Below are 57671 nucleotides of genomic sequence, written 5' to 3' on the forward strand. Positions count from 1 at the left end.
TAGACATAGAGTTCTCCTGTTTTCTTTAGTGTAGAACACTTTATAAATTCTGTCTAGTTTAGTGTAACCGATTCAATTTTTATCTTCCGAAACCCAAAAGCATTCCGTTTAATGACCTTGATAAGGTTGTTTGTCGCCGCTAGTTTAGCGTTTGAGTAAGGCAGTTCCAAGGCGTTGACAATCTTGTCTTTATTCTTTAAGAAGGTCTTAAAAACCGTCTGAAAGATGGGATTGACGCTCGAAATCGTCTCCTCGATCAGCCCAAAAAACTGTTCGGCTTGCTTTTCTTGGAAGTGAAACAAGAGGAGTTGATAAAGAATCGTAGTGTTCTCTCAGTTCTTGAGAATAGCCAAGCAGCTTAGCGACAATCTCCTGATTGGTCAAGTGCATGCGAAAGGTCGGGCGATAAAACCGTTTATCACTGAGCTTTCGACTATCTTGTTGTATCAATTTCCAGTAGCGTTTGAAGATCCTGTATTCATAGGATTTTCTGTCAAACTGATTCATTACCTGGACACGTAGCCTGTTCATGGCCCTGCTCATGTGTTGGAGTAAAATAGTCCAGTGGACTATTTTAGCCTTGGGCTAAGAAATTTGAAAGCGAGATGTGGAAACGAGCGAGGACGATTTTGGCGTTTGGGAGTGAAACAGTCTGGGGAGAGACTGTTTCAGCCCGAGCTTGAAAACGGGAGAGCGAGGGGGTTTAGCTAACTTGTAATACGGACTAAACATGTCCATGGTGATGACCTTGACACGGTTTCTGACCGTTCTAGAATAGCGTAGAAAGTGATTGCGAATGGTGGCTTGGGTTCGACCGTCTAGGATTGTCACAATGTTAAGCGAATCAAAGTCCTGTGCGATAAAGCTCATTTTGCCTTTCCTGCTTCAACTAGTCGCTTTTGTATTTTCAGGCTCCTACCTCAAACAGTCCACTGGACTGTTTGAGTCCCAATTCATGTTAGTTGGGAGGCAGGTCAAGTCTGTCTTGAACTGGAACTCCTTTAGCTTTCGGATAACGGTTGAGGTTGATACCGCAAGGCTCTCAGCGATAGCGGTCAGGGCTACTTTCTCCATCAGTTTCTGGGCAATTTTCTAATGAAGAATGACGGGAATCTGGTGATTTTTCTTGACCAAGGATGTCTCTGCGACAGCTATTTTCCCGCACTTTTGGCAGTGGAAGCGTCGCTTTCGCAAGCGAATGAGTGTCTTGTACCCTGCACACTTAAGATAAGGGATTTTGGATGGTTTCTGGAAGTCATATTTAGTCATCTGCCCCTGGCAATGTTGGCATTTTGGAGCAGGGTAGTCCAGCTTAGCGATGACTTCCTTGTGGCTTCTAGTGTCCACAACTTCCAAGATAGTGATATTAGGGTCTTTAATTCCGAGTAGGTTTGTGATAAAATCCTCGCTTTTTCTATTTTAGAGCTCGGGAAGAACTAGTCACTCCCCTGACTAGTTCTTTATTCCATATGAGTCTTTCTAATGTGAATTTAGTCGCTTTTCATTATAGGTCATATGGGCTTTTTTCATACTCAAAAAGACTCCATAATCTCCGAGGTGGATTTAACCACTACAAAAATTATAGAGCCTCCTTTTTAAGTTATTATTCAATGTCAAACACAACTGATTTGAGAGTTGTCATGGCTTCGATAGAGTATTTCACCCCTTGAACACCAGCACCTGATTTTTTAGCACCCAAGAATGGGAAGTTGTCTGTTCCACGTTGCGTTTTGTTGTTGATATGAACGGTTCCGACTTCTAATTTCTCAGCGATATAGAAGGCACGTGGGTAGTTACGTGTGAAGATAGACGCCTGCAAACCATACTCAGACTGGTTGGAAATCTCGATTGCTTCTTCGATAGATTTGACACGCAAGAATGGCAGAACTGGCCCAAACGGCTCTTCCCAAGCCAAGCGCATATCAGTTGTCACCTTATCAAAGAGGATTGGGCAGATGAGGTTGCCATCGCGCTTGATGTCTGTCAAGGCTGTTGCTCCTTTGTCCGCAGCATCCTTAACCAAACCTTCAACAAAATCAGCAGCAGCGGTGTCAATCAATGGCGTGATATCCGCATCTTCTAACGGATCACCTATAGTCAATTTAAGCACTTGTTCACGCACCAATTCAGCCAACTCATCTGCAACGCTTTCCATAACAAGGACACGTTTCACCGCTGTACAACGTTGCCCTGAGTAACCAAAGGCACCAGCCACGATGTTCTTAGCTGCCACGGCAAGATCCGCATCTTCCAAGACGATAGCAGAGTCTTTACCGCCAAGTTCTAGCATGATTGGGCGCATACCCGCCAAGCGACCGATACGCTCACCGACTGGTGTTGAGCCTGTGAAGTTGATAAAGTTAACCGCTGGATGTTCAACGATGTAGTCACCGATGACAGAACCTTTACCAGTGATGGTATTGAAGACACCAGCTGGGATACCAGCTTCTACAAAAGCTTCAGCCAAAACAAGACCTGAAATAGACCCTTGGGTTGGTGGTTTGAAGGCAACCACGTTCCCTCCGATAAGGGCAGGGGCAATCTTAGAACCTGCTAAGTTGATAGGGTAGTTAAATGGCGAAATCGCTAAAACTAAACCAACAGGTTCGCGACGAACGACCGCAATTTTTTTCTTGCTAGCTGCTTCAAAGCTACCGCCTTCAAGCACTTCACCTGACAGGCGAACACCCTCTTCTGCGGCATAGCGAATAATATCTGCTGTACGAACAACTTCAGATACTGCTGATTTATAGCCTTTTGCTACTTCTTTAGCGAGGACCAGACCGATTTTTTCAGCATCACGCACCAAAATATCAGCGACTTTGTGTAGGTAAGCAGCACGTTCAACATAAGATAGGGCACGCCATGCTGGCAAGGCAGCACGGGCAGAGGCGTAAACATAATCAACCTCTTCAGGGGTCATGGCTGGCACTGAACCAAGTTCTTCACCAGAAGCTGGGGCATAGATTTTAATCTCGTTAGCGGATGTTTTCCATTCGCCATTGACGTAGTTTTTATACTGTGTCATAACAGTCTCCTTCCTTTTTATATACCCATTTTATCACTAGGAAAATTTTCCTGCAAGTTTCTGCTACGGTTTCCAAGTTTGCTCTTGATGAGCTAAGTATTCTAGCTTGGCTTGCCGTGTTTTGCGCTTAAAGAGTGCTTCAGCGGACTGGGCTTTTGACTTGCTGTCAAAGCTTTCGTGATAGACGAGCTTGACGGGCAGGCGTGCTTTAGTGTATTTGGCGCCTTTGCCTGCGTTGTGGGTTTTGAGGCGACGGTAAAGATCGGTCGTGTAGCCTGTGTAGAGGCTACCGTCAGCACATTCTAACACATACATGTAGGCTTTAGTGTCCATAGTAAATTGCTCGAATCTCATCAGTATAGTCACCATTGTCTTGATGAACAATCAGTGGTGGCAAAATCCGCATGCCCTCCAGCGAACCGTCTTTGATGGCCTCAATCAAGAGCATATTGGCTTCCTTGCCTGCTTTGGGGTAGATGAATTGGATGCGCTTGGGAGCCAGTTTATACTGCTTGAGGGTATCAATAATCTCCAGAAGACGGTCTGGTCGATGGACTAGAGCCAGTCTGCCGTTGGATTTGAGAGCTTGTTGGCTGACCTTGCAAATTTCATCGAGGTTGGTGGTGATTTCATGACGGGCCAGCAGGTAGTGTTCGCTGAGGTTTTTTTTGGAGGTCTCTGTAGCTTTGAAATAGGGTGGATTGCAGACAATCAAATCAACCTGCGATGGTTTGATGTGTTGCGTCAGGTTTTTCAGGTCATCGTTAATCACACTTACTTGGTCGGTCAAGTTGTTGAGCCGAATGGAGCGCTCAGCCATTTCCGCTAACCGCTCCTGCAACTCCACGAGGATAATCTGTGCCTGAGTTTGGGAGCTAGCAAAGAGACCAACTGCTCCATTACCAGAGCAGAGGTCAACGATGAGGCCACGGCTGGGGAGTTTTGGGAAGCGTGAGAGGAGGACACTGTCCACCGAGTAGTTGAAGACGTCGCGGTTTTGGATGATTTTGACATCAGTAGAGAACAGCTGGTCGATACGTTCGCCAGGCTGGATGGGGATAATAGTCATTAGTGCAATACTCCAAACGTATAGCCATTATCCTTGTAATATTGGATAATGTGTGGCAGTGTTTCTAGGGTGAGGGTTTTATCTGGGGCATCGTGGAGAAGAACCACTTTTAACTGCTGGGGGGACTGTGGGTACTTTTCCAGTGACTTAGCGTGAAAGGCAATCATCTCATCAACAGTTTGAGGTCGACGATAAGTTGGTTCGGCATCCCCTAAACTGGCGTTCCAATCTAGCCAAATCAGACCTAAATCTGCGAGGCGACTGTGAGCAGCATCAAGCCCTTGCCAAGACAAGGCTCCACCTGGGTAGCGCCAGACGTGCGTTTGGAATTTCATCCCCAGGACACGCTTAAATGCCTTATCTGCTTGCTTGGCTTCAAAGGCGATTTGATCAACATTTGGGACACGACCAGGGTAGAGTAAGTCTAAATCGTGACTATAACTATGGAGTCCAATCGCGTGTCCTTCATTGATTTGTCTGTGATAGAGTTTTGCCTTGTCTGGAGTGACCTCAGAACCAATTGGGAAAAAGGTCGCATGTACCTGATGCTCTTTAAGAAGATCTAAGACTCGTGGTGTTATGTCATGGTTTGCACCGTCATCAATCGTGATAAAAACAAGCGGTTGACCATCATAAGGCTTATCTCCCTTGAGATAGGCCTGAATATCTTTGATATCATAAGCATAGTCGTTGGCAGCGTAATTATGGTTATGTTGTGGCATGAGTTGAGTGGGGTCAGAGACGGTTGGTGCTTCTGAACTGGAAGCAGATGTTTCTGTTCCTTCTGAACTGGGAATAGGTTCAGTTGATATTTCTGAGCTGGAAGAAGGTAAGTCTGCAGAGGTACGGGAATTGACAACTACTTGTTTGAAGAGTGCTGGTAGACTTTGCTGACGGGTGACAAGGAGATAGCTGATGGCAATAACACCAATAAGATTAAGGGTAATTAAGCTGAGTTGTAAACGAGAGAACTTCACAAGATATCGACCTTTCTAAAAATCTCTATTTTTCATTATACTCTATTCTGCTGGAAAAATCCAAGATTATTCTGGTCAAGTAAATGCTGCTGGCATGTTGAACGACGACCCGGACGAGGGATGATATCATCAAATCATTCACGAAAAAGCTGGCAATAAGAAATCGCCTCGTCTCAGACGCGAGGTGATATTGTTGTTTTATCTATTTTCTTAGCTCCCCAAGAAGCGTTGTAAGAACTCTTTTGTGCGTTCTTCCTGAGGGTTCTCAAAAATCTGCTGAGGTGTGCCTTCTTCCGCAATCACACCTTTATCCATGAAGATGACACGGTCAGAGACTTCTTTGGCAAAGGCCATCTCGTGGGTTACGATGATCATGGTCAAGCCAGAATGTGCCAAGTCTTTCATGGTTTTGAGTACTTCGCCGACCATTTCAGGATCAAGGGCTGAGGTTGGCTCATCAAAGAGGATGGCTTCGGGGTCAACAGAGAGGGCACGGGCGATAGCGACCCGTTGTTTTTGTCCACCTGAGAGCTGTTTGGGCTTAGCTAGCCAGTACTGCTCGCCCATGCCGACTTTTTCAAGATTGGCTTTGGCGATGGCCTCGGCTTCTAATCGGTCACGTTTGAGGACGGTGGTCTGGGCGACGATGGCATTCTCTAAGACATTGAGGTTGTCAAAGAGATTGAAGGACTGAAAGACCATGCCGACTTTTTCTCGATAGGTGTGAAGGTCAAAGTCAGTGTCTGCAATATTTTTGCCATGGAATAAAATATCCCCAGCTGTCGGTTCTTCCAAAAGGTTGATGGAACGCAAGAAGGTGGATTTTCCAGAACCTGACGAGCCGATGATGGAGATGACCTCCCCAGCTTGTACCGTCAGTGAAATGCCTTTGAGCACCTGGTTCTGTCCATAGAATTTTTCAAGTTGTTTGATGTCTAAAATTGGCTTAGTCATGTGTCCCTCCGATTGATACGGTCATACCTCCTGTGTAGTCATCAGCATCCAAGCGCTGCTCAAGGTGGCGCAAGAGACGAGTCACAGTGTAGGTTAAGATAAAGTAAATGATAGCGATTAGGGTAAAAGTCTGGAAGTATTGATAGGTCTGTGTGGCGACCGTATTTCCAGAGAAGTAGAGCTCCACCACTGAAATCACATTGAGTACAGAGGTGTCCTTAATATTGAGAACGAATTCATTACCGATAGCAGGTAAGGTATAGCGAAAAACCTGTGGTAACACAATTTTTGTCATGGTTTGGCCATGAGTAAAGCCAAGCGCAGTTGCTGCCTCGAATTGTCCCTTGTCAATAGCTAGAATGGCTCCTCTGATGGTCTCACTCATGTAGGCCCCTGTATTGACAGCTACGATAAAAATTGCTACCCATGTCCGGTTTAAGTCTACCCCAAAAGCTTGGGCAGTGCCGTAGTAGATGACCATAGATTGAACAATCATCGGGGTCCCTCGAAAGACCTCAACATAAATGGTAATCAACCGTCCCAGTAGCCCTTGCAAGATAGCTAGTAGGGGGTGATTGGCTTTAGGAGCTGTACGGAAAGCACCGATACCGTAGCCAATGCTAGTACCGATAACGGTGCTTGTAATGGCGATGAGCAAGGTCATGGCTGTACCACTAAGAAAGGTTTGCCAATTGTCCTTTAAAATCTGTCGCATCTGCTGGATAAAATTTGGTTGGCTATCGGCGTCGGTCTCAACCAATGGTTGCCAAGGGACAACTTGATCCATCAGTGCTTGTTGGTCTTTAAGGGTATTGGCCAAGACCTGATTGACGGTTGCTTTGAGTGTATCATTGCCTTTTTGGATTCCAATTGCTAGGTCGACATCAGAGGCGCTCACCTCAAAACCATCTTCGGGAACAATCATTTTGAATTCGGGTGAGGCAACTTCGGCGGCGATACCATCAGGGCGGTCAGTCACATAAGCATCGATAACACCAGAAAGGAGAGCTTGCCGAATCTGGGTAAAATCCCCCATGGCTGTTTCTTGGTGGGCACCCTTAATTTGTGAGATAAGGTCATAAAGGTAGGTCCCTTGTTGGGAGGTGATAGCTGCTCCTGCAAAATGGCTGAGCTGCTTAGCTTGAGCGTAAGGGCTATCTGATCGAACAACTAAGACAGGTGCTGAGCGGTAGTAGGTCTCTGAAAAATCAATTTGTAAGCGACGTTCGTCAGTCGGGCTCATACCGGCGATAATCAGGTCAACCTTGCCAGAAGTAAGAGCAGGAATCAGACCTGTAAAGCTGGTTTTAACCACAAGGGGTTTCCTACCTAACTGCTCTGCTATGGCTTTAGCGACCTGAATGTCGTAACCGTTAGCGTATTGATTGGTGCCTTCAATGGGAATAGCACCGTTGCTGGCATCTGATTGGGTCCAGCTAAAAGGAGCGTATGCGGCATCAGTTTCGATGCGCAAAAATTCATCATCAGATGCACTGCCTTTGACGGTTAATAAAGGTAAAAGCAGGACAAGGAGTAGTGTGATAACATGTTTCTTCAATAATTGTTGACTCCTGTGGTATATTCATCCATGTCCATCCGCTTTTCGATGGCGCGTAAGATACGGGTCACGGTAAAGGTCAAGATGAAATAGATGACCGCAATAACCGCAAAGGTTTGGAAGTATTGGTAAGTTTGTGTAGCGACGGTATTTCCAGAGAAATAGAGTTCGACTACGGAGATGACATTGAGGACAGAGGTATCCTTGATGTTGATGACAAATTCGTTCCCTGTTGATGGCAGAATGTTACGAATGACTTGTGGAAGAACGATTTTTTTCATGGTCTGGTGATGGGTAAAGCCAAGAGCGGTCGCCGCCTCGAATTGCCCCTTGTCCACGGCGTGGATACCACCGCGAACAATCTCACTCATATAGGCTCCTGTATTGATAGAGACGATGAAAATGGCAGCGAGAGTTCGGTCAAGGTTGAGACCAAAGGCCTGGGCGGTACCATAATAGATGACCATGGATTGAACAATCATTGGGGTGCCACGGAAGATTTCGACATAGATGTGGATGAGCCAGTTGCCGATTTGCTGGGCAAGGCGGGCTGCCTTGTTGATCGCTCTTGGTGCGGTACGAAAGACCCCAATCGCAAGACCAATCATTGTACCGAAGATGGTGCCTAAGATAGAGATGAGCAGGGTCATGCCTGTTCCGCTAAGGAGAGCTTTCCAGTTGCCTGTGAAAATGTTCCAAGCCTGATTGAAGAAGGAAACTTTCTCCTCGATAATTTCTTCTATGGGTTGGAGGGGAATCATACTGTCCATGAGCTTGGTCTGCTCTTCAGCTGGGAAATCTGCTAAGGCTTGGTTGACCAATTCGCGGTTTTTATCGCCTTTGCGCATACCAATTGCCAGAGCGACATCGGACTCGCTAACTTCAAACCCTTCCTTGAGAGAGACCATGGTGAAGTCTTTAGAGGCCAATTGGGCCGAAATTCCATCTGGTCGCTCAGAGACATAGGCGTCAATAATCCCAGACTGGAGAGCTTGGCGCATTTGACCAAAATCCCCCATGGCAGTCTGCTGGGAGACGCCCTCAATCTGAGAAATAAGGTTGTAGAGGTAGACCCCTTGCTGGGAGGTCACCCTCGCCCCTGCAAAGTCAGCTAGACTGGTCGCTTTTGCATAGTCGCTGTCCGTGCGTACGACAAGGACAGGCTCGGAAGTGTAGTAGCTCTCTGAAAAGTCGATTTCGAGTTTTCGCTCTTCGGTGGGACTCATGCCTGCGATGATGAGGTCGATTTTGCCAGATGTCAGGGCTGGAATTAAGCCAGACCAAGAGGTTTTGACGATGACCAATTTTTTGCCCATCCTGTCAGCAATTTTCCTGGCGACTTGGACATCGTAGCCGTTGGCGTATTGGTTGGTGCCATCAATTGGGACTGCACCGTTGCTGTCATCACTTTGGATCCAGTTAAAGGGAGCGTAAGCTGCTTCCATGCCGACTCGTAGGACATCTTCTTCTGCCAAAACAGTTGTTGATCTGGTGTTAAAAACCAAAAATAGAGCTGTTAGGCAGGCCAATAGATATTTTTTCATACATACTCCTTTAGATAATGTGCTGACCATTTTACACTAAATATTCAGAATTTTCAAGGTGTTTTTGTTTTTGTTTTTTATTTTGGAAAAAAGCAATAACGATAACTTTGGAATTCTAACCCGTGTCGCAGCTAACACGGCTTCATCAATTCATATGCTCGTCTCACCGAAAATGGCTAATAAGTTGTTAACAATTCTGACAGCTGAATAGATGATTGTCTTGCTGGTAGAGGGGGTGTTGGGAGAATAACGGTTCAAGCCTATGGATGAGTCAAAGTTGATGCACCTTGTCCTGTCCTTTAAGGGGTCTTTGTGCTATAATAAACGAAACGAAGGAGTAAATCGTTAAACAAAGGAGAGTTCAGATGACCAAACCCATCAAATTAGTTGTCGTTACTGGGATGAGCGGTGCGGGGAAGACCGTTGCTATCCAGTCTTTTGAAGACTTAGGCTACTTTACCATTGATAACATGCCACCTACCCTTGTTCCAAAGTTTTTGGAGTTGGTTGGACAAACCAATGATTATGACCACGTTGCTCTAGTCGTCGACATGAGAAGTAGGCAGTTTTTTGCTGAAATCACCCAGATGTTGGATAGTTTAGAAAGCAATGAGCAGCTTGATTTCAAAATCCTATTTCTAGACGCGACAGATAGTGAGCTTGTTTCACGGTACAAGGAGACCCGTCGTAGTCACCCTTTAGCAGCGGCTGGTCGAGTTCTGGACGGGATAAAGCGCGAACGAGAGCTCTTGGCGCCACTTAAAAGTTTCAGTCAGAATGTGGTGGAGACCACAGAGATTACGCCTCGTCAGTTACGACAAACCATTGCAGAGCAGTTTGCACAAGCAGATCAGCAGGGTCAGTTTCGTATTGAAGTCGTGAGTTTTGGATTCAAGTATGGCTTGCCTATCGATGCTGATTTGGTATTTGATGTGAGATTCTTGCCAAATCCTCACTATGTTCCGGAATTGCGAGAGCAGACTGGATTGGATCAACCTGTTTTTGACTATGTGATGGCTTCTCAAGTATCTGAGGATTTTTATCATAACTTGTACCGTCTGATAGCGCCGATTCTACCTGGTTATCAAAAGGAAGGCAAGTCCGTTTTAACCATTGCAATCGGTTGTACGGGAGGTCAGCACCGCAGTGTTGCTTTCGCTCATCGTTTGGCGGCAGATATTGCCAAGGAGTGGACCGTCAACGAGAGTCACCGAGATAAGGATAAACGAAAGGAGACGGTGAACCGGTCATGAGAAAGCCTAAGATAACAGTTATTGGCGGTGGAACAGGCATTCCGGTCATTCTCAGTAGTCTCCGTCACGAAGATGTTGACATCACGGCCATTGTTACCGTAGCTGATGACGGAGGATCATCGGGTACCCTTCGGCAAGATATGCGACTAGCACCGCCAGGAGATTTGAGGAACGTGTTGGTAGCGATGAGTGACATGCCAAAGTTTTATGAGAAGATTTTTCAGTACCGTTTCCAAGGACAAAATAGCCTATCGGGTCACCCACTAGGCAATCTGATTATTGCCGGTATTTCAGAAATGCAAGGGTCCACTTACCAAGCCATGCAGATTTTGACCAAGTTTTTCCACACGACAGGCAAGATTTTTCCTGCTAGTGAGGAGCCCTTAACCTTACATGCCGTTTTTACCGATGGTCATCAAGTATCTGGCGAGAGCCATATTGCTAATTACCAAGGGACAATCGAGCGTGTCTATGTTACTAATACCTACAATGAACAACAACCGACAGCCAGTCGAAAAGTTGTTGATACGATTATGGATAGCGATATGATTGTCCTTGGACCTGGGTCACTATTTACCTCAATTTTGCCTAATTTGGTGATTCCAGAAATCCAACAAGCCTTGATAAAGACAAAAGCTCAGATTACTTATGTTTGCAACATCATGACCCAGCGAGGAGAGACAGAGCATTTTAGCGACAGTGACCACGTGCGAGTTCTTGCCAAACACCTAGGTGATGGTGTGGTGGATACGGTTCTTGTAAATATCGCTCCAGTGCCACATGACTACATGGTGTCTCATCGTTTTAATCAGGATTTGGTGCAGGTAGAGCATGATTTTGAAGGATTGCGACAACAGGTTAAACGGGTAATTTCGTCAAACTTTTTACGTTTGGAAAATGGCGGAGCTTTTCACGATGGGCACCTAGTGGTTGAGGAACTGATGACCTTATTGGGAGCGAACTACTGATGACCTTTACAGCCAGAGTGAAAGAAGAAGTATTAACCAGTACAACCGCAGACAAGTACCAACTCGCTGCCATGATGAAATTATCAGGGAGTCTGGGCTTAACCAGCCAAGGTCTCAGGCTGACCTTGACCACTGAACAGGCAAAAATTGCTCGCCACCTGTATGAAATGATTGAGCAGTTTTATGCCATTCAGCCTGAAATCCGCTACCACACGCGCTCCAATCTCAAGAAAAATCGTGTTTATCAGGTGGTTTTAGAGACAGGAGTAGAGGCGATTTTAGCCGATTTACAGCTAGCAGACAGCTTTTTTGGTTTTGAGACTGGCGTATCATCAACCATCTTGACTAATGATGGGGCTGGACAGTCTTACCTGCGAGGGGCTTTTTTGGCAACAGGGTCACTGACAGACCCTGAAACAGGCAAGTATCAATTGGAGATTTTTTCGGTTTACCAAGATCATGCTGAGGATTTGGCGAGCCTGCTTCAAAAATTTATGCTTGATGCTAAGGTCATTAACCATAAAAACGGCACGATGACCTATCTCCAAAAAGCTGAAGACATTATGGATTTCCTCTTGGTCATAGGTGCTGTTGATGCTAAAGATAGGTTTGAAGAAGTCAAAGTTTATCGCGAAACCAGAAACGATCTCAATCGCGCTAATAATGCGGAAACTGCCAATATTGCACGGACTATAACCGCCAGCATGAAAACAATCAATAACATCAGCAAAATCATTGAACGAGTGGGATTAGATAGCTTGCCTCTTGACTTGCAGGAGGTCGCTCAAAAGAGGATACAGCATCCGGATTATTCCATTCAGGAGCTGGCAGATAGCTTAGAAACTCCCTTGACCAAGAGTGGTGTGAATCATCGCTTAAGGCGACTTAATAAATTTGCAGAGGACTTGCACTAACATCTCAAAAGGTGAGCTATTTTTATCTGACTATCGCTGACTTGTGTTACAATAAATGCTATGGATATTTTTAGATTAAAAACAGACCAAGAGTTGATTGTGGATGAACCAGTCGTCTTGGTTTTAGGATATTTTGATGCCCTTCATTGTGGACATAAGAAACTTTTTGAAGAGGCAAGAGCCATTGCACAGGCCAGACAGCTAAAAGTTGCTGTGCTGACCTTTTATGAGTCACCAAAATTAGCTTTTGCCCGTTTCACGCCCGACTTGCTCCTGCATGTGACCTATCCTGAGAAGCGCTATGCCAAGTTTGCAGAGTATGGTGTGGATCAGCTTTACTTGATGGACTTTACGAGCGATTTTGCCAGAACTAGTTCGGCTGAGTTCATTTCCCGCTACATTGAAGGCCTGCAAGCCAAGGTCGTTGTTGTCGGATTTGATTACCATTTTGGACATGATAAAAGGCCAGCCGATGACTTAAAAACAGCGGCTTCCTGTGAGGTAGTCATTGTGCCTGAATTACAAGATGATGGTGAGAAAATCAGCTCAACCCGTATCCGTCGCGCCATTTCAAAAGGACATATCGAGACGACCAATCGTCTTTTGGGTTATGAATTTTCAACCCGTGGCATTGTGGTACATGGCGATGCTAGGGGGCGAACCATGGGATTTCCGACCGCTAATTTAGCACCGATCGACCGAACCTTTTTACCTGCTGATGGTGTCTATGTGGCGGATATTCTGGTCAAGGGCAATCGTTACCGCTCTATGACAAGCGTCGGTAAAAACGTGACCTTTGACGGTCAAGACCTACGTTTAGAGGCTCATCTGTTTGATTTTGATGAGGACATCTATGGTGAAACCATTGAAATTCTTTGGCTGAGCAAAATTCGTGACATGATTAAGTTCGATTCTGTTGAAAAGTTGGTTGAACAGCTAGAATTTGATAAAAAAATCTCAAAAAACTGGGAAAAAGTATAGAAATTTGAGCAAAAAACTTGTATAATGGAAGTGACTATGTTACAGGGGATAAAAGTATGTTAACACTATTCATCTCTCCCAGTTGTACAAGCTGCAGGAAGGCAAAAGCTTGGCTAACCAAGCATAAGGTCCCTTTTCGGGAACATAATATCATTACCAGTCCTCTGTCACGTGATGAGTTGATGACGATCCTCTCACTCACTGAAAACGGCACGGAGGATATTATTTCAACGCGGTCAAAAGTTTTCCAAAAGTTGAATATTGATGTTGATGAGCTATCCGTTTCAGAACTGTTGACCCTCATTACGAAAAACCCAAATCTCTTGCGTCGTCCAATTTTGATGGACAAAAAACGAATGCAGATAGGATTCAACGAAGATGAGATTCGTGCCTTCTTGTCTCGGGATTACCGCAAGCACGAACTAAAACAGGCTACCATTAGAGCGGAGATTGATCGGTATTATGACTAAACAATACACTTATCCTATTGATTTATCTTGGAGCACTGACGACATGACCGCAGTGCTTCATTTTTTAACCATGGTTGAAGATGCCTACGAGGATCAGATCAAGGTGACAGACTTTCTAAACAGCTATGCTATGTTCAAGACTGTCGTCAGGTCTAAGAGTGAAGAAAAGAGACTTGGACGTGAGTTTGAGCAGGTCAGTGGCTACTCCATCTATCGAGCGGTGAAAGTCGCCCAGGAAAAAGGAACGGGGGTACTGCGACTTGAACGATAAGTTTATTTTTGCCCAGCAACTCATTCGTCAGGCTGGACTTCTGATTAAAGAACAGATGGGGATTGAGATTAAGGTTGAAACCAAATCAGTAGCAACCGATCTGGTGACCAATGTTGACAAGGCGTGTCAGCAATTTTTGGTTGATTCGATTCAAGATAGGTACCCTAATGACCATTTTTTAGCTGAGGAGGACAACCTAAAAACTAACCCTTCTAGAGGCGCAGTCTGGGTCATTGACCCTATCGACGGAACAGTTAACTTTGTGACCCAGCAGCAGGACTTTGCAGTGATGTTGGCCTATTTGGAAGATGGCGTCGGACAGTTTGGATTGATTTATGATGTCATGGCAGACAAGCTGTACAGCGGCGGCAAAGGGTTTCCTGTAACCTGCAATGGGGAGGTTCTGCCCTTGATGGGTGGAGGCTTGCTCAATCAGTCCGTAGTCGCAAGCAATACCCGTCTTTATGCCCAAAACGCCTATCATCTGGCAGACTTGTTCAATCGCTCACTAGGTGTTAGAAATTATGGCTGTGCTGGTTTGAGCATGGCGCGTGTGCTAGCTGGTCAGATCTGGGGCTATGCCTCTTACCTCTGTCCCTGGGATTATTTAGCCGCTGCCATCATGGGAGAAGAGTTGGGCTATCTCCTTGAGACCTTGGATGGGTCAAAATTAGATATGCTCAGTCGACAGTCGGTCATCTTTTATCCGGCACAGGAGCAGTTGGATGTCAAAACAATTTTGACAAGGCAATAAAGCACTGATACTCTCTACTTTCGAGCTAGGGAGTTTGCTTTTGTTTACCCTTGTGTAGTATAATAGACTCATGACATTACCAAATGATTTTGTTGAAAAATATCGAGCCTTACTAGGTCAAGAGGCAGATGAGTTTCTGGCGAGTTTTGAAGAACCAGCTGTTTCTGCTTTTCGTGTCAATCCATTAAAGGAAGCGCAAAAACGCTTTTCCAATCCGATTCCCCAGACACCTTGGGGCTACTACGGTAAGATTTCTGGTAAATCAGCTGAACATGTGACAGGCTTGGTTTATTCGCAAGAGCCAGCTGCTCAGATGGTGGTTCAGGTTGCAGGCATTAAACCGGGGATGTGCGTGCTTGATTTAGCGGCGGCGCCAGGTGGAAAATCGACCCATATCCTCTCTTATCTGGGCAACACAGGCTTGCTTGTTAGCAATGAGATTTCGACCAAACGGAGCAAGGTTCTGGTCGAAAACATTGAGCGTTTTGGGGCGAGAAATGTGGTTGTTACCAATGACAGTGCAGATCGTTTGGCAAGAATTTTTTCAAACTATTTTGACCTTATCGTCTTTGACGGTCCCTGTTCAGGAGAAGGGATGTTTAGAAAAGATCCCGCTGCCTGCCAGTATTGGCATAACGAATATCCAGTCACCTGTGCCAAGCTGCAACAGGCTATTTTACAGGATACCATTGATATGCTGGCACCTGGGGGGAGGCTAGTCTATTCAACCTGTACCTGGTCACCTGAAGAAAATGAAGCGGTCGTTTCTTGGCTGTTAGAGACCTATAACTTTTTGAAATTGGTTGATATTCCGAAAATAAACGGTATGTCAGCGGGGATTGAGCAAGAGCAGACCGCTAGGATGTATTCCCATCGTTTCAGGGGTGAAGGTCAATTTGTCGCGGTGTTAGAAGACACACGCTCTTCTGAGCGCCAACGTATTAAGCCTGAGAAAACTAATCTGACCAAGCAGGAACATCAGCTCTGGCAAGATTTTGCGAGACAGCATTTATTTGTTGAATTGGACGGTGTTTTGCAAACCTTTGGTGAACAACTCTATCTGTTACCACGTGACTTGCCAGCTCTAAAAGGTGTAAAAATTGCGCGCAATGGTTTGCATTTAGGGACGTTTAAGAAAAATCGATTTGAACCTAGCTTTGCGCTCGGTCTTGCCCTAAAGCCTAGCGAAGTCAAGCAAACAGTCAACATCAGTGATGAAGCATTTGAAGATTATGCTCGTGGTCTAACGGTGACACTTTCTGAGCCCCTGCTAAATGGCTGGTATCAACTTGTTGTCCAAGGAAATGGTCTAGGTTTTGCAAAAGTTGTTGGTCAAACAATAAAAAATCATTTTCCAAAAGGGCTTCGTCTTCACTAACCTCTATACAAATAGAGGGAGACTATGGTATAGTATAATGGAAGTGCTACAATTTGTACCACGCTTGAAAGGAAATTATTGTGAACAAAAAATTGTTTAAGGGACTGGCTGTTGCCCTCTTTGGTCTCAGTCTGTCAGCTTGTGCCAAATGGATTGACCGTGGAGAGTCAATTACAGCTGTAGGTTCAACAGCCTTGCAACCTTTGGTTGAAGCAGCGGCTGATGAATTTGGCTCAACAAATATTGGTAAGACCATCAATGTTCAAGGTGGTGGTTCCGGTACAGGCTTATCGCAGGTTCAGTCAGGAGCTGTTCAAATTGGCAACAGTGACCTCTTTGCAGAAGAAAAAGACGGCATCGACGCTGCAAGCTTGGTCGATCATCAGGTTGCTGTTGCAGGTCTCGCTGTCATTGTCAACAAAGAAGTGACGGTCGATGATTTAACTGTAGAGCAGTTACGAAAAATCTTTACAGGTGAGTACACCAACTGGAAAGAAGTTGGTGGTAAAGATTTAGAGATTTCCATCATCAACCGAGCAGCTAGTTCTGGTTCACGATCAACTTTTGATAGTGTTGTCATGGATGGGCAATCTGCCAAGCAAAGTCAAGAACAAGACTCAAACGGGACGGTGAGGTCGATTGTCTCTCAAACACCAGGAGCGATTTCTTATCTTGCTTTGTCCTATTTAGATGATTCAGTCAAAAGCTTAAAGCTCAATGGTTATGCAGCAACAATTGATAACATTGCGACCAATAAATGGCCACTGTGGTCTTATGAACACATGTATACCATGGGAGAGCCAACTGGTTTAACCAAGGAATTTTTGGATTACATGATGACGGATAAAGTGCAACAAGGAGTTGTTGTAACAATTGGTTATATCCCAATCTCAGAGATGAAAGTCATCAAGGACGCTAATGGTCAGGTCACCCCTAAATAAAGGAGACGTTATGAAAAATCAAGAACTTGCAAAAAAATTGCTATCGTCGTCAAAAAATTCACGCTTAGAAAAATTCGGCAAGACAATTACCTTTGCCTGCTTGGCACTGATTGTATTTATTGTCTTTATGATTTTAATTTTTGTTGCCCAAAAAGGCCTGTCGACATTTTTTGTGGATGGCATCAATCCGATAGACTTTCTCTTTGGTAAGGAGTGGCAACCCAATGTTAAGGGAGACGATGGCAAGCCCTTAATGGGTGCCTTGCCCATGATTTCAGGGTCTTTTATCGTTACCATTTTGTCAGCGCTTATTGCAACCCCTATCGCCATCGGTGCGGCTGTCTTCATGACGGAAATTTCTCCCAAGTATGGCACTAAGATCTTGCAACCGGTTATTGAGCTTTTGGTGGGTATTCCATCTGTTGTTTACGGTTTTATCGGTTTACAAGTCGTTGTACCATTTGTCAGAAGCATTTTTGGTGGAACTGGTTTTGGTATCTTATCAGGAATTTTTGTCCTCTTTGTCATGATTTTGCCAACAGTTACCTTTATGACCCTAGATAGTCTAAAAGCTGTTCCTCGTCACTATAAAGAAGCTAGTCTCGCCATGGGAGCGACACGTTGGCAAACTATTTGGCGTGTTATCCTCAATGCGGCTCGCCCAGGTATTTTTACAGCTGTTATTTTTGGTATGGCACGTGCCTTCGGTGAGGCGCTGGCAATCCAGATGGTAGTTGGTAACTCGGCTGTTATTCCAACCTCACTGATCACCCCTGCCTCAACCTTGACGTCTGTATTGACTATGGGGATTGGTAACACGGTTATGGGAACCGTTCAAAACAATGTGCTCTGGTCTCTAGCATTGGTTCTTTTGGTCATGAGTTTAATCTTCAATATGATTATGAAATTGATTACGAGAGAGGGTAAGAAAAACTATGCACGCTAAACAGATTAACAAGCTGATGACAGGAGTTCTGTACACCATTGCAGGACTTATCGTGACTATTTTGACCGCTCTCTTACTCTTCATCCTGCTGAGGGGGCTACCTCATGTCAACTGGCAATTCTTAACAGGGAAATCCTCATCCTATCAAGCAGGCGGTGGTATTGGTATTCAGCTCTACAATTCATTTTTCCTGCTGGTTATTACCTTGCTCATCTCGGTTCCTTTATCCATGGGAGCTGGCATCTATTTGGCAGAATATGCCAAAAAAGGCTGGTTGACTAATTTTATTCGAACCTGTATCGAAATTTTATCCTCTTTACCATCCGTGGTTGTCGGACTTTTCGGTTATTTGATTTTCGTTGTTCAATTTGAATATGGATTTTCTATCATTTCAGGTGCTCTAGCTTTGACTGTCTTTAACCTGCCGCAAATGACGAGAACCATCGAAGATAGTCTGCGCAATGTTCATCATACTCAGCGTGAAGCTGGTCTGGCATTGGGGTTGTCTCGCTGGGAATCGGTTATTTATGTCGTTATTCCGGAGGCTCTGCCGGGGATTGTTACTGGGATTGTTTTGGCTTCAGGACGGATTTTTGGTGAGGCAGCAGCACTTATCTATACTGCCGGACAATCAGCTCCAGCACTTGATTGGAGTAACTGGAATGTGTTGAGTGTCACCAGTCCGATTTCAATTTTTCGCCAAGCTGAAACTCTGGCGGTACACATCTGGAAAGTTAATAGTGAAGGTACCATTCCGGATGCTATTCAAGTATCAACTGGTTCAGCAGCAGTTTTGCTGATTTTTATCTTAATCTTCAACCTCTCTGCTCGCTACATTGGTAAGACGCTTTACAAGAAACTAACATCAGCAGAGTAAATAGACATTAAGCTGTTAAAACCAAATGGTAGACAGCACCGATGTCGTCTGTCACAACGACATACAAAAAAATAGGCTCTTAGAGGATGCTATCTTCTAACATTAAAAAGGAGACGATATGGCTGACTATAACTGGAATGAACGTCACATTATCACGTTTTCGCCAGAAACTGTTGCCTTAGAGACCAAAGATTTGCACGTTTATTATGGGCAAAAAGAGGCCATCAAGGGCATCGATATGCAGTTTGAAAAAAATAAAATTACAGCATTGATTGGACCTTCAGGCTGTGGGAAATCAACCTACTTACGTAGTTTGAATCGGATGAATGATACCATTGACATCGCAAAAGTGACCGGAGAAATCCTTTATGAGGGTATCGATGTTAACCGCAAGGACATGAATGTGTACGAGGTGCGCAAACACATCGGCATGGTGTTCCAACGTCCTAATCCTTTTGCAAAATCGATTTACAATAACATCACCTTCCCCCATGAACGAGCTGGTGTCAGGGATAAAAAAGTGCTTGATGAACTTGTTGAAACATCACTCAAGCAAGCAGCGCTCTGGGATCAGGTTAAGGATGATTTGCACAAATCAGCCCTATCCTTATCTGGAGGGCAACAACAGAAACTTTGCATTGCACGGGCAATCTCTGTTAAACCTGATATTTTACTTATGGACGAGCCTGCTTCAGCCCTTGACCCGATTGCAACCATGCAGCTAGAAGAGACCATGATGGAGCTGAAGAAAAACTACACCATCATCATCGTGACCCACAACATGCAACAAGCAGCGCGCGCTAGCGACTATACTGCTTTCTTCTATCTGGGTGATTTGATTGAGTATGACAAGACCTCTCAGGTCTTCCAAAATGCTAAATTGCCATCTACACGCGATTACATCACGGGTCGATTCGGATAGGAGGACGTATGACAGATTCTATTTTAAGCATCAACGATTTATCGGTCTATTTTGGTAAGAAAAAGGCCCTTAACGGTGTGAGCATGGATTTCAAAGAGAAAGCCATCACTGCGCTCATCGGTCCATCAGGCTCTGGAAAGTCAACACTGCTGCGTTCCATCAACCGCATGCACGATCTTAATCCTGAAGCAACAGTGACAGGTTCTGTAACTTACAACGGTCATAACGTCTACAGTCCACGGACTGACACGGTTGAACTACGTAAGGAAATCGGAATGGTGTTCCAACAGCCTAACCCCTTCCCCATGTCCATCTATGAAAATGTGGTCTATGGTCTGCGCTTAAATGGCGTCAAGGACAAGCAAGTGCTGGATGAAATTGTCGAGACCTCTCTAAAAGGGGCTTCTATCTGGGACGAGGTGAAAGATCGGCTACATGATTCAGCCATCGGTCTGTCAGGTGGACAGCAACAGCGGGTTTGTGTTGCAAGGGTTCTGGCAACCAGCCCTAGAATTATTTTACTAGACGAACCGACCTCAGCTCTTGACCCTATTTCAGCAGGTAAGATTGAAGAGACTCTCTATGGACTCAAGGATCAGTATACTCTTCTCTTGGTCACACGCTCTATGCAACAAGCGTCACGGATTTCAGAGCGAACAGGCTTTTTCCTTGATGGTGAGCTGATTGAGTATGGAACAACCAAGGAAATGTTCCTGAATCCAAGTGATAAACGAACTGAGGATTATATTACTGGTAAGTTCGGATAGTAAAAGTGTTAAGGCTGTCACCTCGTGTATTCGCCTGAACAACCAAACGCTAGAGGTATCTAAAGTGACCTTTAGCAAAGCAAAACAGAAAAGAGGTAGCGTATGTTACGTTCACAATTTGATGAAGAATTAGCAAAGCTCCATAATCAATTTTATGCCATGGGAACGGAAGTCTTGACCCAAATTAACAAGACTGTCCGTGCCTTTGTTAGCCATGATCGTGTCTTGGCAAAGGAAGTGATTGAGCAAGATGAAGTGGTCAATAATTTTGAAACCAAGTTGGAGAAGAAATCGCTAGAGATTATCGCACTTCAACAGCCCGTTTCGCATGACCTACGGACGGTTATCACGGTTCTCAAGGCTTCAAGCGATGTTGAGCGCATGGGTGACCACGCGTCAGCTATTGCCAAAGCTACCATTCGCATGAAGGGTGAGGAGCGCATCCCAGAAGTAGAAGCAGCAATCAAAAAGATGGGCAAGGCCGTTAAATACATGGTCGAAGACGCTCTTGAGGTCTACATGACTGGTGATGAGGAAAAAGCCTACGAAATCGCTGCGCGTGATGAGGAGATTGATTTGATGTTCAAGGATATTCAAAACTTAGCTGTTGAGCGTATCCGTGAGCAACCAGAAACCGTGTTCTCAGGCAAGGAGTATTTCCAAGTCCTGATTTACCTCGAGCGTATCGGCGATTACGCTAAAAATGTCTGCGAGTGGGTGGTCTACTTGAAGACTGGTAAGATTATCGAGTTGTAAGAAAGACAACGGAGGCAGGACAAACACCCATTTAGGGTAGTTGTCCCACTCCTTTTTTGTTCCTTGTAATTGTTGGGTGATTTTGCCGTTTATACCCGTACAATATCTCAGGTCGCAGAAGTTACAAAATTATAAAAAATCTGAAAATAAAGTATTGACATTCTACTTTTTTAGTGGCATAATATAACTAATTTTACAGCAAGGAGCTGTTGATATGACAAAATTTTTAAAGACAATTAACAAGAAACCTCTTGTTCAGCAGATTGAAATCACGACAAATGGTTGTCCGGTTTTGACCTTTGGTTGTTAGTTTTCTTTTTTTGCAGAGAGCTTCGGTTCTCTGTTTTTAACAATCTCACTAAGGAGCATAAAAGATGAAATTATACACAAATAACTGCACCTATGATGAAAAGGAGTTTTCAGGTCATTGGAATAAGGAACAGTTTAATACTGGAAATAAAGAGACTTCAAATACTTCTAAAAGTGATGAGAGACCAATCTTTTTTAAAAAAGCGAAAAAGAAAAATGGAGGTGATTATGGACAAAAATAGTTTTAAATTACGCCATATCGATGCGACAAAACTCCCAGTTTTTGGCTATAAAATCCATGTTTCTGCTACTTGGGAAAATTATCAAGATATCAAAAATATATTGATTCCCCTATTAGATGAGCAGCAGGTTGCTTATAAATATCTCAAGGACGACAAAGAAGTTTGGACAAACTTTTCTGTCAAAGAAACCATGGCGGAATCCGGTAAATTTTTCACCATCTATCCAGAAAACCATCAGCACTTTTTAACCTTACTTGATTGGTTATATGACGCCTTGCCTCGAGATTGGGAAGGGATTTATATTATGAGTGACCGACCCTATAAAGATTCCAAACTGCTCTTTTATCGCTTTGGGACGATTCGGCTAGACTTAAAGCATATTAAAGATGGTTTTCCAACGCTTATCGGTTCCAATCAAGAAGAGTGGCAAGATGTTCAAAGAAATTACTTTGATTTACCATCATGGATTGATGATATTCAACCTGATGACACGGTAGAAGACAGTTATTTGGGAAACCATTATCAGATTGACAGCATAAAAAAAGCTAGTAACGGGGGTAACGTTTACGCTGGTTGTCGTTTGTCAGATGGTCAAGCAATCGTGATGAAAGAAAGTCGACCACATGTGTTACAGCACGACAATCTTAAAAAAGAGTTACTCAGGTCTAAAGAATACGAGCAGGCTACACGTTTGAACCACTATGTTCCCAAAACCGTCGAAAAGGTTAAAGAATGGTTGAACACCTACTATATCTATGAAGAAATCATTGGTGAAGATTTTTACACCTACATCAAGTCCTACACTGTTTTTGCCTACCGTTCGGAAAACACAGATGATTTTAGGAATAATTTAGGACTTTTTCGTCATTTTTTAGATATGACCGATAAGTTGCTTGAACTTGTTGCCTATTTCCATCAGCAGAACTTGATTTTACACGATATTCACCCTGATAACCTCCTTATTGATGGAGCTGGTGAGTTGTACTTTGTGGATTTGGAGTACCTCTATCAAGAAGGAGATAAGCCTCTATCTGGCATCTATCACGACATTGCCCTAAAAGAGTGGAACGGGCTTGATGGCAAAGTGGCAGACTGCCATAAGGTTGCCAATCTCTTGCTTTATTGTCTGGCTCGTTTGCAGGTAAAAAAGGCTAGCGAGTTGAAGACTAACCTTAGGATTTTACATCACCTACTAGAGAACTACGGGATCAAGACAGACCTTAGGGGATTTTTCAGCTATTTACTCTCACCAAACGCCAATATCAAGACAGCAAGAAACCTGTTAAGGATGTTGAAAATGGATACAGTTCCTGCTGATTTCAGTTATGAATTGGATGCTACTGCTCTAAACAAGGAAGAGTTGACAGGGCCCTCCTTTTTGTCGCGTGTATCTTTGCTTAACGACACTTTTGCTATCTATCAAGTAAGTCTCGCCCAGAAAGAACTGTTTCGCTATCAAGTAGACACAGCTTCTCTTTATGGTTTGACGGGATTGCTGGGGAGTTTGATTTTACTTAAAGATGACTTGCCAGATGAGCTTCTGTCTTATGGTTTGGACAAGGTACAGTCAGCATTGGTCAAGACCACATCAGGTGAGGTCTTGTCTATCGGCAATAACTGTGCTTCACCTTATATTGACAAGGGGAACGCTGGTTACATTCAAGGACTCATGTACCTAGATAAAGAACGGTACTTGCTAAACATTATAAAGCTAGCCGATACTATTGACTTTGAGTTTGCTCAGAGACCGGGCTACAATGATGGCATGCTGGGAATAGCCGATACCTTGTTAGATGTTTATACTCTTGTGCCAGACATCAAATATCTCAACACATCAAGAAAATTGTTGCTCAATACGAGTTTTTATGTCAAGTATGGACGAGTAGATGTGGATGAGTTTGCTCTTGTCCTAAAAAAATATCAAGACAAGGAGGCAACGCATGCTCAAACTCTTAAAAAATAAGTTTATTGCTGGTCGATTATTAGCCGCTAGTTGGCAAAATCTTGGTGCCAACATCTATAACATGGTCTTTGTGGTTTATCTGGCAACCGTTTATGATTCTAAATTATTAGTTGGCTTGGCTGACAGCATTGCTTATTTACCTGCACTCTTGTCCCTATGGCTTGGCTTCATGGCAGATAAAACCCGACAGAAGACAACATACCTCATCGGTCTTAGTGCCTTTCAAGGTCTTCTCTTTCTCTTGGTAGCCTATCTTGTTGGGTTTAAGCATTACGGAGTTGTTATGGCTGTTGCTTTTTTAAACATTTTTAGCGATACTATCTCTAACTATTTGCAATTTTTGCTCAAACCGATTTTTAAGCACAATGTTCCTGATGAGGAACTGGTTGCGACGAATTCCTTGTTTCAAGTGGTTGGTCTGACAGTTGTGCTATCGAGCCAACCGATTGGTGTCTGGCTCTTAGAAGTGACAAATAATAACTTTTCCTTTATTGCATTCATCAATGCCGTAACCTTTTTCCTATCAGCTCTGACCTATTGGAAAATCAGGAAACAGCTAAAGCACCAAGTGGTGTTTTCTGATACAAAGGAATCCGTCAAGGTGCAGTTGCATAAAATGTACAAGACAGCGGTTCATGTTTTTCAAAAGTCAGACGGGATAACCTTTTTACCGATGATTGTGCTACTTTTGATTGGAAATATCTTGTCCACCAGTTTTTTGACCCTGATGAATATCCAATTACTCGATGTTCCGATATGGCAGTTTTCGTATGCCCAATCCATTACAGCCATGGGGGTTGTCCAAATTATTGGTGCTTTGCTAGGCGGTCTAACGGTCAATCATCTGTTCAAGGACTTGAAGCTGATGACGATTATAACGGTTCAAAGTCTGAACATGGTTTTCCTTGCCTTATCAGGGATTGTTCAGTTGTCCTCTCTAATCATGCTTATGGGGGCTTTTGTCTTAGCTTTTATGGGGGCTAGGTCAGCTCCAATCTTAACAGCGACACTGATGCGTTACGTTCCAGATGAACAGCTTGGGCAGGTTGGGGCTTTCATTTCTTTTCTAGTCACTATTGCTATTCCTATCGGCAGTATCGTCTTTTCGTTTCTAGGTGCATATTACTTGGTGCTAGCTTGGGGTGTCTTCTTTGTTTTGGCAGCTATTCGCCTCTTTTTGGCAGTGAGGTTCACTGCTAGAACAACACTGCCTGCCTCTGATGTCTGATAAGGCTTGTGCTGGCTATCTGAATAAGAAAAAATCTAACGAGGATGGCTTGGCCTCGTTTTTTAGTTTATTTTTAAGAAAAATATGCTATACTAGAACAAATATTATATCTGTTGTCTAGTTTACAGATAGTTATCAAAAAAAAAGATAAGGAGCAATAAATGACCGCAGTAGAACGCTACATTAACACTTTTGTCCCAGAACATTATGACTTATTCTTGGACATCAACAGAAAAGATAAGACCTTTACAGGCCAACTCGTTTTGTCTGGTCAAGCGCAATCAGATAAAATCTCATTGCACCAAAAAGACTTGACGCTTACTTCAGTGAGCTCTTCAGGGCAAGCATTAGCTTTTGAGCATGACCACGCTAAGGAAGCAGTGCATATCCAGTTGCCAGAAACAGGTCAGGTGAGCTTGACCTTAATATATTCAGGACAGGTCACGGATAATATGACAGGTATTTACCCGTCTTATTACACTGTAGACGGGATGCAAAAAGAAGTGATTTCAACCCAGTTTGAGAGTCATTTTGCGCGTCAAGCCTTTCCAAGTATTGATGAACCTGAGGCCAAGGCTACATTTGATTTATCGATTCGTTTCGATCAGGAAGAGGGCGAGATTGTCTTGTCAAACATGCCCGAAATCGACGTTGACCGCCGTAAAGAGACAGGGATTTGGCGCTTTGACACGACGCCACGCATGTCCTCTTATTTGCTTGCCTTTGCTATCGGTGACTTGCATGGTCAGACAGCCACAACGAAAAACGGAACAACCGTCGGCGTTTTTGCAACTAGAGCGCATCGTTTAGACAAGACGGATTTTGCCTTGGATATTGCCACACGTGTCATCGAATTCTACGAGGATTACTTTGGTGTCAAGTACCCTATTCCACTGTCTTACCACGTTGGTTTGCCGGATTTTTCAGCAGGAGCCATGGAAAACTGGGGCTTGATTACCTACCGTGAAATTTACCTGCTCGCTGATAAAAATGCAACAGTTAAAGTTCGTCAGAATCTGGCTCTGGTTATTGCCCATGAAGTAGCCCACCAATGGTTCGGTAATTTGGTTACCATGGCTTGGTGGGATGACTTGTGGCTCAATGAGAGCTTTGCTAATATGATGGAATATCTGGCACTAGATGCCATTGAGCCATCTTGGAACATTTTAGAAGATTTCCAAGCAACTGGTGTGCCTGCTGCCTTGACAAGAGATGCGACTGATGGTGTTCAGTCTGTGCATATGGACGTTCATCACCCAGACGAGATTGATACCCTCTTTGACCCCGCTATTGTCTACGCCAAGGGCAGTCGTCTGATGGTGATGCTCCATCGTTGGCTGGGTGATGAGGCCTTTAGAAATGGCTTGCGCCAATACTTTATGACCCATCAGTACCAAAACACGATCGGTCAAAACCTCTGGGATTGCTTGGCAGAACAGTCCGGTAAAGATGTCGCTGGCTTTATGGACTCTTGGTTAGAGCAACCGGGCTATCCTCTTGTCACAGCACGTGTTGAAGACGATACCCTAATCCTTCGTCAGGAACAATTTTTCATCGGTGATCATGAGGACAAGGGACGTCTCTGGCAGATTCCGCTTAACAGCAACTGGTCTGGCTTACCAGATACCCTGTCTGAGAGAGAGATTCGTATCTCTAACTACAGTCAACTGAAAGCTAGCAATCAAGGGGCACTGCGCTTGAATACAGAAAACACTGCCCATTACTTAACCAATTATGAGGGAGAATTACTGGATGCTGTGTTGGCTGACTTGCCTGATTTATCTCCGATTGACAAACGTCAAATCCTGCAAGAACGTCGATTATTGGCTGAAAGTGGCCAGTTGTCCTATGCCGAGTTGGTTCCTCTGCTCTTGCCTTTGGCAAAAGAGCCGTCTTATCTAGTGATGTCAAGCATTCGTGAGCTGTTGGGTGGCTTGAGTGACTTTGTTGACGAGGGTAGTCCAGAATATGACCAGTTTAATACGCTGTGTTGTCAGGTTTATCGTCACCACTACGAGCGACTTGGCTGGCAGGCTATTGCTGGTGAGCCAGATGAAGATGCTATCTTGCGGGAATGGACACTGAACAGTTTGGTTGCTGCTGATTATGCCCCTGCCTTGGCACAAGCGTCAGCTATTTTCCAAGACAATCAAGAAAAATTAGAGGATTTACCAGCTCACATGCGCGTGGCGGTGTTAATCGGACAGATGAAAACCGCACCGTCAGACGAGCTTATCACCACCTACCTTAGAGAATATGTTGATACTGTTGATAGCAGCTACCGTTACCAGGTTCTGGCAGCTTTAGCATGGAATCGCTCAGACGACGGGTTACAGTTGCTCTTAAGCCAACTCAAGGATAAGACGCTTGTCAAGCCGCAAGATTTGGGACGCTGGTATGCTTACTTGTCTGGTCATGAGTTCAGTCGTCAACAAGCTTGGGATTGGGCATGTGAAAACTGGGATTGGTTGACAGAGACCTTGGGCAATGACCGTACTGATTTCATTAAAGTTCCCTCCAATAATTTCAAGACAGACCACGAACTGGAGCAATACCGAGCTTTCTTTGAAACAAAATTAGAAGACCCAGGACTTAATCGCTTGATTAACATGGGGATTAAGCAAATTGCTGCTCGCGTAGCAATGATTGATAGGAACAAAGAAGCTGTCCTCGCAGCTATTGCTGAGGCTACTAAGTAAGACAATAGAAGTGAGTGAAGTCGTCATTCTGACGGAACTTTCGCTCACTTTTTGAGTTTGCAAAGCGAAAACCCTTGCAATTTTTTGACAAATCTGATAGACTTGAGAGGTAGGATTGTTACTGGATAGCAGGCAAAACCTAAATGAATACAAGACAAAATACTGACACCCGTGTCAGCCCCATTTTGTTTGGTATTTGTTTAGGTTTTTTGCTTGTTAAAGACCAAGCAATTCAAAAAAATTTTTTGGAGGAGCCTGATATGGCTAAAAAAGATTACACTGAGTTGGCGAAGGATATCGTCGCTCACGTTGGCGGTAAAGACAATGTTAAAAGTCTTCGTCACTGCGTTACCCGTCTGCGCTTTGAACTCAAGGATGAGAGCAAGGCAGACACTGACTACCTCAAAGCTCGCGATTGAATCGTGACTGTTATTAAAGCAGGAGGTCAATACCAAGTGGTTATCGGTAACCATGTTCCTGGTGTCTATGCGGCAGTGATTGCACAAGGCGTTAAGGGCATCGGTTCACTGGATACTGATGAAGGTGATGATGTTCCTGCATCCGGTAACCTCTTTGAGCGATTCATTGACTTGATTTCAGGAATTTTCCAACCTTTCCTTGGTCCTTTGGCAGCGGCTGGGATCATCAAAGGTATCGTCGCTATTATGGCAGCAGCTGGTATTACTCCAGATAAGAGTGCTTTAGCAGTTATCCTGACAGCAGCGGGGGATGGGTTCTTCCAATACCTGCCAATCATGGTGGCTTTGACTGCAGCTCGCAAATTCAAATTCAATGAGTCTACAGCTCTGGCTATCGCAGGTGCTATGGTTTACCCAACCTTGGCAACGTCTGTGACAGCTCTCCAAGAAGCAGGCATCAGCAATGTCTTTGGTATTCCGTTTGCTTTACCATCAGGTGGATATCTTTCAACTGTTATGCCAGCTATCTTGGCTGTTTGGGTAGCTTTTGTCATTGAGAAGTACATGCGTAAAGTCACGCCAGATGTGGTCAAACTCTTTATTGTCCCATTTGTGGCCATTATTGTATCAGTGCCATTAACCTTCCTCTTGGTTGGTCCAGTAGCTAACTTTGCTTCTGATTTTCTTAACGGTGCTTTCTCAGCTCTTGCTAACTTTATTCCAATTCTTTACGGTGTCGTTCTGGGTGCACTTTGGCAGGTTCTTGTCATGTTTGGTCTACATTGGGCGATTGTACCATTGGCTATCCAACAGATGGCAACAACAGGAATGACAAATATTCTAGTTGCAGCATCTCTTCCTAACTTCACTCAAACAGGTGTGCTTTTGGCCATCATCTTGAAAACCAAAGAACAAAAAGTTAAAACAGTTTCTATCCCAGCCTTGATTTCTTCTATCTTTGGGGTGACTGAGCCTGCTATCTACGGTGTGACCCTTCCAATGAAGATTCCATTCTACATCTCTTGTGCGGTATCAGGTCTGATTGGTGGTTATACCATGTTTGCAGGAGCAACGGGTTACTCAGTTGGTGCGCTCGGTATCTTCCAGTACCCATCTTACTTTAGCCCAGATGGTGATTTTTCAGGTATGTACACCATAATTATCGGTACAGTTGCAGCGATTGTCATTTCATTTATCATTCAGTACTTTGCACCAGTGCCTAGCCTCTACGGTGGAGGTGATGCGCCAGCAAAAAAGTCTGAACCGACTCCAGTGCCTGAGCTTAAAGAGATTAAACAGGAAATCTTAGCAGCGCCTCTCATGGGGACCATCGTGCCTCTGGCAGAAGTGCCAGACCAAGTCTTTGCATCTGGAGCTATGGGTAAAGGCGTTGCCATTGATCCCATTGACGGTGTCGTTGTAGCCCCAGCTAAGGCTGAAGTGACCTTGGTCTTTCCGACCAAGCACGCCATCGGTTTGACCACTGAAAATGGTGCTGAGCTCCTCATCCATATTGGTATGGATACTGTGTCCCTGGCTGGTAAAGGCTTTAAGTCCTTTGTCGAAGTTGGTGATGTCGTTGAAGCTGGTCAAAAACTCCTTGAGTTTGACCTTGACACCATTCGTGCAGCAGGTCTGCCGGTTGTGACCCCGATTATCGTGACCAACACCGATGCCTTTACTGACATCTTGACCAGTCAGGAGCGCCAAGCTCATACAGGCGACTACCTCATGACAACAGTTCGCTAATTGACAATGACACAGGCTCCTTTTCAGACAGTACTTGTTTGAAAAGGTGCCTATTTTCAAAGATATAAAAAGGAGTTTATCATGACTATTTTTCCAAAAGATTTTCTCTGGGGTGGAGCAACCGCTGCTAACCAATTTGAAGGAGCTTACAACGTTGATGGCAAGGGCTTGTCTGTGCAGGATGTGACCCCCCGCGGTGGTATGCCTGCAAAACCTGGTGATAAAAACCCACTGATTACAGACCAGCCAACTGAGGACAACCTCAAACTGATAGGGATTGATTTTTACAACCGCTATAAGGAGGATATTTCCCTTTTTGCTGAAATGGGCTTCAAGGTTTTCCGCCTATCCATCGCTTGGTCTCGGATTTTCCCTAACGGTGATGAGCTAGAACCAAATGAGACTGGACTTGCTTTTTATGATAAGGTCTTTGATGAGTTAGCAAAATATGGCATTGAGCCTTTGGTCACCTTATCTCACTATGAAACGCCATTGCATCTCGCTCGTCAGTACAATGGCTGGGCTAACCGTGACTTAATCAGTTTCTATGAGCGTTATGTCCGTACCGTCTTTACCCGCTATAAGGATAAGGTCAAGTATTGGTTGACCTTTAACGAGGTCAACTCTGTCTTGCATGCGCCGTTTATGTCAGGTGGTATCGCGACCCCTGTAGAAGAATTGAGCAAGCAAGACCTCTATCAGGCTGTTCACCATGAACTGGTGGCGTCAGCCTTGGCGACCAAGGTCGGTCATGAGATTAACCCTGACTTCAAGATTGGCTGTATGGTGATTGCCATGCCAACTTATGGGATGACTTCTCACCCGCTTGACCAGTTAGCAGTGCGTGAGTTCAACAATCAAAACTACCTGTTCAGCGATATTCATGCCAGAGGAAAATACCCTAACTACATCAAGCGGTATTTCAAAGAAAATAACATTGAGATTCAGTTTGATGAAGATGATGCAGAGCTACTTGCAGAGCACACCGTTGACTTTATTTCCTTCTCTTACTACATGAGCGTGGCTAAGGCTCATAATCCAGAGGATTATGCAACAGGACGTGGCAATATCATGGGTGGCATCACCAATCCTTATCTGGATGCTTCCGAGTGAGGCTGGCAGATTGACCCAGTCGGTCTTCGTTTGGTGCTCAATGATTTCTACGACCGCTACCAGTTGCCACTGTTCATTGTTGAAAATGGTCTGGGAGCAAAAGATGTGCTGGTTGATGGCCCAGACGGTCCGACCGTCGAAGATGATTATCGCATCAACTACCTGCATGAACACTTGATTCAGGTTGGCGAAGCACTTCAAGATGGTGTTGAGTTACTCGGCTACACGACTTGGGGACCAATTGATTTGGTGTCTGCGTCAACTGTTGAGCTCAGCAAACGGTATGGTTTCATCTATGTTGACCGCAACGATGATGGCACAGGCACACTCAACCGCTACAAGAAAAAATCGTTTTATTGGTACAAGGACGTTATTGCTACCAATGGCGAAAGTCTCTACAAATCGGATGATAACTAAGTGCCGCTAACTAGGAGAAGCAGGTGAGTAAATACATTTTTCTTGATATTGATGGTACCTTGGTCGACTATGACATGAAGATACCAGAGTCTGCTCGGGTTGCCATTGCCAGAGCTAGGCAAGCAGGGCATAAAGTTTTCATTTGCTCAGGTCGTAGTAAAGCAGAGATTTATCCAGAACTCTGGGATTTGGGGCTTGATGGCTTTATCGGTGGTAATGGCGCGTATATTGATTATCAAGGCCAGGTATTAAAAAACCAAGTGTTTACACATCATCAGACAAGGGAAATGGTAGACTGGCTAAAAGCTAAACATCTAGGCTTTTACCTCGAATCTCCAAGCGGTCTTTATGCTAGCCCAAATTTTGTCGAAAAAGCAGCGACCATTTATGATACGGACTTGAACCAATCCATGGAGAAAATCCGATCCATTTTTCCAGATATGATTTATGGGGAAAACCTTTATCGTTCTGATGTTGCTAAGATTAGTTTTCGCCTAAACAGTCTAGCCGACTACGAGGAAGCTAAAGCACTCTTTCGCCAGGCGGAGGTTGGTTTTTGGAGTGGTACTGGCAAGGCAACGGAGTTTGGAGATTTAGGTCAACCGGACACACATAAAGCAGGTGCCATTAGAGAATTGCTGATGCATCTGGGAGTGAGCTTAGATGATACCATTGCCTTTGGCGATGCAGAAAATGATCAAACCATGCTGGAAACTTGCTATATTGGCGTTGCCATGGGAAATGCGAGGGACAGCTTGAAGGCTACTGCGGATTATGTGACAGATGATGTGACACGAGACGAACTTTACAAGGCTTTTGTCCATCTGAAGTTGATTGAAGAGGAGGAGAGAAGATGACTCAGACACTTTACTTGATGCAACACGGTGAGACCCTCTTTAACACCCAAAAACGTGTGCAGGGGTGGTGTGATTCTCCCTTAACTGACAATGGCATCGCTCAAGCGCAAGCGGCCAGACAGTTTTTTGATGAGGCAGGTATCGCTTTTGACGCTGCCTACTCGTCCACCCAGGAGCGAGCGACAGACACTGCCAAGATCGTTACTGACCTGCCGGTCACCCAGCTCAAGGGGCTCAAGGAGATGAACTTTGGTATTTTCGAAGCTCAGCCTGAGATGCTCTTGCCCAAGCACCATGCGGGTGCCACCTCCTTTGAGGACTTGCTTGTTCCCTTTGGTGGCGAGGATATTCGTGAGGTAGGCCGTCGTGTACGGCGGATCATTGAGGAGATCTTGGGCAATAGCCGATCAGGGACAACGCTCATGGTCAGTCATGGCGCAGCCATGTGGGGCTTGATTCAGACCTCTGACTGGGAGGGGCCGATGGACTTGCGCCTCCCCAACTGTGCTATCCTAGAATTCACCTATGATAAGGGCGAACTTGACCTCAAACGCATCATAAACCCAGTAAGCAAAGCTATTCGAGACATAAAGGAGTAAGTCATGACAAACGTCAAACCATTTCCAGCTGATTTTTTGTGGGGCGGTGCAACAGCTGCCAACCAGTGAGAAGGGGCTTACGATGTTGACGGACGCGGTCTAGCTAACGTTGATGTCGTTCCGATTGGCAAGGATCGTTTTCCCATCATCGCTGGTAAGAAAAAAATGTTTGATTTTGAAGAGGGCTATTTCTACCCAGCTAAGGAAGGGATTGACATGTACTATCGCTACAAGGAGGATATTGCCCTCTTTGCAGAGATGGGCTTCAAAACCTACCGCTTATCCATTGCCTGGACACAGATTTTTCCTAAAGGCGATGAAGGAGAACCAAATGAAGCTGGTCTGGCCTATTATGAAGACCTTTTCAAAGAATGCCGTAAATACGGCATCGAACCGCTGGTGACCATCACTCACTTTGATTGCCCGATGCAGCTGATCAAGGCCTATGGTGGCTGGCGCAACCGCAAGATGGTTGAATTCTATGAACGCCTCTGCCGAACCATCTTTACCCGTTTTAAGGGACTGGTCAAGTACTGGTTGACCTTTAACGAGATTAACATGATTCTTCATGCCTCGTTCATGGGCGCAGGGCTCTACTTTGAAGAGGGTGAAAACGAGACCCAAGTTAAGTATCAAGCGGCCCATCATGAGTTGGTGGCATCTGCCCTGGCGACCAAGATTGCCCGCGAGATTGACCCAGAAAACAAGGTGGGTTGTATGTTGGCAGCTGGCCAATACTACCCCCACACCTGCCACCCAGCAGACTACTGGGAAGCCATGCAGAAAGATAGAGAAAACTATTTCTTCATCGATGTTCAAGAGCGTGGCAGCTACTCAACCTATGCGCTCAAACAACTGGAGCGTGAGGGGGTGGTGATTGAGATGGCTGATGGTGATGCTGAGCTCTTGAAAGAGCATACGGTTGACTTTATTTCCTTCTCTTACTATTCTAGCAGTGTGGCGTCGGCTGACCCTGCGGTCAATGAACAGACAGCTGGAAACATCTTTGCTTCCATCAAAAACCCTTATCTGGATGAGTCAGAGTGGGGTTGGCAGATTGACCCGTTAGGCTTACGGATTACCCTCAACACCATCTGGGACAGGTATAAAAAGCCCATGTTTATCGTTGAAAATGGTCTAGGTGCAGTTGATACGCCAGATGAGACTGGTTATGTTGAGGATGACTACCGCATTGGCTACCTGCGCGAGCACATTAAAACCATGAGCCAAGCCATCCATGAAGATGGAGTTGAGCTTCTTGGTTACACCACCTGGGGCTGTATCGACTTGGTTTCAGCTGGAACAGGCGAAATGAAAAAACGTTACGGCTTCATCTACGTCGACCGTGATAACGAGGGCAAAGGTACTCTTAAACGGAGTAAGAAAAAATCCTTTGACTGGTATAAACAAGTCATTGCCAGCCAAGGGACGGAGTTAGATTAAGAAAGATTTATTGCTTTAAATAGTAAAATGAAAACACCATGGCAGACTCGTCATGGTGTCTGTTCTTATTTGTGACGACCAACACTAATGCGGTTAATGGCTCTCTGGAGAAAGTGAAAAGTAGCTAGATATGCTTTGGTTTTTGAGGGGGAACATGTGAATATTTTACTTTTCCTAAATCTTGGCGATAGGGTAATTAGCAATTGGATTAAATAGGCATGTAGTTAAATGGCGCCATCAATTTACTGTTAGATTTTGGAGCAAGAGGGGATGTCAGACTAGGAAGGTGTAAAAACTGATGGAAAGGTGAATAGACCAGCTTGTCTTTACCTCACTTTTTGGGCATCATCATAGAGAGGAGACATTGTCGTGATTCACCTGTAAATTACAATCTTGATAAGGCTTCGTTATAGTTTAAAACTATATCTGGTTATAAATATATACTAATTGTTTTTTTAATAGACTTGGTTTATGATAAAGAAGTAATAACTTATCGAAGGAGACCATTATGACAAAAATTTCAAGTTTGGGTTACCCACGTTTGGGTGAGAACCGTGAGTGGAAAAAGCTGATTGAGGGCTATTGGGCTGGCAATATTAGCCAAGAAGACCTCTTTGCTCAGGCTAAGGAGCTCCGCCATGCCTTCCTCAAGAAGCAGGAAGCCGCAGGGCTGGATTTGATTCCCGTTGGGGATTTCTCCCTCTATGACCACATCTTGGACCTTTCCTTGCAGTTCAACATCATTCCTGAACGTTTCCGTGACCTGCCGCTGGACATTGACCTTTACTTTGCGGTGGCGCGGGGCAACAAGGACCATGTGGCCTCTTCCCTCAAAAAGTGGTTCAACACGAATTACCACTACATCGTGCCTGAGTGGACCCCGACCACGACGCCAAAACTGACTAACACCCGTCTCCTTGACCTCTACTTGGAAGCGCATGAGCTGGTGGGCGATAAGGCCAAGCTGGTCATCACGGGTCCGATCACCTATGTGGCTCTGTCAAATGGTATAGCAGATATCAAAACAGCAGTGGATAGCTTGCTTCCACTTTATAAACAGGTCTTTACAGAGCTGGTTGAGGCTGGTGCGACCTATATCCAGGTTGATGAACCAATTTTTGTGACCGACGAATCGGATGACTACCTCGACTTGGCTAAGGCGGTTTACACTTACTTTGCTCAGGAAGTCCCAGCCGCTAAACTCATCTTCCAGACCTACTTTGAAGCCTTGATTAGCCCAGACTTGACTGACCTGCCTGTGGCGGCTTTCGGCTTGGACTTGGTGCATGGTCGTGAAGAAAATCTGGCGCTGATTGCCGACGGTCGCTTGGCAGACAAGGAAGTCTTTGCTGGAGTGGTGGACGGTCGTAACGTTTGGTCAGATGATGTTGCTCAGACCTCTGCTCTGCTATCTGACCTGAAAGGTCGTGTGAAGGAGCTGGTTATCCAACCGTCTTGCTCCCTCCTCCACGTGCCAGTGACCACCAAACAGGAGACGGATTTAGACCCTGTGCTCTTGGGCGGTCTGTCCTTCGCTGATGAAAAATTGACAGAAATCAAGCTCTTAGCGGAGAAACTAGACGGTATTGACAACCCTGCCTACGACCAGCACATCGCTGATTTTGAGGCCTTGCAAGCGGCCGACTTCCGTCATCTGGACTTGGAAAAGATTGCCGATATCCGCACCGAGCGGGCATCTGACCATGCCAAGCGTAAGGCTATTCAGCAGGAGAGACTGGGTCTGCCGATTCTCCCAACCACAACCATCGGTTCCTTCCCTCAGTCAGCAGAGGTTCGTCGTACCCGTCTGGCCTGGAAACGTGGCGACATCACTAACGAAGCTTATGAGGACTTTATCAAGGCGGAAATCGAGCGTTGGATTCGAATTCAGGAAGATTTGGATATTGATGTGCTGGTGCACGGCGAGTTTGAGCGGGTGGACATGGTTGAGTTCTTCGGTCAGAAGCTGGCTGGCTTTACCACAACTAAGCTGGGCTGGGTGCAGTCCTACGGGTCTCGTGCGGTTAAGCCACCGATTATCTACGGCGATGTTAAACACATCCAACCTCTGACGGTTAAGGAATCGGCCTATGCTCAAAGCCTGACGGATCGTCCTGTTAAGGGGATGCTGACGGGTCCAATCACCATCACTAACTGGTCCTTTGAGCGGACGGACATTTCGCGTGCTGAGCTCTTTAATCAAATTGGACTGGCTATCAAGGATGAAATTCAACTCCTAGAAGAAGCAGGCATCGCCATCATTCAGGTGGATGAGGCTGCGCTGCGTGAGGGCTTGCCGCTCCGCAAGAGCAAGCAACAGGCTTATTTGGATGATTCGGTCAATGCCTTTCGGATTGCGACCTCGTCTGTGGCCGACAGCACCCAAATCCACACCCACATGTGCTATTCCAAGTTTGAGGAAATCATTGACTCTATCCGTGCCTTGGATGCAGATGTCATTTCCATCGAGACCAGCCGTAGCCATGGGGACATCATCGAGGCTTTTGAAACCGCCGTTTACCCACTGGGAATCGGGCTTGGGGTTTATGACATTCACTCCCCTCGCGTTCCGACCCAAGACGAAGTAGTGGCCAACATCAAGCGCCCACTCCAGCAGTTGGACACGGAGCAATTCTGGGTGAACCCAGATTGCGGGCTTAAGACCCGTAGTGAGGCGGAGACCGTTGCGGCGCTCAAGGTTCTGGTTGCTGCGACCAAGGAGGTACGGGAGAGCCTATAGGCACCTCACAGTGGGCAGGGCAGCGGTGCTCTGCCTTTTGTCAAAAAAATAGAAAATAGATGATATGACAAGATTATTAGAACGCTTAAACAGAGAGGTTTTGGTGGCAGACGGGGCCATGGGAACCCTGCTCTACGCGGATGGCTTGGACACCTGTCACGAAGCCTACAACCTGACTCATCCTGAGAAAATCCTGTCCATCCACAGGGCCTATATCGAGGCAGGAGCAGATGTCATCCAGACCAATACTTACGGGGTCAAGCGACATCGATTGGCCGCCTATGGTTTGGCAGACCAGATGGTCGCAATCAATCAAGCGGCTGTCAGATTGGCCAGGCAGGCAGCTGGGGAGACGACCCTTGTCTTGGGAACCATTGGTGCGTCTCGGGGACTTCGGCACTGCGAATTGAGTTTGGAGGCAATTGTCAAGGAAACCTTGGATCAGGCCGAGTCCTTACTCGCAACCAATCAGCTGGACGGGCTCTTGCTGGAAACTTATCATGATACGGAGGAGCTTTTAGCAGTAGTCAAAGCGCTGCGCCCCTTGACCGACCTGCCCTTGGTGACCAATGTCAGCTTACAAGAGGTGGGACTGACAGCTAATGGCAAGCCTGTCGTGGAGGTGCTTAGTCAACTGACCAATCTGGGAGCAGATGTGGTTGGTCTCAACTGCCATTTAGGGCCCTACCACATGTTGCAGTCGCTGGAACAGCTTCCCCTCTTTGCCCAGTCCTACCTGTCTGTGTATCCTAACGCTAGTCTTCTGGCCCTGCAAGAAGAGGGGGAGAGCAGTCAGTACAGTTTCCGTCAGAATGCCGACTATTTCGGGCAAATTAGCCGTCTTTTTGTCGCTGAAGGGGCGCGGCTAATCGGTGGCTGCTGTGGCACAACACCAGACCACATCCGAGCTGCTAAAAAGGCTTTGAAAGGTCTGGCACCAATTACTAAAAAAATCGTCAAGGAGGAGCGGCAAGCGGTGCACTTGCTCCCGACGACCTCTAGCGGACCGACTTTGGTTGATTATGTAAAGGCTGGCGTGACGGTTATTGCGGAGATTGACCCACCTAAAACCCTTGATTTGACTAAGTTTATCGCTGGTGTCAAGGCTCTGGATCAGGCTGGTCTAGCTGCTATCACGCTGGCGGATAATTCCCTAGCCAGCACGAGGGTTTGCAACCTCAGTCTGGCAGCTCTGCTCAAGGAGCAGGTGGACACGCCCTTCCTCCTTCACATGGCCTGCCGTGACCATAATATGATCGGTCTCCAGTCGCGGTTGCTGGGGATGGATGTCCTGGGCATTGATAATGTGCTGGCGGTGACTGGTGACCCCTCCAAAATGGGGGATTTTCCTGGGGCGACCAGCGTTTATGATTTTACCAGTTTCAAACTGCTGAGCCTAATCAAACAGCTCAACCAAGGTCAGAGCCACAGCGGTGCTAGCCTGCGCAAGCCGACCAATTTTACGGTCGCGGCAGCCTTTAACCCCAATATCAAGAATCTGTCTCGTTCCCATCGTCTGATTGAGAAAAAAATTGCGGCAGGTGCCGACTATTTTATCACCCAGCCCATTTACAGCTTGGCGATTTTGGAAGAAATGGCAGAGCTGACAGCACCTTATAACCAGCCCTTCTTTATTGGGATTATGCCTATTGTCACCTATAACAATGCCCTCTTTCTCCATAACGAAGTGCCAGGCATCAGCCTCTCGGAAGACTTTCTTGTGCGACTAGAAGCCGTCAAGGAGGACAAGCAAGCCTGCGAAGCTATCGGACTGGCAGAAAGTAAGGCACTGATTGACAAGGCGCTGGAACTAGGTTTCAAGGGAATTTACCTGATTACGCCTTTTATGCGCCATGACCTCACCTGCCAGCTGGCAGAATATGTTAAAGGATACCAAAACGTCTAGTTTAGAAAACTAAAAAACCCAGAGACACGAATCAGTACGTGTTTCTGGGTTTTATCTAGTTAGGAAATGGTTATTTTAATGTGATTTAGCTAATGTCAGCATGGCTTGTGCTGTTATTCAGGAGCAGTTTAGCTTTCTGGATACTGAAAATGTACAAAGCCAAGAGCCCACCCTGAACAACAATCGCAAAAATAGATGGGGCAACACCTTGGATAACATAAGTAAGGAAGTTGTAAATTACACCACTGATACCGACATAGTAAGGCAACAAACTAGGCTGGTTGGCATCGATTTTCTTACGATTTAAGAAAGCAAGGACAAAAACAACCAAATAAGCTAAAGCGACCAAGCCTGTTGCAGCAAGTTCCAAGGCAGGATTCGAATTTTGGATAGCAGCTAATTGTTCGGGTGTCAGCTGAGACTGGATTTGTGCTTGGTACTCTGGATTGTTCATCGCGCTAAATCCAAAAGCCGCCAACGCAACGAGTAAAACAGTAATCGCAGCGAAGATGATGTTGACGATGATAATGGCTAGGTTCAAAGATTTTAGACTTTGACGTATTTTTTCTAATGAAATCATGTTAATTCCTCCTTTTCTTATGTTAGTAATATAACATGAATGCGATAAAAAATCAAGGTATCTAAAAAATCTCTTAACATCAGATCTGCAAAATTTTTTCAAAAAAAACAATAAAAACTCTTGACAAATATTTAGTAAAAGTTTACTATATAAGAGTAAACGAAATCGCTTACAGCTATTTCAAAAAATTGGTTACTCTTAACATTTAGAAAGGAATGTTTAATAAATGAAAAAAAGTTTGAAGTTTTTAGCTCTCTCAGCCTCAGTTCTTGCCTTAGCTGCTTGTGGTAATGGCGGTGGTTCAGATGCTTCTGGTGGTGGTTCAGGTAAAACCTATCAGGTCGGTGTTGCTATCTATAAATTTGACGACAACTTTATGACCCTTTATCGCGAGGAGTTGGAAACTTATTTCAACAAGCTTAGCGAAGAAACCGGTGACAAGTATGTCTTAGATATCCAAGATGGTAAGCAAGACCAGGCTACCCAAACTGAGCAAATCAATAACTTTATCGCTCAAGGCAAAGATGTGATTTTAGCTAACCTTGTTGACCCAACTGCTGCAGGTAGCATCATCAATCAAGCTAAGTCTGCTGAGATTCCAGTTGTTCTCATCAACCGTGAACCAGAGGTAGAGGAACTTGAAATTTGGGAAGGCAAAACAACTTATGTTGGTGCGGATGCGACCCAGTCAGGAACTTATCAAGGTGAAATCATTGCTGCCACAGACAGTAAGGGTGATATCAACGGTGACGGTAAGGTTAACTACATTACACTCTTTGGAGACCCAGCAAACGTTGACGCTCAACAGCGAACAGCTTACTCTGTTAAAGCCCTTGACGATGCAGGCATTAAGCGTGAAGCTCTAGCGGAACCATACTTGGCAAACTGGGATACTGCAAAAGGTCAAGAAGTGACCGCAACTGCTCTTGAGCAATTTGGTGATAAACTTGAAGTTGTTTTTGCTAACAACGATGGCATGGCTGTCGGTGCAGTAACAGCCATCAAGGCTGCAGGACGGACTGTTGGTAAGGATATTCTGGTGGTCGGTGTTGATGCTATTCCAGATGCTATGGAGCTCCTTGAAAAAGGTGAGTTGACTGGTACAGTGCTTAACGACCATTACAACCAATCTCATACAGCAGCAGATGTAGCTGTGAAATTGATGAAGGGCGAAGATGTTTCTTCTTACTACTGGGTCAACTATGTTAAAGTGACTAAGGCAGCTGATGCAGAATTAAAAGCTGCAGAAGCCAAAACAGAAACAACTAAGGAAGCCAAAGCACGCTACGAAGAACGTGCAAAAAGTGAAAAGAACAGCAACTAATTAATCATCTAAAGAGTAACCCAATTTCATGAACAGTGTGTTCTCACGTGCCTGCTGGCCAGTCCGTTGTCTGTCGCGTGGGGACACATTTTTGTCAAAATAGAAAGAGAGACATGGTGAATGAGTGATTATATTTTAGAAATGACGAATATTACCAAAACATTCCCTGGGGTCAAGGCTTTAGATAACGTGACCTTCAAGCTCCGACCAGGAACAGTGCATGCACTAATGGGAGAAAATGGTGCAGGCAAGTCAACCTTGATGAAATGTCTGTTTGGGATTTATCATCGTGATGGTGGAAAGATTATTTTTGATGGGAAAGAGGTTGATTTCAAGGAGTCCAAGGAGGCAATTGATGCTGGGATTTCGATGATCCATCAAGAACTTCAACCGATTCGTATGATGACCATCGCAGAAAATGTCTTTTTGGGCAATTATCCTTTGGGCAAATTCAACTTGGTTGATCATGCTAAGATGAACGAAGAGACCAAAACGCTTCTCAACGAGGTCGGGCTTTATATTGACCCCAAAACCTTGCTGAATGAATTGACGGTTTCCCAAATGCAATCTGTCGAAATTGCCAAGGCAATCTCACACAATGCCAAAATCGTCATCATGGATGAACCAACCTCATCATTAACGAGCTCTGAAGTGGAGAAATTATTTGAAATCATTGATAGTCTAAAAGCGAAAAACATCGGGATTATCTATATCTCCCATAAAATGGATGAAATCTTACGAATTTCAGATGACATCTCCATCATGCGCGATGGTCAGTACGTGGGAACTTGGCCTGCTAGTGAGATGACCACGGCTAAGATTATCCAAAACATGGTTGGACGTGAGCTGACCAGTCTCTTTCCACCGAAAACTAATGTGGTGTCTGATGAGGTGATTTTAAGGGCTGATGGATTGACTTCTCCTAATTCTCTATCTTTCAAAGACGCAAGTTTTGAGCTTTACAAGGGTGAGATTTTAGGCATCGGTGGCTTGGTTGGTGCGCAACGGACAGAGCTTATGGAAGCTCTGTATGGCTTGAGGGTGCTGGATCGAGGTGAGGTTTCTGTGCATGGTAAACCAGTTACCATCAAGAAACCAGCGGATGCCATTGCCAATAAAATCGCTCTGGTGACAGAAGACCGTCGCTACAACGGGATTTTTGGTGTCTTATCAATCACTGATAATGCCTCTATCGCAGCCCTTAAACAGTATGTTGGAGGCTTTGGTTTGCTCAATGAGCAGAAGATGAATGAAGTTGTTGATAGCAATGTATCGCGCCTAAGGGTTAAAACACCGAGCAATAAGACGCAAATTGGTAGCCTGTCTGGCGGTAACCAACAGAAGGTGATTTTAGCACGTTGGCTGGCTAATAACCCTGATATTCTGATTTTGGATGAGCCGACACGTGGTATTGACGTTGGGGCCAAGTATGAGATTTATCAGATTATCAATAATCTAGCAGCTGAAGGAAAAGCCATCATCATGATTACTTCTGAAATGTCTGAATTGCTAGGCGTATCAGATCGTATCATGGTCATGTGTGAAGGGCGAGTTTCAGGTTTCCTTGACCGTGATGAGGCGACACAAGAATCAGTGATGACGCTTGCTACCAAATTTATGGTGAGTGAACAGGAAGGAGAATAAGATGTCTGACACCAAAAAAAACTTTAATCTTGGCGATTTTTTGACCAAGAATTCCATGTATATAGTTGTTGCTGTGATGATTCTCTACACAGGTTTGACGAAAGATAATTTCTTTACACTAGGAAATGCTGCCAATATCATGGCCAATACTTCTGTGCGGTTTATCATCGCTTTAGGGATTTCAGGGTGTTTGATTACCCGAGGTACTGACCTTTCAGCTGGTCGTATTGTTGGTTTGACAGCCATCATCACAGCAACCTTGGTACAAAAGCCTGACTTTGTTGGGAAATTCTTCCCAAATCTGCCTGATTTGCCAATGATTGTGCCCCTCATTGCAGCGCTTCTTGTCGGTGCTTTGCTCGGTCTGTTTAACGGGACAATTATCTCATTCCTCAACGTTCCACCCTTCCTAGCGACACTTGGTACCCAAATCATGACCTATGGTTTAGTCTTGATTTACTCTCAAAGTAAACCAATCGGAACGTTCAAAAATGAATTTGTTAATTTGGGACAAGGCAAATTGTTTGGTGTCGTGCCTTACATCACAGTCATTGCTGCTCTGGTTGGTCTAGGCATGTGGGTGCTTTACAACAAGACCCGTTACGGTAAGTACATGTACGCAATCGGCGGTAACGAACATGCTGCTGAGGTATCAGGTGTCAATGTCCGCCTATCAAAAATCAAAATTTTCCTCTTGGCAGGCCTCCTCTACGGTCTAGCTGGTTTCCTCTTGACTGCTAAGACAGGTTCTGCTGGTGCAGGGGCTGGTTTCGGATATGAACTTGACGCTATCGCTTCGGCGACGATTGGTGGTGTGTCTACCGCTGGTGGTCAGGGAACGGTACCAGGCATTCTCCTTGGTGTATTCGTCTTTGAGCTTCTCAAAGTCTGCTTGACCTATCTTGGTGTATCACCAGATATGACCAACGTTATCCAAGGACTTGTGATTATCGTTGCTGTGGCGCTCGATATTCGCAAAACCATGGTGCGTCGCTAAACAAAAACTGATTGGGCTAAAGCTCAATCAGTTTTCTTGTCTTATGTTTTGTAAGATAGCGGTTGCTGTTTCCAGATTCATGTGCTGGGCACTCAGGAGTTCCTTGACCACACGGTCAGTCTCAGCAGAGCTAGCCCCTGCCAGCAGGGCTAGGGATTTGGCGTGGAGTTTCATGTGCCCAGCCTGAATGCCTGTTGAGGTCAGCGCCTTTAGGGCTGCCAAGTTCTGTGCCAGACCGATAGCGACGATAACCCGAGCCAGTTCCTTGGCGGTCGGTTGCCCAAGGAGGTTATGGGCAACCTGAACACTGGGGTTAAGCCCAATCGAGCCGCCCTTAGTAGCGATAGGCATGGGTAAAGTCAGCTGACCAAGCAGCTGGGTCTTATCCTCGCTAAGAGTCCATCTTGCCAGACCTCTGTACTGGCCATCGCGACTGGCGTAGGCATGGCCGCCGGCTTCAATGGCTCGCCAATCGTTACCTGTCGCCAAGACCACCGCATCAATACCGTTAAAGATTCCCTTATTATGTGTGCTGGCACGGTAGGGGTCAGCTTGGGCGAATTGGCTGGCCAGTGCAATCTTTTCAGCCAGGTCTAGACCTTCTGCCGTGTTTCGGCTGAGCAGGCGCAGGTCAATCGCACAGGTTGCTGTGACCAAACTCTCAGTGGCATAGTTGGATAGGATAGCCATCAATCGTTTGCCCTGTGTCAGTTCTTCCAAGACAGGGGCAAGGGCTTCGCACATGGTATTGACCATATTGGCGCCCATGGCTTCTTGAGGATCAACTTCCAGATAGGCAACCAGCAGTGGTGTGGTGTTTTCCACGACCTCAACACGGAGGGTTCTGGCACCGCCACCACGTTTGACGATGGAGGGATGGGCAGCGTTTGCCAGTTCCAGTAGCTGGTCAGTCTGGTCTATGATGGCTGTCTGTGCTGCCAGCAAATCTGGCACATCATAGAGGGCCACTTGCCCAATCATGTGGCGCTTGTGGACGGTTGTTGTAAAGCCACCAGAGCGCTTGACGATCTTGCTGGCAAAGCTGGCTGCTGCAACGACAGATGGCTCCTCGGTGGCAAAGGGCACTTGGTAGACCTTGCCGTCTGTTAGCACATCAGGGACTAGCGCTAAGGGGAGGCTCAGAGTACCTAGCAGATTTTCCACCATCTGGTCGGCGATCTCTAAAGGCAGTTGCTGGTTGGTTGCTAACTGGTTGAGGTGTTCTGGGCTTAGGAGCCTTTCTTTTTGGAGAATAGCCAAGCGTTCCTCACGGCTTTTCTTGTAAAATCCTGTCCATGTGCTCATCTTAGTCTACCTTATGATAAATCCGTTGGTGCTGGTCAATGGCTGTTAGGGCATAGGCACCTGTCTGATAGGTCTTAAAGCTGGCTGAGCCTGTCTCGTCGAGCTGAGCTTCGTCGTAGAAGAGGGCTTCGTAGGTATCGACCGAAATCGGGGTGCGCAAGTCCAGTTCAGCCTGACGATCTGTCCGTAAGTGCTGCTCAAAACCGTCAACGACAGTCGCCGTGAAAATCTCACAGACCGCTCCAGAACCGTAGCTAAAGAGACCAATCTGGTCACCTGCTTCCAGAGCTCTGCTATTTTCCAAAAGAGAGAGCAAGGAGAGGTAGAGGGATCCTGTATAGATGTTGCCAATCTGGCGGTTGTAGGTGATGGCAGCATCAAAGTTGCTGGTCAAACGGTCGCGATCGGTCTTTGTGAGGTCATCTGTCATGAGGCTGTCCAGCCCTTTTTTGGCTAGTTTAGGGAAGGGCACGTGGAAGCAGAAGGCCGCCAGCTGGTCGAGTGAGGTGCCAAAGCGTTTTTGGTGCTCAGCCCAAGTTGTGGTCAGACAGTCCAGGTACTGCTGGGTCGAGAAAGCGCCTTGGACGTAAGGGGTCGTTGAGTAGTTGGGCCGCCAGAAGTCCATGATGTCGCGGGTTTGTGCCAGATTATCATCGTTGAGGATGAGGGTACGAGGGTTGCTACTGATGATGAGGGCAAGCGCCCCTGCTCCCTGGGTCGCTTCACCACCTGAGGCAATGCCGTATTTGGCGATGTCACTGGCGATGACGAGGACGCGACGGTCTGGGAATTTTTCCACGTGGCGCTTGGCATAGTCCAGGCCCGCTGTGGCGGCATAACAAGCCTCTTTCATCTCGATGGAGCGAGCAAAGGGTTGGATGCCCAAGAGCCCGTGCAGGAAGACACTGGCTGCCTTACTCTGGTCAATGCCAGTCTCGGTCGCAAAGATAATCAGGTCGATGGTTTCTCTATCTTCATCAGTCAGGATTTGACTGGCTGCAGAGGCTGCCATGGTCACGATGTCCTCGGTGATAGGTGTGATGCTCATGCTGTCCAGCATCAGTCCTTTGGTAAATTTAGCAGGTTCGACACCACGTGCCTGAGCAAGGTCTTCCAGAGAAAGACGGTATTGGCTGGTCGCAAAACCGATGCGGTCAATTCCGATAGTCATAATAGTTTCCTTTTTCTGTAAAATGTCATGCTTTCTTATTCTATCATATTTTAGCTAGAATAGGCTGGAAAAGCTCCGTTTTTGACGGAAATCGGTCTGGAGATGGAGGGCTATGGGGAAAAGAAGTCTGTCTTTAGATGAGATTATGGTCTGTGCTAGCTAAACATATTAGTCAGTTGGAGAAAAAACAGTGACCACTCTTTGTTTGATTTAGAACTATAAAAAGCGTTTTATAAAAAAAGACTCGGCAGCTGAGCTGTCGTTTGACCACTTAACCTTTCCGAATCTTTAGTATTAATTTTAGGCTTGTTTTTTCAACAAGTCACGAATTTCAATCAAGAGTTCTTCTTGAGTTGGACCAGCAGGTGCCTCTTCTTTTTTAGGCAGTGCTTTTTCAGCTGCTTTAACGATGAAGAAGAGAATCGTACCAACAACCAAGAAGTTAATTACAGCGCTCAAGAATGAACCGTAGGCAACACCGCTCCAAGAAAGTTGAGCGATTTTCTCAACACCAGCAGCTTTGAGGGCTGGGTTAAGGATAAGAGGGGTGATAACATTTTCAATCAGTGAGTCAATGATGGCTTTGAAGGCTGCACCGATGCTAACTGCTACTGCAAGGTTAAGGACATCGCCTTTGAACAAAAATGCTTTTAATTCTTTAAACATGTAAAGAAACTCCTTTTCAATTTTTTTACCTAACGAGTATACCCTTTTTTATTTGAAAATATACAGTAAAAAAGCGCAAAAAGTCACTCCCTGTGTTATACTGGAATTGGAATTTTTAAAAAACTTTAGGTGTTAGAACTGTTGCCTCAGCCCTAACGCCTTTTCTTGTTGATAGTTTTGTTGTGTGGCGAGTAATTTGTAGATGATTCTGAGTAGCTTATGTGCACAGGCAATGACTGCTTTCATCTTGCTTCCTCTTTGGGAAATTCGGTGATAGAAGGATGAAAAAGCTGGGTCTTTAGACCGTCCGGCAGTCAGCCCTGCTAAGGTTAGAGCGTGTTTAATGTAACGATTTCCCTGTGTGATATGCGAAGATTTCTTCTTCCCAGCACTTTCATAAGAACCAGGACAGAGACCTGCCCAAGAAGCCAAGTGGCCATCGGTCTCAAATGCTTCGATACTTGGTCCAATCTCAGCTAATATAACTGCCGCACAAGCTTCACTCACGCCAGAAATGGTTTGAAGACGTTTATTTTCCTCGGGGAAATGCTTTTGAATATAAGCCTGAATCTCTTTGTCTAATGTGGTCATCAATGTTTGATACAGCCTATATTCTTCTAAACTTTGGTCTAACAGAAATTGGTCTTCTAGGGACAATTTCCCATTCATGGTCTCAACGAGCTCCTCTGGACTTGCCTTAACCTGTTTATGAATGCAAGAGGAAACCGCAGCCACATCAATGGTCTGACCGTTGATAAATAAGGTTAAGAGTGCTTGTCCAGTCTTAGAGAAGATGTCGGACAGGTAGCTGGTCAATTTGATATTAGCCCGTTGCAGGAGGTTGTGCATCTCGTTTTTCACTTGTGTTTGACGCTGCTTATAAGACCGTCTGCGACGAGTGAGTAATCGTAACTGCATGACTTTAGGACTTGGGATATAAGAGGGTGCAATCAGGCCACACCGCTCCAGTTGGGCAATCCATTCGGCATCCTTGACATCAGTTTTACGACCAGGCACATTCTTGATGTGCTGTGGATTGGCTAGAACTAAGGTCAACTCAGAATCAGAGAAGATATTGAACAATGGCACCCAGTACTGACCAGTGGATTCAAAGAACACATGAGTCACCTGATTTTCCTCAAGCCAAGCTAGGGCATTCTGAAGAGCTACGGTCGTTGTTCCAAATGTCTTTTGGATTTTCTTAGGTTTGTTGGTATCAAGTGGACCGTCTAAGATACAACAAACGATAGATTTCTGATGGACATCAATGCCACAACAGGTTTCAATCATTACTTCCATAGAAAAAGCCTCTTATTCTTTTTTGAACAATTGAATAAGAGGCTTTTAGTCATTTTATTTCCACACTCAAGGCATAATCGAGTTATCTCATGACTCTTATTCATCCAGTTTGGCGTACAGGCTAGGCAAAGCCCTATTAAAGACCACGGATTTGTATTGTTCCCTTATAGTATAAAGTAAGAATTATTTTCTGTCATGGGTTAGCAGGCTAAGCCTGCTTAGAGTTTAGCGTGAAATAGCAACAAATATGCCTAGTGATTGCGAGGATATTTTTAGAAAAACGTTTTCGTTTGTGGTTTGTTTTTCATTTTCATGAGAATAGCTGAGCAGACAAGACCGAACCAACCAATCAAACTGCCCCAAATAGCAGGATAAAGAGAGCTATTTGGCTGGTAGGTCAGGACAAGATTATTCTCGCCAACTTGAGACATGACTGTCGGTGTGCCGATAGGACTAAGTTGCTCAGGTGTTAGATGAAGCGCTTGGCCATTGAGCTTTGTTTGAGTACCAGAGTAGATAATGACAGGAAGGTGAATCGTTTTTTCAGCATCTGATGTCCAAGATAGTAGCAGTTGCCCATTCTGCTTTGTTTTTTCAACCAGATGATGTTGGTCGATAACGAGTTTTTCGTAGAGTTTGTACCTGTTCTCCTTGGTCTGATGGTAGAGTGGGAGATAGTCGGGGGTTGATTTGACGGCCAAGGTTAAAAATCTTTCAAGGTCAGCACTGTGTAGACTTTGTCGGACCTCGTCAGCACTGCCTAATAGCTTGGTGTGTTTTCGTAGTTGAATAGGCGTGTCAGTTTCATATTGGCTAGCAATGATATCATATTCTTCTTGAATATTTTGGTAGGCGCCAGCTAGGGTCAAACAAGCGATAAAGCCGATAATCGTTTTTTTCCATCGGTTGAGAATGGTTAGACCTTGCCCAAAGACAAGGAGAAAGAGAGGTGTGGCAATCAGGAAAAAGCGAAAAGGGAACTGGATTAACTCAACTAGTTTAATATTTTTTCCGCTCAGGCTGTCCCAGGGGAATAAGCTACTTGATAGACCGAACATGATGAGAAAGGCAAGAAGGCTCAGATGATAAAGAGGTGAAGCCTTTTTCTTTATGGCTAGAACAGTCAGAGGTAACTGAGCCATCAGTAAGTAAGCTAGTCCGACAGGTTGAAAAAAGAGGACAATGCTGCTGCGGTCAATAGTGCTTTCAGGTAGACGCTTATTGATAAAGGGTTGAATCAACTCATTAGCTTGTCCCAAAATAATGAGCGGTAGCCAAACATTAGCCATTAGCAGGAGACAAAGACCGATGGCTATCATCATCTGCTTCAGGAAAAACCATTTTCTTGGACTGGTCAAAAAAGCATGGGCAAAAAATGGGATGAAAGTCAGGACGAGGAGCAAGGTGCTCAAGGTATGGATTTGCAGCATGAGAGCAACTGCCACAGCAAGGGTTAGGGGCTTGACCTGTTTGGTTTGGATGGCAGCGATAGCGGGCAAGAGACACCAAGGAAAGAAAGTTACACCCCAGCTAGAAAAACCTTGACGGATGCTCCAGTATTGAACAGCGAATGTTGTCAAGAAAAATAAGGCTAGTACCAAAGAGAGCCATTGTTCAACTTTTGCTTGGCGTAGTAAGCGGTACATCCCACTGCCTGCTATAAGACTGAGCAAGAGACGCGACAGAAGTTGATACTTAAACCATGTGCCGCTGATGAGAAGAAGACCGCCTTGCAGGTAAGCAAAAAAAGGACCGTACAAGGCATTGACAATCCGTCCTGATTGCTGGTAACCAAAGGTGCTGATAAAGTAATCAAACTCCCCTGTTTTTAATTGCATGGCGGTGTCATAAAAGCGATTGTAGTGGAAAATAGCATCTGATCCAACAATAGTCGCTTGAGTGGCAATCTGTGCCCAGAGAAGAAGGGCTGAAAATCCTACGATAATGAGTAGAGGGAAAAGAGACGGAGAGAATTTTTTACACATGTTTTAACTTTCTATGGTATAATAGGATGATTGATTGGTTAACTGTAAGCATTGTTAACCTTTATTATACCATAGGAAAGTTAGACCAGACAATGAAAACATTAGCTGTCATCGTGCCCTGTTATAACGAGCAAGAAACCTTACGCCCATTTCTAGCAACCTGTCAGCGGGTAGAGCAAGAGTTAGCTGACCGTGTGCGGTTTTCTTATTATTTTATCAATGATGGCTCAAAAGACCAGACCTTGGCTCTTTTGCGAGAGCTGGCTGGGCAGTTTGCCAATGTACACTACCTGTCCTTTTCGAGAAATTTTGGTAAGGAAGCAGCGCTCTTGGCTGGTCTCGAGGCGTGTTGTGAGGACTTGGTGACCGTTATGGATGCTGATCTGCAGGATCCGCCTGAACTTCTGGTGGAAATGGTGAACAAGATTGACCAAGGCTACGATGTAGTGGGGACTAGACGAGCTGACCGCAAAGGAGAGCCTCCGATTCGTTCTTTTTTTGCTAAAACCTTTTATTACCTGATTAATAAGGTCTCTGAGACAGAGATGGTTGATGGGGCGCGTGATTTCCGTCTCATGACCCGTCAGGTGGTTGACAGCATCTTGGAACTTGGCGAAGTCAATCGATTTTCTAAAGGTCTCTTTTCTTGGGTCGGCTATGACGTGACTTATATTTCCTATGAGAACCGTGAACGGGTAGCTGGGGAAACCTCTTGGAACTTTATGAGCTTGCTCAAGTATTCTATTAATGGTTTCATCAACTTTTCCGATGCTCCTTTGAGCTTAGCGATTTGGGCTGGGGTTTCCTCGTTTGGGCTGTCAATTGTTGGGATTATTACTGTTGTGTTTAAGAAGTTACTCTTTGGTGATCCTGTGGCAGGTTGGGCGAGTTTGGTCACTATTATCCTCTTTATCGGAGGGATTCAGTTGCTCTGTTTAGGGATTATTGGGAAATACATCGCCAAGATATTCCTTGAAACCAAAAAACGCCCTGTTTATATTGTTAAAGAAAAGGGCTGATGTTTGCCTAAATTTAGTGTAAAATAAAAATAAGATAATTAAAGGAGATAATCTGATGATTTTAGTAACAGGTGTCAAAGGGCAACTCGGGACAGAACTCTGCCATTTGTTGGATGAACGACAAGAAACTTATGTAGCGGTGGATGTGGCGGAGATGGACATCACCAAGTGGGAACAAGTGGATGCTGTTTTTGCGGACGTCAAGCCAAGTGTGGTTTACCACTGTGCGGCCTATACGGCGGTCGATGCTGCAGAAGACGAGGGCAAGGAACTCAACTATGCTGTCAATGTGACAGGGACAGAAAACATCGCCAGAGCAGCGAATAAATACGATGTGACCTTGATTTACATCTCGACAGACTATGTTTTTGATGGGCAAAAGCCAGTCGGAGAGGAGTGGCTGGAGCAAGACACGCCTGACCCGCAAACTGAGTACGGGCGGACCAAGCGCTTGGGCGAGGAGGCTGTTGAGCAGCTGGCTAGCAAATTCTATATCATTAGAACGGCTTGGGTGTTTGGTAATTACGGGAAGAACTTTGTGTTCACCATGCAGAACTTGGCCAAAAGCCGTTCACAGTTAACGGTCGTTAATGACCAGCACGGTCGTCCGACTTGGACAAGGACGCTAGCTGAGTTCATGGTTTACGCGGTGGAAAAAAATATTCCTTACGGTTATTATCACCTCTCCAACGATGCGACAGAGGATACGACCTGGTATGATTTTGCAAAGGAAATTTTGAAAGATACTGACGTTGAGGTCTTGCCAGTGGACTCCAGCCAGTTCCCAGCCAAGGCCAAGCGTCCACTCAACTCAACCATGAGCTTAGCGAAAACTAAGGCGACAGGATTTGTCATTCCAACCTGGCAAGAAGCTTTAGAAGCCTTTTATCAACAAGAAGTGAAGTAAACGTTTAACTGGGGTAACCCAGTTTTTTATATAATGGTAAGGTTTTTACTTGACAAAAAGAGGGTATCGTCCTATAATTGTCCTAAATAAAACACACAAAAGGAGAGTTGCTATGACAACAAAGAAAAAGAACCCTTTTCAGATGTCTAAAAAAACATGGGGCATCGTTGCAGGTCTGATAGGAGTGACTGTTTTAGGAGGATACTTTCTGCTAGGTCGTGGATCAGCAGGGCAAGGTCAAGAGATGGTAGAGCCCTATCAGATTTCCCAAGTCACTGAAGGTTCAATTGCCTCTTCTAAATTGCTCACAGGGACAGTTAAGGCGTTGAGTGAGCAGAAACTTTACTTCGATAGCAGTAAGGGTGAGATTTCAGAATTTCATGTCAATGTTGGTGATAAAGTAACAGTTGGTCAACCCTTGGTGCAATATTCCACCAAAACTGCTCAAGCAGCCTACGATCAAGCCGTCCGTGCGCTCAACAAAATCGGTCGTCAGATTTACGATTTAAGGACCTATGGTTTGCCTGCAACTGAAACCGTCAACGAAGACGGCAGCGTTAGCAGCAATGTGGCAGAAGTCCAACGAAGTGCAGATAATCAGCTGGCTGACTTAAACGATGCCTATGCTAGTGCGCAACAGGATGTCGACAAGGCTAAGGAAGCCTTAGATAAACTCCTTGAAACGAGTAAAGTAGAAGGCACGGTTGTCGAGGTCAATCGTTCCATTGACCCGTCAAAAACAGGGGGACAGGTGGTCGTTCACATTGTTAGTGAAGGACAACTGCAGGTTGAAGGCATGCTGACAGAATATGATTTAGCAACAACTGCTGTTGATCAAGACGTCAAATTGACCTCAAAAGTTTTCCCTGATAAATCTTGGTCAGGAAAAATCAGCTACATCTCTAATTATCCTTCTGAAAGCGAGACGTCAACCCCATCAGCAGGTACAGGAAACTCAGCTAATTATCCATTTAAGGTGAATTTTACTGGTGAGACAACAGGCTTAAAACAAGGCTTTAAAGTTAATATCGAAGTGACCAATAAGGCAGTGAATAAGCTGGTTCCGACCGGTGCCATCGTCGCTGAGGGAGAACAGTCTTACGTTTGGATTTATGATAAGGCAACCGGCAAATTGTCAAAGGCGACGGTTAGTCTAGGACGTTCTGATGCCCTCAATCAGGAAGTCACTGAAGGTCTGGAAACAGAACAGACGGTCATCGCTAACCCAAGTCCAGAGTTTAAGGATGGTCAGACACTGAAACCTGAGGAGGTTATTGACCTGTCTGACTTTGGAACGGAGGTCTCTAGTGATAAGCAATAAACAACTGATTTCTCTTCATCAAATTACGAAAAGCTACCGCAATGGTGATGAGGCCTTGCAGGTGTTAAAGGGGATTGATTTAACCGTGGAAGAGGGGGAATTTTTAGCCATTATGGGACCTTCTGGATCGGGGAAATCAACTCTGATGAATATCATTGGGTTGTTAGATCGTCCGACCTCAGGTGAGTATGAACTCAATGGCACCCAGGTCGATGATCTCACTGAAAAGGAACAATCGCAGGTGCGTAATCAGGAAATTGGCTTTGTTTTTCAGCAGTTTTTCCTCTTAGCGAAACTTGATGCTTTGCAAAACGTCGAGTTACCCCTTATCTATGCAGGTGTTCCTAGCAGCAAAAGACAGGAATTGGCCCTAAGCTATCTTGAAAAAGTAGAATTAGGGGATCGTGTGAAGCATTTGCCGTCTGAATTATCAGGTGGTCAGAAACAACGGGTTGCCATCGCAAGAGCTCTGGTCAATAATCCTTCAATCATCTTAGCCGATGAGCCGACAGGTGCGCTGGATACCAAAACAGGTGAGCAGATTATGGCACTGTTGACAGCCTTAAATAATGAAGGTAAAACCATCGTTATGGTTACTCATGAGCCAGAAATTGCAGCTTATGCTAAACGTGTCATCGTCCTACGCGATGGTGAAATTACTGAAGATAGACAAAATCGTTAAGGAGGTCTCATGGAAAATTGGAAATTTGCCCTCTCATCGATTTTAGGGCACAAACTACGCTCCTTTCTTACCATGTTGGGGATTATCATCGGCGTAGCTTCGGTCGTTGTTATCATGGCACTGGGAAATGGGCTGCAAACGTCTGTCACCAACAGTTTTTCACAGGATAAGCAGGACATCAACATCTATTATGAACCTAAACCTGAGGAAGCAGACGGCGAAATCAGTTTTGGTCTCTCAGTTTTTACGGCGACTGAGAGTGTCCCTGTAACCCCACCACCGATTACAGATTCGCTCATGCAGCAACTGGTTGAGCGTGTTGATGGGGTGGATAACTACTATTTGACAAATAACACCATATCCACCGTCGAGTTCAGGAATAAAAAAGCTGAAAATGTCAACATCACTGGGATAAATGAAACTTATTTTGATGTCAAAAAATATGATATTTTAGCAGGTCGACGGTTTGAAAAGGCTGACTATCGCCAGTTTGCCCGTGTCATGATGCTAGATACCAAGTTAGCTGTCAAACTCTTTGGCTCGAACGAAGAAGCCCTCAACCGTGTGGTTTCTGTAGGTGAGAAATCTTATCTGGTGGTGGGAGTCTATGAGGATCCTAATGCGGGAACAGATTTGTTTGCCTTTAATTCAGGTGGTAATGCGGTGATGGCTAATAGTCAGCTGGCTGCTGAGTACGGTTTAGACGAAGCATCAAGCATCTACGTCCATGTGTCGGATGTGGCGAGAGCTTCTGAAATTGGTCAAGCAGCCGCAGATCAATTGACGCAATTGACAGGTGTAACAGAAGGACGTTACAGTATTTTTGATTTGAGTCAGATTACGGAACAAATCAATCAAGTTTACGGAATTATGACGGCAGTTATCGGGTCTATTGCAGGGATTTCTCTGCTTGTTGGGGGTATCGGTGTGATGAACATCATGCTGGTATCTGTGACAGAGCGGACGCGGGAAATCGGCTTACGTAAGGCTTTAGGAGCTACTCGTGGCAATATCATGATGCAATTCTTGATTGAAGCTATGGTGTTAACGCTGTTGGGCGGTTTGATTGGTTTATTGATGGCTTACGGCATCGTCGGTGTCACCAATGCGACTGCTAGCGCCATGCTGGACGGTGTAGCGGTGTCGGTTTCTCTTCCGATTGCCATCGGTAGCATGCTCTTTTCGGCCTTTATCGGTGTCCTATTTGGCCTCTTGCCAGCCAATAAAGCCAGCAAGTTGGATCCGATTGAAGCTCTACGGTATGAGTAAAAAAATATTTTTAAGGTGTCAAGTTTTTTTCTTGACACCTGATTATTTTATGGTAGAATAGTTAAAGTAAGGTTATAGCTCTGCTATTGACCTCAAAAAAGAAATAGAAAAGAGATTAGTTAAAAATGGCAGTAAAAATCCGTTTAACACGTATGGGTTCTAAGAAGAAACCTTTCTATCGTATCAATGTTGCAGATTCACGTTCACCACGTGATGGTCGTTTCATCGAAACTGTTGGTACTTACAACCCACTTGTGGCTGAGAATCAAGTAACCATCAAAGAAGACCGTGTGCTTGAGTGGTTGGCAAATGGTGCACAACCGTCTGACACTGTGCGTAGCTTGTTGTCTAAAGCTGGGGTTCTTCAAAAATTCCATGAGCAAAAATTTTCAAAATAATGGGTTGAGCCTATGGACACAATAGAAAATCTTATTATTGCGATTGTGGATCCTTTACTGTCGCAACCAGACGCCTTTAGCATTAAGATTGAAGATACACCAGAATTCTTGGAGTATCACCTTGATTTGGATCAGCAGGATATTGGTCGTATCATTGGTCGAAAAGGTCGCACGATTACAGCGATAAGGACGATTGTCTATTCTGTTCCAACTCAAGGCAAAAAAGTAAGACTTGTCATTGATGAAAAGTAGTTCCTATCGGAACTGCTTTTTCTTATCCTTGGGCTGATTTTTGATGAAAAAAAGAGTGAATTATGCTAAAATAGGGAGAATAAAGATTTAGATGGGAGCTGTGATGGCACAGTTATACTATAAATACGGCACCATGAATTCTGGTAAAACAATTGAGATTCTCAAGGTTGCCCACAATTACGAGGAGCAGAACAAGCCTGTTGTTATTATGACATCTGCCTTGGATGTTCGTGATGCATTTGGCGTTGTATCTAGTCGGATTGGCATGCGGCGTGAAGCGGTGCCGATTACAGATGACATGGACGTCTATGCTTATATTGAAAATCTACCTGAAAAACCTTATTGTGTCTTGATTGATGAGAGTCAGTTCTTGACCAAGCAGCACGTCTATGACTTTGCTCGTGTGGTCGATGATTTTCATGTGCCTGTCATGGCTTTTGGGCTTAAAAATGATTTTAGTAATGAGCTCTTTGAAGGGTCAAAATACCTCTTGCTCTTAGCAGATAAGATTGATGAAATTAAGACAATTTGCCAGTATTGCTCCAAAAAAGCGACCATGGTTTTACGTACGGTGCATGGCAAGCCAGTCTATGAAGGTGAGCAAATCCAAATCGGTGGTAATGAAACCTATATTCCTGTTTGCCGTAAGCATTATTTTAATCCAGAGATGTGAGAAAAACTAGGATGTCCATTAATCTAAGAGACATTACACTGAGTAATTATTTGTCCGTTATTGGTCTCAGTGTGACAAAAGAACAAGAAGTTTTTGTCGCCTCAAACGCTATCAGTCTTGCCGAGGCTTATGTCTATCAAAAGGCTGGTCATTTTGTCGCTCCTCTAGAGATTTATGATCAGGATTTGTTGATCGGCTTTACCTTTATCGTTTATGATGACAACTTAGCCATTAGTCCTGGAAATTATCTGCTGTTTCGTTTGATGATTGATCAAAATTATCAAGGAAAAGGCTACTTTATCCCTGTGATGGACAGTATTGTGAACTACATTAAATCCTATCCAGCTGGAGAAGGAGCTGCAATCTGGCTCTCTTACGAAGCCGAAAATCACCATGCCAGATCCTGCTACCGTCACTATGGCTTTATCGAAAGAGGAGAAACCTATGCAGGTGAGATTGTTGCGATGTATCAGCTAAATAATAGGTGAATACATCTTGAAAAAGTTCAATCTCTGACCGAGCTATTATAAAATACCTTAACACTGTATCAACCTTAACAGATGATTACAGGTATAATATCTATGATTTGCTTTTAATCTTATTATATAAAAAGACACCAATTTCTTGACGGTGTTCTGTTTTTTTGATATAATGAAAACGATAACAATATTATTAAGGAGGTCGGAACAATATGAGGAAAACGTCTCTTTTTCGTGCTTTGCAACAAGAAAAAATTCGTTATAGGACTTTTAAACGAGGTAAAAGTTGGTGTTTTACGTTACTAACAGCCATATCCTTTCTACCCCTATCAACTATGATTGTTGAAGCTCAGGTAGCAGATACAACTTCTAATAATTCTCTTACCTCTGAAGAAATAACCCCAAGACAAACTGCTGATTATTCTGCTGTCTTTGAGGTTCTTCAAAAAGCGGTCAATGAACTATTAAAAGCTGATGCCTATACACCAGAAAGTTTGGCTTATCTGGATCAGGTAGTCAATCAGATTGTTTTTGACAAACCAGCTTCTGAGCAAGCAGAGGTAGATGCTTATATTACAGTAATCAACGATGCTATTGTCAAATTACAACCGATTAATACGGAAACTTCGGATGAGAAAGCGAATTATACTGCTGTACTTCCGCTGGTTGAACGTGCAAATGTTGAATT

48 protein-coding genes and 5 pseudogenes (1 of these 53 running past the window's edge) are annotated in these 57671 nt (G+C 44.9%); 39 read left to right on the top strand and 14 right to left on the bottom strand.

Translation table 11 applies throughout. The features are described from left to right. Positions 1 to 53: 53 nt before the first annotated feature. From ACERC8_RS02710 to ACERC8_RS02745, 8 genes and pseudogenes are all read right to left on the bottom strand, one after another. A pseudogene (locus ACERC8_RS02710) lies at positions 54 to 1398 on the bottom strand (transposase). 205 nt (positions 1399 to 1603) lie between these two features. Continuing rightward, positions 1604 to 3028: an NADP-dependent glyceraldehyde-3-phosphate dehydrogenase gene (locus ACERC8_RS02715; protein WP_373658372.1), complete on the bottom strand. Its 1425-nt coding sequence runs from the start codon at positions 3026 to 3028 to the stop codon at positions 1604 to 1606. 63 nt (positions 3029 to 3091) lie between these two features. Further along, on the bottom strand, positions 3092 to 3361 hold the full coding sequence (locus ACERC8_RS02720) for a GIY-YIG nuclease family protein (protein ID WP_373658373.1): 270 nt from the start codon (positions 3359 to 3361) through the stop codon (positions 3092 to 3094). Further along, a complete protein-coding gene (locus ACERC8_RS02725) occupies positions 3351 to 4097 on the bottom strand; it encodes a tRNA1(Val) (adenine(37)-N6)-methyltransferase (RefSeq protein WP_373658374.1) in 747 nt (248 codons plus the stop codon). Before ACERC8_RS02725 ends, ACERC8_RS02720 begins: the two co-directional genes overlap by 11 nt. Further along, entirely contained in the window at positions 4097 to 5074 is a 978-nt protein-coding gene (locus ACERC8_RS02730; RefSeq protein WP_373658375.1) for a polysaccharide deacetylase family protein, read from the bottom strand. Before ACERC8_RS02730 ends, ACERC8_RS02725 begins: the two co-directional genes overlap by 1 nt. 210 nt (positions 5075 to 5284) lie before the next feature. Further along, complete coding sequence (locus ACERC8_RS02735) at positions 5285 to 6028, bottom strand: amino acid ABC transporter ATP-binding protein (RefSeq protein ID WP_373658376.1); 744 nt, start codon at positions 6026 to 6028, stop codon at positions 5285 to 5287. Next, the gene (locus ACERC8_RS02740) at positions 6021 to 7586 is read right to left on the bottom strand and encodes an ABC transporter substrate-binding protein/permease (protein WP_373658377.1); all 1566 of its coding nucleotides are present in this window, start codon (positions 7584 to 7586) and stop codon (positions 6021 to 6023) included. The genes ACERC8_RS02735 and ACERC8_RS02740 overlap by 8 nt, the downstream gene beginning before the upstream one ends. Beyond that, on the bottom strand, positions 7583 to 9130 hold the full coding sequence (locus tag ACERC8_RS02745) for an ABC transporter substrate-binding protein/permease (protein ID WP_373658378.1): 1548 nt from the start codon (positions 9128 to 9130) through the stop codon (positions 7583 to 7585). The genes ACERC8_RS02740 and ACERC8_RS02745 overlap by 4 nt, the downstream gene beginning before the upstream one ends. A gap of 365 nt (positions 9131 to 9495) precedes the next feature. On the opposite strand from ACERC8_RS02745, the gene rapZ reads away from it, so the two are divergent. From rapZ to ACERC8_RS02870, 25 genes and pseudogenes are all read left to right on the top strand, one after another. Then, positions 9496 to 10383: an RNase adapter RapZ gene (gene rapZ, locus ACERC8_RS02750; protein WP_373658379.1), complete on the top strand. Its 888-nt coding sequence runs from the start codon at positions 9496 to 9498 to the stop codon at positions 10381 to 10383. Further along, positions 10380 to 11351 carry a YvcK family protein gene (locus ACERC8_RS02755; protein WP_373658380.1) on the top strand — a complete coding sequence of 324 codons (972 nt, stop codon included), beginning with the start codon at positions 10380 to 10382 and terminating at the stop codon, positions 11349 to 11351. The genes rapZ and ACERC8_RS02755 overlap by 4 nt, the downstream gene beginning before the upstream one ends. Then, the gene (whiA, locus tag ACERC8_RS02760) at positions 11351 to 12265 is read left to right on the top strand and encodes a DNA-binding protein WhiA (protein WP_373658381.1); all 915 of its coding nucleotides are present in this window, start codon (positions 11351 to 11353) and stop codon (positions 12263 to 12265) included. Before ACERC8_RS02755 ends, whiA begins: the two co-directional genes overlap by 1 nt. A 60-nt stretch (positions 12266 to 12325) precedes the next feature. Then, a complete protein-coding gene (locus ACERC8_RS02765) occupies positions 12326 to 13246 on the top strand; it encodes a bifunctional riboflavin kinase/FAD synthetase (protein ID WP_373658382.1) in 921 nt (306 codons plus the stop codon). A 56-nt stretch (positions 13247 to 13302) separates the two neighbouring features. Continuing rightward, a complete protein-coding gene (locus tag ACERC8_RS02770; RefSeq protein WP_018368637.1) occupies positions 13303 to 13716 on the top strand; it encodes a Spx/MgsR family RNA polymerase-binding regulatory protein in 414 nt (137 codons plus the stop codon). Then, positions 13709 to 13987, top strand: coding sequence for a UPF0223 family protein (locus ACERC8_RS02775; protein ID WP_373658383.1), 279 nt, complete (start codon positions 13709 to 13711; stop codon positions 13985 to 13987). The genes ACERC8_RS02770 and ACERC8_RS02775 overlap by 8 nt, the downstream gene beginning before the upstream one ends. Continuing rightward, positions 13977 to 14741: an inositol monophosphatase family protein gene (locus tag ACERC8_RS02780; RefSeq protein WP_373658385.1), complete on the top strand. Its 765-nt coding sequence runs from the start codon at positions 13977 to 13979 to the stop codon at positions 14739 to 14741. The genes ACERC8_RS02775 and ACERC8_RS02780 overlap by 11 nt, the downstream gene beginning before the upstream one ends. A gap of 70 nt (positions 14742 to 14811) precedes the next feature. After that, on the top strand, positions 14812 to 16119 hold the full coding sequence (locus ACERC8_RS02785) for an RsmF rRNA methyltransferase first C-terminal domain-containing protein (RefSeq protein ID WP_373658386.1): 1308 nt from the start codon (positions 14812 to 14814) through the stop codon (positions 16117 to 16119). A gap of 80 nt (positions 16120 to 16199) precedes the next feature. Further along, the gene (locus tag ACERC8_RS02790; RefSeq protein WP_373658387.1) at positions 16200 to 17060 is read left to right on the top strand and encodes a phosphate ABC transporter substrate-binding protein PstS; all 861 of its coding nucleotides are present in this window, start codon (positions 16200 to 16202) and stop codon (positions 17058 to 17060) included. 10 nt (positions 17061 to 17070) lie between these two features. Next, positions 17071 to 18006 carry a phosphate ABC transporter permease subunit PstC gene (gene pstC / locus ACERC8_RS02795; protein WP_373658388.1) on the top strand — a complete coding sequence of 312 codons (936 nt, stop codon included), beginning with the start codon at positions 17071 to 17073 and terminating at the stop codon, positions 18004 to 18006. Next, positions 17996 to 18883, top strand: coding sequence for a phosphate ABC transporter permease PstA (gene pstA / locus ACERC8_RS02800; RefSeq protein ID WP_373658389.1), 888 nt, complete (start codon positions 17996 to 17998; stop codon positions 18881 to 18883). Before pstC ends, pstA begins: the two co-directional genes overlap by 11 nt. A gap of 118 nt (positions 18884 to 19001) precedes the next feature. After that, positions 19002 to 19805 (top strand): phosphate ABC transporter ATP-binding protein PstB, encoded by an 804-nt coding sequence (gene pstB / locus ACERC8_RS02805; protein WP_373658390.1) that lies wholly within the window; start codon positions 19002 to 19004, stop codon positions 19803 to 19805. A gap of 8 nt (positions 19806 to 19813) precedes the next feature. Beyond that, entirely contained in the window at positions 19814 to 20572 is a 759-nt protein-coding gene (gene pstB, locus ACERC8_RS02810) for a phosphate ABC transporter ATP-binding protein PstB (RefSeq protein ID WP_373658391.1), read from the top strand. A gap of 102 nt (positions 20573 to 20674) precedes the next feature. Further along, positions 20675 to 21328 carry a phosphate signaling complex protein PhoU gene (phoU, locus tag ACERC8_RS02815; protein WP_018368628.1) on the top strand — a complete coding sequence of 218 codons (654 nt, stop codon included), beginning with the start codon at positions 20675 to 20677 and terminating at the stop codon, positions 21326 to 21328. A gap of 374 nt (positions 21329 to 21702) precedes the next feature. Beyond that, on the top strand, positions 21703 to 21879 hold the full coding sequence (locus ACERC8_RS02820; protein WP_373658392.1) for a hypothetical protein: 177 nt from the start codon (positions 21703 to 21705) through the stop codon (positions 21877 to 21879). Next, complete coding sequence (locus ACERC8_RS02825) at positions 21866 to 23842, top strand: hypothetical protein (protein WP_373658393.1); 1977 nt, start codon at positions 21866 to 21868, stop codon at positions 23840 to 23842. Before ACERC8_RS02820 ends, ACERC8_RS02825 begins: the two co-directional genes overlap by 14 nt. Continuing rightward, complete coding sequence (locus ACERC8_RS02830; protein WP_373658394.1) at positions 23820 to 25070, top strand: MFS transporter; 1251 nt, start codon at positions 23820 to 23822, stop codon at positions 25068 to 25070. The genes ACERC8_RS02825 and ACERC8_RS02830 overlap by 23 nt, the downstream gene beginning before the upstream one ends. A gap of 161 nt (positions 25071 to 25231) precedes the next feature. Further along, positions 25232 to 27769, top strand: a complete 2538-nt coding sequence (locus ACERC8_RS02835) for a M1 family metallopeptidase (RefSeq protein ID WP_373658395.1) — start codon at positions 25232 to 25234, stop codon at positions 27767 to 27769. Positions 27770 to 28029: 260 nt separating this feature from the next. Next, positions 28030 to 29937: pseudogene (locus ACERC8_RS02840) on the top strand (beta-glucoside-specific PTS transporter subunit IIABC). Between the two features lie 81 nt (positions 29938 to 30018). Continuing rightward, positions 30019 to 31467 (top strand): annotated as a pseudogene (locus tag ACERC8_RS02845) (glycoside hydrolase family 1 protein). Positions 31468 to 31490: 23 nt separating this feature from the next. Further along, positions 31491 to 32324, top strand: coding sequence for an HAD family hydrolase (locus ACERC8_RS02850; protein WP_373658396.1), 834 nt, complete (start codon positions 31491 to 31493; stop codon positions 32322 to 32324). Continuing rightward, complete coding sequence (locus tag ACERC8_RS02855) at positions 32321 to 32923, top strand: histidine phosphatase family protein (protein WP_373658397.1); 603 nt, start codon at positions 32321 to 32323, stop codon at positions 32921 to 32923. Before ACERC8_RS02850 ends, ACERC8_RS02855 begins: the two co-directional genes overlap by 4 nt. Before the next feature lie 3 nt (positions 32924 to 32926). Next, positions 32927 to 34366, top strand: a pseudogene (locus tag ACERC8_RS02860) (6-phospho-beta-glucosidase). Positions 34367 to 34874: 508 nt separating this feature from the next. Further along, positions 34875 to 37106, top strand: a complete 2232-nt coding sequence (gene metE, locus ACERC8_RS02865; protein WP_373658398.1) for a 5-methyltetrahydropteroyltriglutamate--homocysteine S-methyltransferase — start codon at positions 34875 to 34877, stop codon at positions 37104 to 37106. 64 nt (positions 37107 to 37170) lie between these two features. Beyond that, the gene (locus tag ACERC8_RS02870) at positions 37171 to 39012 is read left to right on the top strand and encodes a bifunctional homocysteine S-methyltransferase/methylenetetrahydrofolate reductase (protein ID WP_373658399.1); all 1842 of its coding nucleotides are present in this window, start codon (positions 37171 to 37173) and stop codon (positions 39010 to 39012) included. 85 nt (positions 39013 to 39097) lie between these two features. On the opposite strand, the gene ACERC8_RS02875 is transcribed toward ACERC8_RS02870, so the two are convergent. Beyond that, positions 39098 to 39592 carry a hypothetical protein gene (locus ACERC8_RS02875; RefSeq protein WP_373658400.1) on the bottom strand — a complete coding sequence of 165 codons (495 nt, stop codon included), beginning with the start codon at positions 39590 to 39592 and terminating at the stop codon, positions 39098 to 39100. Between the two features lie 226 nt (positions 39593 to 39818). Here ACERC8_RS02875 and ACERC8_RS02880 point away from each other — a divergent pair, with 226 nt between their 5' ends. The 3 genes from ACERC8_RS02880 (at position 39819) to ACERC8_RS02890 (ending at position 43557) form a co-directional block, all read left to right on the top strand. Then, complete coding sequence (locus ACERC8_RS02880; protein ID WP_373658401.1) at positions 39819 to 40916, top strand: galactose ABC transporter substrate-binding protein; 1098 nt, start codon at positions 39819 to 39821, stop codon at positions 40914 to 40916. 120 nt (positions 40917 to 41036) lie between these two features. Beyond that, positions 41037 to 42560: a sugar ABC transporter ATP-binding protein gene (locus tag ACERC8_RS02885; protein ID WP_373658402.1), complete on the top strand. Its 1524-nt coding sequence runs from the start codon at positions 41037 to 41039 to the stop codon at positions 42558 to 42560. A 1-nt stretch (position 42561) separates the two neighbouring features. Then, complete coding sequence (locus ACERC8_RS02890) at positions 42562 to 43557, top strand: beta-methylgalactoside transporter (RefSeq protein ID WP_018368613.1); 996 nt, start codon at positions 42562 to 42564, stop codon at positions 43555 to 43557. 27 nt (positions 43558 to 43584) lie between these two features. On the opposite strand, the gene ACERC8_RS02895 is transcribed toward ACERC8_RS02890, so the two are convergent. The 5 genes from ACERC8_RS02895 to ACERC8_RS02915 form a co-directional block, all read right to left on the bottom strand. Next, positions 43585 to 44862: a hydroxymethylglutaryl-CoA reductase, degradative gene (locus ACERC8_RS02895; RefSeq protein ID WP_373658403.1), complete on the bottom strand. Its 1278-nt coding sequence runs from the start codon at positions 44860 to 44862 to the stop codon at positions 43585 to 43587. A gap of 1 nt (position 44863) precedes the next feature. Then, complete coding sequence (locus ACERC8_RS02900; protein WP_373658404.1) at positions 44864 to 46033, bottom strand: hydroxymethylglutaryl-CoA synthase; 1170 nt, start codon at positions 46031 to 46033, stop codon at positions 44864 to 44866. 300 nt (positions 46034 to 46333) lie between these two features. Continuing rightward, the gene (gene mscL, locus ACERC8_RS02905; RefSeq protein WP_373658405.1) at positions 46334 to 46699 is read right to left on the bottom strand and encodes a large conductance mechanosensitive channel protein MscL; all 366 of its coding nucleotides are present in this window, start codon (positions 46697 to 46699) and stop codon (positions 46334 to 46336) included. A 132-nt stretch (positions 46700 to 46831) separates the two neighbouring features. Further along, positions 46832 to 47998 carry an IS110 family transposase gene (locus tag ACERC8_RS02910; protein ID WP_373658406.1) on the bottom strand — a complete coding sequence of 389 codons (1167 nt, stop codon included), beginning with the start codon at positions 47996 to 47998 and terminating at the stop codon, positions 46832 to 46834. 272 nt (positions 47999 to 48270) lie between these two features. Then, positions 48271 to 49983: a hypothetical protein gene (locus tag ACERC8_RS02915; RefSeq protein ID WP_373658407.1), complete on the bottom strand. Its 1713-nt coding sequence runs from the start codon at positions 49981 to 49983 to the stop codon at positions 48271 to 48273. A 92-nt stretch (positions 49984 to 50075) separates the two neighbouring features. Between ACERC8_RS02915 and ACERC8_RS02920 the strand changes: the two genes are divergently transcribed. The 11 genes and pseudogenes from ACERC8_RS02920 to ACERC8_RS02970 form a co-directional block, all read left to right on the top strand. Then, entirely contained in the window at positions 50076 to 51002 is a 927-nt protein-coding gene (locus tag ACERC8_RS02920; RefSeq protein ID WP_373658408.1) for a glycosyltransferase family 2 protein, read from the top strand. A gap of 55 nt (positions 51003 to 51057) precedes the next feature. Further along, complete coding sequence (rfbD, locus tag ACERC8_RS02925; protein ID WP_373658409.1) at positions 51058 to 51909, top strand: dTDP-4-dehydrorhamnose reductase; 852 nt, start codon at positions 51058 to 51060, stop codon at positions 51907 to 51909. 112 nt (positions 51910 to 52021) lie between these two features. Beyond that, positions 52022 to 53230: an efflux RND transporter periplasmic adaptor subunit gene (locus ACERC8_RS02930; RefSeq protein WP_373658410.1), complete on the top strand. Its 1209-nt coding sequence runs from the start codon at positions 52022 to 52024 to the stop codon at positions 53228 to 53230. Beyond that, entirely contained in the window at positions 53217 to 53912 is a 696-nt protein-coding gene (locus ACERC8_RS02935) for an ABC transporter ATP-binding protein (RefSeq protein WP_018368605.1), read from the top strand. The genes ACERC8_RS02930 and ACERC8_RS02935 overlap by 14 nt, the downstream gene beginning before the upstream one ends. A 9-nt stretch (positions 53913 to 53921) precedes the next feature. Continuing rightward, positions 53922 to 55181, top strand: coding sequence for an ABC transporter permease (locus ACERC8_RS02940; protein ID WP_373658411.1), 1260 nt, complete (start codon positions 53922 to 53924; stop codon positions 55179 to 55181). Positions 55182 to 55306: 125 nt separating this feature from the next. Beyond that, entirely contained in the window at positions 55307 to 55579 is a 273-nt protein-coding gene (gene rpsP / locus ACERC8_RS02945; protein WP_018368603.1) for a 30S ribosomal protein S16, read from the top strand. Between the two features lie 12 nt (positions 55580 to 55591). Beyond that, positions 55592 to 55831: a KH domain-containing protein gene (locus ACERC8_RS02950; RefSeq protein WP_373658412.1), complete on the top strand. Its 240-nt coding sequence runs from the start codon at positions 55592 to 55594 to the stop codon at positions 55829 to 55831. Positions 55832 to 55934: 103 nt separating this feature from the next. Continuing rightward, the gene (locus ACERC8_RS02955) at positions 55935 to 56504 is read left to right on the top strand and encodes a thymidine kinase (RefSeq protein ID WP_373658414.1); all 570 of its coding nucleotides are present in this window, start codon (positions 55935 to 55937) and stop codon (positions 56502 to 56504) included. Positions 56505 to 56515: 11 nt separating this feature from the next. Further along, entirely contained in the window at positions 56516 to 56992 is a 477-nt protein-coding gene (locus ACERC8_RS02960) for a GNAT family N-acetyltransferase (protein ID WP_373658415.1), read from the top strand. Positions 56993 to 57195: 203 nt separating this feature from the next. Next, positions 57196 to 57297 (top strand): annotated as a pseudogene (locus ACERC8_RS02965) (KxYKxGKxW signal peptide domain-containing protein); the annotation flags it as partial. Between the two features lie 21 nt (positions 57298 to 57318). After that, on the top strand, positions 57319 to 57671 hold part of the coding region annotated (locus ACERC8_RS02970; RefSeq protein ID WP_373658416.1) for a glycoside hydrolase domain-containing protein (this coding region is incomplete at its 3' end). The annotated region continues 5409 nt past the right edge of the window; 353 of 5762 annotated nt are visible.

Origin of the sequence: Streptococcus sp. E29BA, assembly GCF_041807805.1 — a bacterium.
Lineage (GTDB): Bacteria > Bacillota > Bacilli > Lactobacillales > Streptococcaceae > Streptococcus > Streptococcus entericus.

What these genes read in the sequence shown, in the direction of transcription:
- ACERC8_RS02770 (WP_018368637.1), top strand. Translation starts at nt 13,303, where the DNA reads ATGTTAACACTATTCATCTCTCCCAGTTGTACAAGCTGCAGGAAGGCA.
- ACERC8_RS02880 (WP_373658401.1), top strand. Translation starts at nt 39,819, where the DNA reads ATGAAAAAAAGTTTGAAGTTTTTAGCTCTCTCAGCCTCAGTTCTTGCC.
- ACERC8_RS02920 (WP_373658408.1), top strand. Translation starts at nt 50,076, where the DNA reads ATGAAAACATTAGCTGTCATCGTGCCCTGTTATAACGAGCAAGAAACC.
- rfbD (WP_373658409.1), top strand. Translation starts at nt 51,058, where the DNA reads ATGATTTTAGTAACAGGTGTCAAAGGGCAACTCGGGACAGAACTCTGC.
- ACERC8_RS02960 (WP_373658415.1), top strand. Translation starts at nt 56,516, where the DNA reads ATGTCCATTAATCTAAGAGACATTACACTGAGTAATTATTTGTCCGTT.
- ACERC8_RS02735 (WP_373658376.1), bottom strand. Translation starts at nt 6,028, where the DNA reads ATGACTAAGCCAATTTTAGACATCAAACAACTTGAAAAATTCTATGGA.
- ACERC8_RS02765 (WP_373658382.1), top strand. Translation starts at nt 12,326, where the DNA reads ATGGATATTTTTAGATTAAAAACAGACCAAGAGTTGATTGTGGATGAA.
- ACERC8_RS02955 (WP_373658414.1), top strand. Translation starts at nt 55,935, where the DNA reads ATGGCACAGTTATACTATAAATACGGCACCATGAATTCTGGTAAAACA.
- ACERC8_RS02785 (WP_373658386.1), top strand. Translation starts at nt 14,812, where the DNA reads ATGACATTACCAAATGATTTTGTTGAAAAATATCGAGCCTTACTAGGT.
- ACERC8_RS02930 (WP_373658410.1), top strand. Translation starts at nt 52,022, where the DNA reads ATGACAACAAAGAAAAAGAACCCTTTTCAGATGTCTAAAAAAACATGG.
- ACERC8_RS02915 (WP_373658407.1), bottom strand. Translation starts at nt 49,983, where the DNA reads ATGTGTAAAAAATTCTCTCCGTCTCTTTTCCCTCTACTCATTATCGTA.
- metE (WP_373658398.1), top strand. Translation starts at nt 34,875, where the DNA reads ATGACAAAAATTTCAAGTTTGGGTTACCCACGTTTGGGTGAGAACCGT.
- ACERC8_RS02910 (WP_373658406.1), bottom strand. Translation starts at nt 47,998, where the DNA reads ATGGAAGTAATGATTGAAACCTGTTGTGGCATTGATGTCCATCAGAAA.
- mscL (WP_373658405.1), bottom strand. Translation starts at nt 46,699, where the DNA reads ATGTTTAAAGAATTAAAAGCATTTTTGTTCAAAGGCGATGTCCTTAAC.
- ACERC8_RS02885 (WP_373658402.1), top strand. Translation starts at nt 41,037, where the DNA reads ATGAGTGATTATATTTTAGAAATGACGAATATTACCAAAACATTCCCT.
- ACERC8_RS02720 (WP_373658373.1), bottom strand. Translation starts at nt 3,361, where the DNA reads ATGGACACTAAAGCCTACATGTATGTGTTAGAATGTGCTGACGGTAGC.
- ACERC8_RS02745 (WP_373658378.1), bottom strand. Translation starts at nt 9,130, where the DNA reads ATGAAAAAATATCTATTGGCCTGCCTAACAGCTCTATTTTTGGTTTTT.
- ACERC8_RS02870 (WP_373658399.1), top strand. Translation starts at nt 37,171, where the DNA reads ATGACAAGATTATTAGAACGCTTAAACAGAGAGGTTTTGGTGGCAGAC.
- rapZ (WP_373658379.1), top strand. Translation starts at nt 9,496, where the DNA reads ATGACCAAACCCATCAAATTAGTTGTCGTTACTGGGATGAGCGGTGCG.
- phoU (WP_018368628.1), top strand. Translation starts at nt 20,675, where the DNA reads ATGTTACGTTCACAATTTGATGAAGAATTAGCAAAGCTCCATAATCAA.
- whiA (WP_373658381.1), top strand. Translation starts at nt 11,351, where the DNA reads ATGACCTTTACAGCCAGAGTGAAAGAAGAAGTATTAACCAGTACAACC.
- ACERC8_RS02875 (WP_373658400.1), bottom strand. Translation starts at nt 39,592, where the DNA reads ATGATTTCATTAGAAAAAATACGTCAAAGTCTAAAATCTTTGAACCTA.
- ACERC8_RS02950 (WP_373658412.1), top strand. Translation starts at nt 55,592, where the DNA reads ATGGACACAATAGAAAATCTTATTATTGCGATTGTGGATCCTTTACTG.
- pstA (WP_373658389.1), top strand. Translation starts at nt 17,996, where the DNA reads ATGCACGCTAAACAGATTAACAAGCTGATGACAGGAGTTCTGTACACC.
- ACERC8_RS02890 (WP_018368613.1), top strand. Translation starts at nt 42,562, where the DNA reads ATGTCTGACACCAAAAAAAACTTTAATCTTGGCGATTTTTTGACCAAG.
- ACERC8_RS02855 (WP_373658397.1), top strand. Translation starts at nt 32,321, where the DNA reads ATGACTCAGACACTTTACTTGATGCAACACGGTGAGACCCTCTTTAAC.
- ACERC8_RS02775 (WP_373658383.1), top strand. Translation starts at nt 13,709, where the DNA reads ATGACTAAACAATACACTTATCCTATTGATTTATCTTGGAGCACTGAC.
- ACERC8_RS02835 (WP_373658395.1), top strand. Translation starts at nt 25,232, where the DNA reads ATGACCGCAGTAGAACGCTACATTAACACTTTTGTCCCAGAACATTAT.
- ACERC8_RS02830 (WP_373658394.1), top strand. Translation starts at nt 23,820, where the DNA reads ATGCTCAAACTCTTAAAAAATAAGTTTATTGCTGGTCGATTATTAGCC.
- pstB (WP_373658390.1), top strand. Translation starts at nt 19,002, where the DNA reads ATGGCTGACTATAACTGGAATGAACGTCACATTATCACGTTTTCGCCA.
- ACERC8_RS02940 (WP_373658411.1), top strand. Translation starts at nt 53,922, where the DNA reads ATGGAAAATTGGAAATTTGCCCTCTCATCGATTTTAGGGCACAAACTA.
- ACERC8_RS02715 (WP_373658372.1), bottom strand. Translation starts at nt 3,028, where the DNA reads ATGACACAGTATAAAAACTACGTCAATGGCGAATGGAAAACATCCGCT.
- ACERC8_RS02895 (WP_373658403.1), bottom strand. Translation starts at nt 44,862, where the DNA reads ATGAGCACATGGACAGGATTTTACAAGAAAAGCCGTGAGGAACGCTTG.
- ACERC8_RS02755 (WP_373658380.1), top strand. Translation starts at nt 10,380, where the DNA reads ATGAGAAAGCCTAAGATAACAGTTATTGGCGGTGGAACAGGCATTCCG.
- ACERC8_RS02820 (WP_373658392.1), top strand. Translation starts at nt 21,703, where the DNA reads ATGAAATTATACACAAATAACTGCACCTATGATGAAAAGGAGTTTTCA.
- ACERC8_RS02900 (WP_373658404.1), bottom strand. Translation starts at nt 46,033, where the DNA reads ATGACTATCGGAATTGACCGCATCGGTTTTGCGACCAGCCAATACCGT.
- ACERC8_RS02825 (WP_373658393.1), top strand. Translation starts at nt 21,866, where the DNA reads ATGGACAAAAATAGTTTTAAATTACGCCATATCGATGCGACAAAACTC.
- ACERC8_RS02725 (WP_373658374.1), bottom strand. Translation starts at nt 4,097, where the DNA reads ATGACTATTATCCCCATCCAGCCTGGCGAACGTATCGACCAGCTGTTC.
- rpsP (WP_018368603.1), top strand. Translation starts at nt 55,307, where the DNA reads ATGGCAGTAAAAATCCGTTTAACACGTATGGGTTCTAAGAAGAAACCT.
- pstC (WP_373658388.1), top strand. Translation starts at nt 17,071, where the DNA reads ATGAAAAATCAAGAACTTGCAAAAAAATTGCTATCGTCGTCAAAAAAT.
- pstB (WP_373658391.1), top strand. Translation starts at nt 19,814, where the DNA reads ATGACAGATTCTATTTTAAGCATCAACGATTTATCGGTCTATTTTGGT.